Below are 47,393 nucleotides of genomic sequence, written 5' to 3'. Positions count from 1 at the left end.
TTCCGGGCGTTCATCAATACTGACCCGGTTTTTAATTTTGCCTCTTCTTTCATAGCTACCATAACGTTTACGATAGGGTTTTCTGGCAATTCGCAGATGTTGCCATAAATCACCCCCCCTCTATTTTATCTTTATAAATCAGTCTATAAATTGTCTCATGATGCAAAGATATCCCTTTATGTTGCTTTAAATAATCAGCCACCTGTTCAGGACTTAAGTCTTTCCAAATTAACCGTTTTATCCATTTTTTTACTTCCGGCGTTATTTTCACGGCTTTCTTAGCAAAATGACGACGAGCCAATACCTTCAAATGAGCCTGTTCAGGGCAGTATGTCTGGACTTCTTGATTTCTCTTCAATTCTCTGCTGATGGTCGACGGGCTTCGCTTAAGTGACTCAGCAATGAAACGCTGTGAAAAACCCGCTTCTCTTAAACTGGAAATCTGGTATCTTTCTGTTTCGGTCAGTTGTGTATAGGCCATAGTGCATTTTCCTTTGGCGAGAAAGATGCCTACTATAGCAACTGACCGCCCTTCTGAAAAATTGCACTTATTAGTCGAATCTGCCTACAATGATTCTACTGATAACAAGAACATTAGTAATAAGAAAAAAGATCTTATTCAGATCTTTCTCCCGTCAATATTTCGGTAGAAATTTTAAGTTTCGGCTGGCTAGCACGCTTACTTGCCGCAGTCTTTTTCGATGTCGTGAATTAAATCATCCACATCGTTAAAACGCGCACTCATTGAGCTTCTCGCCTCATTCATAGCCTCAACAGTAACTCTGTTAGGGATTTTCTTGATCTCGAAAGGTAGCGCCTTTTCTTTAGCCACCATCGTTACAGCAATGCGTAAAAAGTCAGACATTTTAATCCCAATATCGGCTAAAACGTCGATTGCCTCTTGCTTAATTGCAGGGTCTATACGTGTGCGAACATAAGTTTCAGTGCCCATTTAATACCTCGTACATGCTGACTTTTGTAGTACTATCGTGGTCTTAATTTTGATATTAGGCAATCTTAGCCTAAATGAAGAAAATGCTGAGATATAAAGCAAAAATGAGTCATCCTTTAAGGGACAATATACAGTCTGTCCACTGACCAATCATATTCTGCACCATACTGTGCTGACATCCGATAGAATCCAGAGTTGAGATATTGCCTTTCAATGACAATCTGTTCAGGAGTTCGGAAATTGCAGTGATTTCATTAGACCTTCCATCTACAACAATACTGCTCAAGACTAAACTCAGCGCCAATCTCAATAGGCTTAACAATCAATACACCACACCTCAAAAAGTCAAAATCTGATAAAACGCCAATAACCAAACAATCACGAAAGAAAATACAGCAGCGATAATATCATCTAACATGATGCCTAATCCGCCATGAACATAGCGATCAAACCAGCGAATTGGCCACGGTTTCCACATATCGAGAATACGAAACACCATAAAACCGGCCAAAACCCACTGCCAGTTAACCACAGGAATTGCCATCAATGTGATCCACATACCGATAAATTCATCCCAGACAATACTACCGTGGTCATGAACTTTCATATCATCAGAAGTACGCTGACAAATCATTATGCCGAAAAACATCCCGACAATAATAACCAACCAGCAAATCCATTCCGGAAACTGGATCAGTAATAACCAGAATGGAATAGCCGCCGCCGATCCCATTGTTCCCGGCACAACCGGCGACAGCCCACTACCAAAACCTGTCGCTAATAGATGCCAGGGATTACTCATCCGTAAACGACGCTTTGCCTTATCCATGTGCTTCCTCGGTAATAAAGTGATCGAACCCTTTTAGATCTAATTTAATCTCTTTATTATTGCTGTAATAACGAACTCCCTCCGATTCCGCCATAATCTGTCCAACACAGCTAAAACCAGCACCAGTATGCGCTAACGCAATTTCCAACGCACCACGATTCCTCTCCGGGACGGTAAAACACAACTCATAGTCCTCCCCACCACTCAAAGCCCACATCAAAGCTTGTTGCGGTTCAACGTACTGTTTCATTGCATCAGAGTAAGGAAGCGCATCCAGATTTATTCTGGCTCCACATCGGCTGGCTTTCAGAATGTGACCTAAATCGGAAATCAAACCATCAGACAAATCGATAGCTGATGTTGCCAAGCCACGTAGTGCTTGCCCTTGTAAAATACGAGGTTGCGGCCTGAGATGACGCTGAACCAACCAGTTGTGGGATATCGGATCAGAAATTTGTAGACGGTTTTGTAACAGAGCCAAACCCGCCGCACTATCACCCAACGATCCACTCACATAAATCCAATCACCATTTTTTGCGCTAGTACGCCGTAACGCCCTGCCTGCGGGAACCAAACCATGAATCGTCAACGTCAGACTCATCGGACCGCGGGTAGTGTCACCACCAATAAGCTGCATACCATAATAACGCAACTGTTCAAACAGACTATCACTGAAACCACCCAGCCAGCGTTCATCCACTTCCGGTAATGTTAACGCCAATGAAAGCCAAGCAGGATCAGCGCCGACTGCGGCCAGATCACTCAGATTCACAGCAAGAGATTTGTAAGCTAAATCTTCAGGGGAAATATCAGGTAAAAAATGTACGCCTGAAACCAAGGTATCCGTACTAACCGCCAATTGTTGTTTATCGGCTAGTGTCATCAGTGCACAATCATCACCAATACCTAGATTTACATCACGCCGGCTAATCTCCCGACGATCAAAATAACGCGCAATGAGGTCAAATTCGCCACATGCCATAATAGAATCCCAAAAAGTTACTGATGATCATGAACATAAGGCCGGTATCCCGGCCTTACAAATCATCGTCTACGGTGGGAAAAACCCGACAAGCAGTAGCTTATCTTTTTCTGCGTACTGCCGGGCCAGATTTATCCAGTACCCCGTTTACGAACTTATGGCTATCTTCAGCACCGAAGACTTTTGCCAATTCGATAGCTTCGTTAATAGCCACTTTATAAGGGACATCATCACGATAACTTAGTTCAAACATAGCAACACGCAAAATGGCTTTTTCTACCTGACCTAACTCTTCGAGCTGACGGGAAAGATAAGGGGCCATCAAAGCATCCAGCTTAGCCGCATTTACAGCTACTCCTGACAGCAATTCACGAAAATAGGTTACGTCAACACCAGTGACGTCCTGCTCCGACAGAAACTGTAATTCAACATCAGCAATGCTATTGCCAGATAATTGCCATGAATATATAGCCTGAACAGCGCACTCACGAGCACGACGACGAGCAGCAGGTTTCACAAGATTCCCCTTAATTAAAACTAAAATCAGCCTTTAATGGCATTAATTACATTGACCATTTCCAGTGCGGTTAATGCAGCTTCTGCACCTTTATTACCCGCTTTGGTTCCAGCGCGCTCAATCGCCTGTTCAATGCTTTCTGTGGTCAGAACACCAAACGCTACTGGAATTTCACTAGTCATCGCTACACTAGACAGACCAGAACTGCATTCACCAGCAACGTATTCAAAATGAGCGGTACCACCACGGATAACTGTACCTAGCGCGACAACAGCGTCATATTTTTGAGTTTCGACCAATGTCTTCACTGCCAATGGCAACTCGTAAGCACCAGGAACCCAGACAACAGTGATATTCTCTGAGGCAACCTGACCGATACGCTCAAGCGCATCCACCGCTCCGCCTAACAGACTGTCATTAATGAAGTTGTTAAAACGTGCAATGGCAATCGCCACACGAGCTTGTGGAGCTGCAACACCACCTTTGATTACGTTCATAGCCTTCCTTCCATCTGTTCATATCCGCAGGGGGGCGGATTCTATCATATTCTTTCGTTAGCTGCGCCTGCCGATTTAGCAACAGAGCATAAAAACAGGCAAACCAACCCACACTCACATATTCAGTCAGTATACAGGCCGCAGACGCAGACGAAGATCAGACCCCACCTGCTGTACATCAAAAATGTCAAATTCCGGCGCCTCTGCCAGATTTTTGAGTTCAGGAATAGTGAACAAACCACAAGCTGTATCACCTAGCACTTTTGGCGCAACATAAAGAACCAATTCATCCACCAACCCTAAAGTTAGCAATGCCCCCGCCAGCAATGCCCCACACTCAGTCCAGACTGTGTTGATCTGACGCTTACCCAACTGCATCATCAATGACACCAAATCTACCCCAATACCATGAGCAGGTAACAGTATCTGTTCTACATTTTCAGATAAGTCATGTTCATCTGCTTTAGTGCGAGCCAGCCAACAATAACCAGGCTGCTGTATGACCTGATGCTGAGGGCCAACACGATTCTGACTGTCAACAATAACACGTACCGGTTGACAAAGATTTTCCTCGGGATAAACCGCCTGGGTTTCTGCGTCCAATTCACGCCAACGAACTGTCAAGTGAGGATCATCAGCTAAAACCGTGCTACTGGAACTCAGAATCGCGCTACATTGAGCACGGAATTTTTGTACATCATCGCGAGCTTGAGGTGATGTAATCCATTTACTTTCGCCAGAAGCTAATGCCGTTCGGCCATCAAGAGAAGAAGCCATCTTCAACTGAATATATGGAAACCCGGTACGCATCCGCTTCAAAAACCCCCGGTTGAGAGATTCAGCTTCTTCCATCATCAGTCCATGTTCTACTGCAATACCAGCCTGTTGCAACTTATAAAGCCCCCTTCCTGCTACCTGTGGATTGGGATCCTGCATCGCCGCAACCACACGGCTAACGCCAGCTGCAATCAACGCATCGGCACAAGGCGGTGTTTTACCGTGATGGCTGCATGGTTCAAGCGTGACATAAACAGTTGCGCCTTTAGCTTTATCTCCGGCTATCCGTAAAGCGTGAACCTCCGCATGTGGCTCACCAGAACGTAAATGAAAACCTTCCCCAACAATTTGTCCATCACGCACAATTACACAACCAACGTTAGGATTAGGTGGCGTGGTAAAGCGCCCTTGACGCGCCAATTCCAAAGCGCGCGCCATATATTTTTTATCGTTATTCACTGGCTCAACCTTGTAATTTAGCAATCTCTTCGCCAAATTCACGAATATCTTCAAAGCTGCGATAGACAGAAGCAAAACGGATATAGGCGACTTTATCCAACTTCTTCAATTCATCCATGACCAGATTACCAATCATTTTGGATGGAACCTCCCGCTCACCGGTAGCACGTAACTGAGATTTAATATAGCTAATCGCCATTTCTACATCATCAGAACTGACCGGGCGCTTTTCCAGTGCTTTTTGCATACCACGGCGCAATTTTTCTTCATCGAACGGCTCTCGGATATCGTCACTTTTTATTACTCTAGGCATAACCAGCTCAGCCATTTCAAAAGTGGTGAATCGTTCATGACACTCAAGACACTGGCGCCGCCGGCGCACCTGCGAGCCATCCCCGACCAAACGAGAGTCAATCACTTTGGTATCAACAGCAGCACAAAATGGGCAATGCATATCGTTTCCTGATGGTTAATCCGAACTAAATTTACAGTTTATCCTTAATCTGAATAAAAAACACCCTGTCAGCCGGATACTCACAGGGTGTTTGAACAGCATCAAGGCAGAATAATTAAGGCAATAAAGATGGCTGATCAGCCCCTTCCTTCTCAACCTTTTGCTGGATCATGTGTTCACGCTTCATACCCAGTTTCAACGCTAAAGCGGAAGCAACATAGATAGAAGATACCGTACCGATAGAAACACCAATTAACATCGCTAGTGAGAAGCCCTTCAACATCGCGCCACCGAAAATATACAACATCAGCACCACCAGTAAAGTTGTTGCCGATGTCATGATTGTACGGCTCAATGTTTGCGTCAGAGAGACGTTCATAATTTCATACGACGTACCACGACGGATCTTACGGAAATTCTCACGGATACGGTCAGAAACCACGATACTGTCATTCAATGAGTAACCAATAACCGACATCAGCGATGCCACAATGGTCAGATCAATCTCGATATGGAACAATGACAGAACCCCTAGCGTGATGATGACATCATGGGCAAGCGCAAGAACCGCACCCAATGCTAAACGCCATTCAAAACGGAATCCAACATAAATCAAGATACAGATAAGCGCCGCCAGCAACGCCATTGCACCATCTTGGGCGAGCTCAGCCCCGACACTCGGCCCAACAATTTCAATACGATTGACACTCGCATCTTTATCAATGGTGTCATTAATGACTTTAATAACCTTTTTACCCAGCTCCTCATTAGCCGCACCCGTAACTGGTGGCATACGCACCATTACATCACGGCTACTACCGAAATTTTGCAACAGAGGATCTTCAAAACCCGCTTTTGCCAGGTTATCACGCATCTTATCCAAATCAGCAGATTGACTGAGTTTGATTTCGATTACCGTACCACCGGTAAAATCGAGTCCCCAGTTAAACCCGCGGGCTGCCATCACAAAAACAGAAGCTACCAACAGTAGCAACGAAATTCCGAAAGCAACGTTGTCCCAGCGCATAAAGTCATAGACTCTGCGACCGTAGTTCAATTGTTCAACAGTATAATCCTGTGCCACAACGTGCTCCTTAAATTGACAGCTTCTTAATACGCTTACCGCCGTATAGCAGGTTGACGATCCCTCTAGTACCTACAATAGCGGTGAACATAGAAGTCGCGACACCAATTGACGTTGTTATCGCAAAGCCCTTAATTGACCCGGTACCAACAGCATAAAGAATGACCGCGGTAATCAACGTGGTCAAATTAGCATCAATAATACTGGAGAAAGCCCCTTTATAACCTTCATGTATCGCTTGTTGTACTGTCCGGCCATTACTCAACTCTTCTTTAATACGTTCGTTAATCAGCACGTTCGCATCAACCGCCACAGCCAGCGTTAGCACAATACCCGCGATCCCCGGCATGGTTAACGTCGCCCCTGGTAACAGAGACATGATACCAACAATCAGCACCAGGTTAGCCAACAACGCACTGCTCGCAATCACACCGAATTTGCGATAGTAAATCACCATAAACAGAATTGATGCAATTAAGCCCCACAGACAAGCTTCTAAGCCTTGTTCTATGTTTTGCAGACCAAGGGTTGGCCCAATGGTACGCTCTTCTACAATCTGAATCGGCGCAATCAGAGCACCCGCACGCAACAATAAGGATAACTGACGCGCTTCGGTTGCGTTGGAAAGACCCGTGATACGGAAATTGTTCCCCAAACGAGTCTGAATATTAGCAATGTTAATCACTTCTTCATGTTTAACTAACACCGCCCGACCATTAGCATCTTTCTTACCGCTGTCTTTATATTCCACAAACAATGTCGCCATTGGCTTACCAACATTGTCCTTGGTGAAATTAGACATCGCGGAGCCACCAGCACTGTCCAGTGAAATACTCACCTCTGGACTACCGTATTCATCGGTACCAGGGGTTGAATCTGTAATATGATCACCGGTCAGAATAACACGCTTATATAACACAACCGGATTACCATCACGGGTGCTCTTCACCTCAGAATCACCTGGCACACGGCCTGATGTAGCTGCGGTAGAGTCAATACCGGTATTGACCAGACGGAATTCCAACGTCGCTGTCGCACCAAGAATCTCTTTTGCACGAGCAGTATCCTGAATACCCGGTAATTCAACCACGATACGGTCAGCGCCCTGACGCTGAACCAATGGTTCAGCCACACCCAGTTGATTAACACGATTACGTAGAATGGTAATGTTCTGCTGCACCGCATAAGATCGGGCTTCGCGCTGACGTTCATCACTCATCACCGCTTTCAAAGTATTATTGCTTCCAATACTGAAAACTAAATCACGGTGGCGGCCAGTAAGATAGTTTTCCGCCTCAGACCGCGCTTTTTCATCACGGAAGCGGATTTCTACACCGTAATTATCAATTTTACGGGCAGTGGAATAAGGAATGCCTTTTTCACGCAAATCAGTGCGCAAGCCATCAATATTCTGCTCTTGCAGTTTGCCTAATGCGGTTTCCATATCCACTTCCATCAGGAAGTGCACCCCACCTCGCAGATCAAGGCCTAGTTTCATTGGTTCGGCACCAACCTTACTTAACCAAGTTGGTGTTGCTGGTGCCAGGTTCAATGCCACCACGTACTGATCGCCTAATGTGGACATCAATACTTCACGGGCACGAAGCTGAATATCGGAATTATTGAAACGAGCAAGAATCGCACCATTTTCCAGCGCAATAGATTTACTCGCGATTTGATTTTTTTCTAAAACATTATGGACTTGGACCAGCGTTTGCTCACTGGCGGCAATGCCTCGCGCGCCAGTGATTTGTACAGCCGGATCCTCACCATAAAGGTTGGGAAGTGCATAAAGCAAACCGATGAGGATCGCAGCGATCAGCATCAGATACTTCCACAAAGGATAACGGTTTAGCACGGCAGTTCCCTTCGGGAAAATCAGAAATTACAGAGCCTTCATTGTACCTTTCGGTAAAACGGCAGCGACGAAATCACGTTTAATGGTTACTTCAGTAGTGTCATTCAGTGCTACAACGATATAACCCGTGTCAGAAACTTTAGTGACACGACCAATCAAACCACCATTGGTCATCACCTCATCACCTTTGGAAATAGAATCCATCAGCTTTCTGTGTTCTTTAGTACGTTTCTGTTGTGGACGCAGGATCATGAAATAGAAGATCAAGCCGAAAACAACCAGCATGATGATCAAAGAATATGGGCTTCCCTGAGCCGGTGCGCCAGCAGATGCTGCTGCTTCAGAAATAATACTCATTAAACTTCCCTCATTGTTATCAAATTCAATAGTAATCAAAAACCAGCCGCAATATGCTATACACACTGAAACCAGTCAATCACTACTTAAGTCAAATACTTAATGCCGGAACGGGTTTACCAATCCGTTGATAAAAATCTTCAACAAACTGTTCAAGATTACCTTCCTCGATGGCTTGACGGATCTTAGCCATCAGGCGCTGATAATACCGCAAATTATGGATAGTATTCAGCCTTGCACCGAGAATTTCGTTACAACGGTCAAGATGATGCAAATATGCCCGACTATAATTTCGGCAAGTATAACAGTCACACTGCTCATCCAGTGGAGAAGTATCCTCTTTATGTTTGGCATTACGGATTTTAATCACACCATCGGTCACAAAAAGATGACCATTACGGGCATTACGGGTTGGCATCACACAATCGAACATATCAATGCCGCGACGAACCCCCTCCACCAAATCCTCTGGTTTTCCTACCCCCATCAGATAACGCGGTTTGTCTTGCGGGATTTGCGGACAGACATGTTCAAGAATGCGGTGCATATCCTCTTTAGGCTCCCCTACCGCCAGACCACCTACAGCGTATCCATCAAAACCAATCTCTACCAGACCTTTTACTGAGATGTCACGTAAATCTTCATAAATGCTTCCCTGAATAATACCAAACAAAGCGTTTTTATTCTGTAGCTCATCAAAACGCTTGCGACTACGGGCAGCCCAACGTAAGGACATCTCCATCGAACGTTTCGCATAATCCCAATCAGCAGGATATGGCGTACATTCATCAAAAATCATGACAATATCAGAACCCAAGTCATACTGGATTTCCATCGATTTTTCTGGGCTGAGGAAAACCGGCGTACCATTAATTGGGTTACGGAAATGTACCCCTTCCTCTTTGATTTTACGCATTGCGCCAAGGCTGAATACCTGAAAACCGCCTGAATCCGTCAAGATTGGACCATGCCACTGCATAAATCCATGCAAATCACCATGAAGCTTCATGATTTCCTGCCCTGGGCGTAGCCACAGATGGAAAGTATTGCCAAGCAGGATCTGCGCACCGGTTTCTTTCACTTCTTCCGGTGTCATTCCTTTTACTGTGCCATAAGTCCCAACTGGCATAAATGCTGGCGTTTCTACCACGCCACGCTCAAAAATCAGACGACCACGACGGGCTTGACCGTCGGTAGTTTGTAATTCAAATTTCACTTAACCTCCAAGCATCAGATAAACAGTCCGATGCTGTTGTTTAAAACCAGATAAAGTTGAAATTTACCGTTGAGCTGAGATATTCACATAACCCTATTTTCAACAAATTCAACAATATATTCCAGTCAATGCCATAATTATTACATTAAGAAATCTTTTCCTTGCAAGCGAAGGGATTACGACGAATAAACATAGCATCACCATAACTAAAGAAACGATATTTTTCTGCAACTGCCTCTTTATAAGCATTCATCGTATTTTTATAACCCGCAAACGCAGAAACCAGCATAATAAGTGTCGATTCCGGTAAATGGAAATTAGTAATCAACGCGTCCACAACCTGATATTCAAAACCCGGATAGATAAAAATTTGCGTGTCATTAAAAAATGGCGCAATTAACCCATCCTGACAGGCTTTTGCGGCACTTTCCAGCGATCGAACTGACGTTGTGCCAACGGCAACAACTTTATTACCTCGCGCCTTACATGCCAGCACAGCATCAACCACATCCTGTGGCACTTCTGCATACTCAGCATGCATAATATGGTCTTCAATGGTCTCCACCCGCACAGGCTGGAAAGTACCCGCACCAACATGCAATGTCACAAAAACCATTTCCACGCCCTTTTTACGCAGCGCTTCCAATAATGGCTCATCAAAATGAAGACCGGCCGTTGGTGCAGCTACCGCCCCGGGCCGTTCGCTGTATACAGTTTGGTACAACTCACGGTCTGCCTCTTCATCAGGACGATTAATATAAGGCGGCAAAGGCATATGACCTATGTCATCCAAAATGGACAACACATCACGTTCATCATCAAAACGTATTTCGAACAAGGTATCATGGCGGGCCAACATGGTTGCTTTAAGACTTTCATTGTCACCCAATAACAATTCAGTCCCCACTTTTGGCGCTTTGGAAGCACGCACATGTGCAAGTACCCGCTTATCATCCAGCACCCTTTCAACCAGCACTTCCAACTTACCGCCCGTAGCTTTTCGGCCGAAAATACGCGCAGGTATGACGCGGGTATTATTGAAAACCAGCAAATCTCCGGCATTCAGCTTATCGAGAACATCCGTAAAAATACCATGCGTTAATTTCCCCGTTTCACCATCAAGCGAGAGCAAACGGCAGCCACTGCGTTGCGGTTGAGGGTAATGAGCAATCATTTCGTCGGGAAGTTCAAAAGTAAAATCGGAGACACGCATTATATTTAATCATTCAGAAAAACAGGCGGACTAGTCTAGTGCCGCGGCCCTAAGGGTGCAACAAATAAGCACATAACTTCGCGGATTTATATTATAATCACCAAATGAATTTTCTCGCTCACCTTCATTTAGCTACTCTGGCTGACAGCTCCCTACTAGGAAATCTGATGGCAGATTTTGTGCGCGGTAATCCAGAGGGACAATACAGCGCTGATGTGGTTGCAGGTATTCGTATGCATCGGCGTGTTGATGTATTAACAGATACCCATCCATTGGTTATTCAAGCCCGTCACTTATTCAGCGCTCCATATCGACGGGTTGCGCCGATCACTTTAGATATTATCTGGGATCACTTCCTCTCCTTGAATTGGGATAAACTGGTTCCCACCTACTCATTACCGGCATTTATTCACCATGCTCGCAACCAGATTGAACCTCATCTTTATTACACTCCCGAAAAATTTCAGGAACTGAATGAATTTTTATGGCCGCAAAACTGGCTGATCCGCTATGCAGATCTTGCATTTATTGCAGATGTATTAACAGGTATGGCTCGAAGACATCCCAGATTATCAGCTTTATCTGGATCATTTCAGGATATAGAACAACATTACGCTGACTTTGAAGCACTATTCTGGCAATTTTATCCTTATATGATGGAAAAAGCGGAAAATAAGGATTTTTATTGTTCGCCTCAATAAGCGTTATTATTACAACTATGCTTGTGAATAAATCGTAAATGCGGATAGAAAGAAATCATTCAGGCAATACGGCACTTTCGCATGTTTAATGATTTTTTCATCCTTGATATCCGGTGGTACAGTCAGAATTCCTTTTTCCCAGCGTGCCAGCCATTTGGCTGGAATAAGATGAATAGTAGGAAATTATTTTTTAACGCTAGCTTTCATTCGGAAAGATCTTCATCAGGGGGACCCAGGCGATCCAATTCGGCCAGAATCAACGGAATTTGAGCTTCTAAGTCGGCGGGTTTTATCTTTACTCCACCAAATAAGCGGCTCACGGCGTTTATAGTCCACCTTACTGACCCCCTCTTTGCCGTTTAATAAAAATTTCACCATAAAGGCTACTGCCAGCGCTTTATCATTGCCACTTCTTAAAAAAGTAAAAGAATAACTGCTGACACTAGTGACTGCTCCCCGCCGTAAAAAACGGCGAGGCTTCCCACTTCTCAGGCCGCAACCGTCTTTATGACGGATTTACGGAGGTTCTTGCTAAGGATGTCATAGATACACCGCGGCTACTCTCAATTATTCAAAAAAGTTCATACAACCAAAATCCTCTATCTTATTAAGGTAAAGAAAATAAAAATAAAGTATTAATAGGTAAAATCTATTGCAAAGATTAGTATTTTATCCTTTATTGGTGTACGCTAATTCTTTATTCTATATCCAATTTTTACATAAACCTCGTAAAACTACAGGAGTAACTCATGGTTCTGGTAACTCGTCAAGCCCCTGACTTTACAGCAGCAGCAGTCCTCGGCAACGGCGAAATAGTTGGGAATTTCAACCTGAAAAAACACCTGAACGGTAAACCTGCCGTTATCTTTTTCTGGCCGATGGACTTTACTTTCGTATGCCCTTCTGAGCTGATCGCATTTGACCACCGCTACGAAGAGTTCAAAAAGCGCGGTGTTGAAGTTATAGGTGTTTCTTTTGATTCTGAATTCGTCCACAACGCATGGCGTAAAACTCCTGTCGATCAAGGTGGTATTGGCGAAGTTAAATATGCAATGGTTGCTGATACTAAACGCGAGATTCAAAAATCCTACGGCATTGAGCACCCAGAAGCGGGTGTCGCTCTGCGCGGCTCTTTCCTGATCGACAAAAACGGCGTAGTTCGTCATCAAGTCGTTAACGATCTGCCTCTGGGCCGTAACATTGACGAAATGCTGCGTATGGTTGACGCACTGCAATTCCATGAAGAGCACGGCGATGTCTGCCCTGCACAATGGGAAAAAGGTAAAGAGGGCATGAGCGCTTCTCCAGATGGCGTAGCTAAATACCTATCTCAAAACGCTGCTAAACTATAACCTTAGATATTACCCATAATTAGGCCAGCCGATTATTCCGGCTGGTTTTTTTTCACTGAAATTCCTCGTTTTGCCACCTTGCGCACAAAAACCCCCTATTCCCGATAACTATCACCACTTACAATTAAATTTACAATTGTTTAACATTAAAATCCGTGTAAATAAAACAAGTCATTACACCGACAAAAATAACCTCGCCAAAAGACAGGAGCTTACAATATGTTGAAAACATGGAAAACACCGCTGGCAATAATATCCCTGCTCGTCTCGTTCCACCTTTATGCCGCTTCGGAACCGGCTGTTGAAGCCAAAAATGGTATGGTCGTTTCAGCCCAACATCTTGCTTCACAAGTTGGTGTGGATATCCTCAAAATGGGTGGAAATGCGGTTGATGCAGCGGTTGCTGTTGGCTATGCCCAAGCCGTTGTCAATCCATGTTGTGGCAATATCGGTGGTGGTGGCTTTATGACAATTCATTTAGCCGATGGTACCGATACTTTTATTAACTTCCGCGAAACCGCGCCAAGTGCAGCAAGTGCCGATATGTATCTGGATAAAGAAGGTAATGTTATTAAAGGAGCCAGTTTATATGGCTACCGAGCGGCCGGTGTGCCCGGAACCGTGATGGGGTTAGACAGCACCCTAAAAAAATATGGCAAATTGAGCCGTGAACAAGTCATGGCACCTGCAATTAAGCTGGCACGAGAAGGCTTTATACTGACCCGTGCAGATACCGATATTCTGGACACCACAATCAAGCGTTTCCGCAAAGATCCAGAAGCAGCTCGTATCTTCCTACGCAAAGATGGCTCTCCTTATCAACCGGGAGATAGATTAATACAAACCGATCTGGCAAATACGTTAGAGTTAATTGCTAAAAAAGGGCAAGAAGCTTTTTATCACGGAAATATTCCTAAACTGGTCGCCGAAGCCGCTAAAAAATCCGGCGGCATTATTACCGAAGCCGATTTTGCCAATTATAAAATTTCAGAAACAACCCCCGTCACCTGTCACTATCGCGGTTATAAATTTATCTCTTCCCCGCCACCGAGTTCAGGCGGAGTAACCATGTGTGAAATTCTGAATATTTTGGAAGGTTATAACCTCAAAGAAATGGGATTCAACTCGGCTAATTATATTCACACATTGACAGAAGCCATGCGCCATGCCTACATGGACAGAAATACTTACCTTGGTGATCCAGAATTTATTAAAAATCCAATCGATCGCTTACTGAGTAAACACTATGCTGAATCTTTACGTAAAAAAATAGAACCAGGTAAAGCAACATTATCGGAGAATGTTCAGCCGGGTATTGGACCCCACGAGAAACCAGAAACCACACACTACTCCATTGTCGACAAAGAAGGTAATGCAGTTTCAACTACCTATACTATCAATGGACTTTTTGGTGCTGTCGTCATCGCCCCCGGAACAGGTTTCTTCCTCAATGATGAGATGGATGATTTCACCACTAAAATTGGTGAAAAGAATCTTTATGGTCTCGTTCAAGGTGCGACTAACTCTATTGCCCCCGGTAAGCGCCCATTATCCTCAATGAGCCCGACACTTGTCACAAAAGACAATAAGACATTCCTTGTTCTGGGTTCACCCGGCGGCTCCCGTATTATCTCTATTACCCTGCAAACCGCCTTAAACATTATTGATCACGGTATGTCTCCTCAAGAAGCGGTCAATAGCCCCCGTATTCATCACCAATGGTTACCCGATGAAGTTTATTATGAACAACGTGGTATTTCTAAAGACTCGTTGAATTTGCTAGAAAAAATGGGATATAAAATGGTGGAGCAGATACCATGGGGCGCTGCTGAAGTGATTATGGTTGGTTTACCTAAAACCGCTGACGCTGCTGCTAATTCTTCCGGCAATGATGCAGCCGTATCTGGTCAAGTGCGTGAAAACCATTTTTATGGCGCCAATGATGTCCGACGCCCGGCCGGTGCAGCCATTGGTTACTAATGACCAACAACTAAAAAAATAGCTAATCTGTGTAGGCAATATCGGGATGGGATATCCTTTTTTCAGGAACCCCATCCCATACTCTCCCTGAACATCTGACGATGGCAAACAGTCAGAGAAACAAACATCATCACTGATGCATTTGAGTCTCGCGGGTACCAGAGCGCCCTAAAACGCGGTCATAAATACCAGCCACAACTAAAACCAACAGGGATGGTGCTAACCAAGCCAACCCTTGATCCGCCAGTGGTAAACGTGTTGCCCAATTTGGCAACAAATAAACCAGTGCTTCAGATGACTTAATCGCATCCAAAATACCAAACATCAGACTAATTAACATTACCGGAGCTAAAATACGGGTAAAATTGTGCCACCAGCACAGCGTAAAACTCAACACAATCAGAACGATACAAGGTGGATAAATAGCTGTCAGTACCGGTATAGAAATCTTAATCAAATGACTCAAACCAAGGTTAGAAGTCAACATGGAGAATCCTCCAAGGATCAAAACCAGTGAACGATAAGACAGGGGCAGATAACGGCTAAAAAACTCAGCACATGCACAAGTTAATCCAACCGCAGTCACCATACAGGCGACAAAAATCAACACAGCCAGGAAAATACTGCCGACACCACCAAAAGTATGATGAACATAGGCATGCAAAATGACCGCACCATTTTCTGCATGAGGCACTAACGATCCACTACCAGCGCCTAATTTGAACAGCGATAGATAAACCAGTATCAGACCAAAGCCGGCAATAAAACCTGCCCACATCGCATAACGGGTCAATAATGAAGATGCGGCAACGCCTCTTGAACGCGCTGCGTTAACGATGACAATCCCAAAAACCATCGCACCCAGCGTATCCATTGTCAGGTAACCATTGACGAAACCACTGGAGAATGGGATTTGCTGATAAACATCAATCGCTGGAATTGAATCACCGGCAGGCCAAAGTAAAGCAGCAACACCAAGTATACCTAGCGCCAACATCTTGATAGGCGCTAACACATGCCCGACAGTATCAAGCAAACGGCCTGGGTAAAGAGAAACAGCAATTACCAACACAAAATAAATAAGACTGTAGATAAACAGGGGTAACTCACCGTTACTGGTAAGCGGGGCAATGCCTACTTCAAAAGAGACAGTTGCGGTCCGTGGGATAGCGAATAAAGGACCAACAGCCAAATAACAAACTGTCGCAAGCAGCAAACCAGCAACTCTACCAATAGGTGAACTCAGCTCTTCAATACCACCGCCAACTTTTGCCAATGCGATGATTGTAATGACGGGTAAACCAACCGCCGTCGCTAGAAAGCCTAATGCTGCTAGCCAAACATATTCACCTGATTGTAACCCCACCATAGGGGGAAAAATAATATTTCCCGCCCCGACAAACAGAGCAAAAGTCATAAACCCTAATGCCCAAATATCCTTAGATGATAAACGATGTGTCATAATGATTATTAATGTTTTGTTACCATATTTAATGGCCTGAATAATATAAATATCATCAATAGTTAAGCCCATATTGACAATATTGAACCCTAATTTAACGATTTATTATCAAAATAATATTCACCAGGTATCTGTTGAAGACAGATTATAGTGGTCATGATAGATAGAATCGCCAACAACTGCCCACAAGTAAAACTTTTATAGCGCCAGAAGGCAATAGATAAACCAGAATGCAGAAGTATATGCCGCACTCTTTTTCAAAACTAGTGATTGCTGTTAGCTATCATTGAATAAACACTATATGATTTGCGTTTTTTTTAACCTGAAAAAATAATAATCAATTACGAAGATTAATTATTACTGTTAATCAAACTATTCCTATCTCTTCTGCTGGTTATTTTGACAGGTACAATCAATCCTGCCGGTAAAGTAAAACTAAAGATCGTTCCTTTGCCTATTTCGCTGGAAACTTTAAGATGAGAATGGTGATGATGTAAGGCATGTTTAACAATCGCAAGACCGAGACCACTTCCTCCAGTTTGTCTGGAACGCGCTTTATCTACTCGATAAAAACGTTCGGTCAAACGAGGTAGATGTTCAGCGCTGATACCTTGCCCATTATCTTTCACTGTAAATTCAGCACCATGGGAATTCTTTTTCCAACTGACATCAATTTGAGTCCCTTTAGGAGTATGGTTAACCGCGTTATAAACCAAATTCGACATTGCACTGCGAAGCAGCTCTTCATTACCGAACACTTTTAAGCCTTCACCAATATCAAAATTAATCTTATAACATTCACTACCTAGCGCAGTGGCTTCCTGACGCAATACTTTAAGCATCAAAGGCACATCAACGACTTCATTCATATCAATTTGGGGAGCGACTTCAATTTTAGACAGTTGCAACAATTGTTTCACCAAACCGTCCAGCCTCCGGGTTTGCTCCTGCATCGTATTCAACGCTTTCTTATTTAGCGAACTATCCTCTGCCTGATCCTGCATCACTTCCAAATAACCCTGCAAGACGGTTAGAGGGGTGCGCATTTCATGACTAACATTGGCAAAAAAGTCACGACGGGCATTTTCCAGTGTTCGCTTCTGAGTCACATCTCTGGCAACCATTAAGAATTGCCCCTCAGAATAAGGCATCACCCGGAACTCAACAGCGAACCCATTATTTAATTCAATGGATAAAGGGCGCGAAAAATCCCTGGAAAGGATATATCGGCTAAAATCAGGGTAGCGAAGTAAATTAAAAATATGCTGTCCGTTGTCTTCAGGCCAACGAAAACCGAGTAAATGTTGTGCTAAACGATTACACCAGAAAATATTACCTTCCGTTGTCATCATCACAATAGCATCGGGTAATGATTCCGCCCCGCTACGAAACCGTTTGATCAACAGCGCCAGCTCACGACGCCGCTTTCGATTCCGTTGCTGCATCTGGTGAATACCATAGAAAATTGGCTCCCACCCTCCTCTCCCCGACGGTGGCAACATACTGCGATCCAACCATAGCCAATTCGAAAGTTTCAGCAAGTTATAACCATGCCATATCAGCACCAAAAATACCGAAACAAATAAACACCAGGACAAATGACCAATAAATATCGACAGAATTACCGCAGGCAAACAAAAGAGAAACAGTTCTGAAACCAGTTTTTTCCAAGATAAACGTTCTAACACATTAGATTCTCCGGTGCGTAGACTTAGTAACGGGTAGAAAAACGATAGCCCGTACCACGAACGGTCTGCACCATTTTATCATGGCCGCCAATCTCTAATACTTTACGTAAACGGCGAATATGAACATCAACAGTTCTATCTTCAACATAAACATTTGCTCCCCAAACATAATTAAGCAACTGTTCACGGCTATAGACTCGCTCAGGGTGAGTCATAAAAAAGTGCAGTAATTTAAATTCCGTCGGCCCCATATCCAGTGCTTTATCCTGGCTGGTCACCCGATGGGACGTTGAATCCAAAACCAAACCATCCATTTCAATGATATCTTCCATGACCATCGGTGAAATACGCCGTAATACCGCTTTAACTCTGGCAACCAGCTCTTTAGGAGAGAAAGGCTTAGTGATATAGTCATCTGCCCCAACTTCGAGGCCACGCACCCGATCTTCCTCTTCACCACGGGCAGTCAACATCATCACCGGAATATCGCGAATATTATTATTCCGTTTCATCTGCTTAATTATCTGCAAACCAGAACCACCGGGGAGCATCCAATCCAATAACACTAAATCAGGATATGGTTCAGATAAACATGCCAACGCAGAATCATAATCCTCTGCTTCTACCGGCTGATACCCGTTTTTTTCCAGAACAAAACAGACCATCTCACGAATCGGAGCTTCATCTTCAACTACCAGAATACGTCTTGCCATGATTAATCCCGTTAATATATTGAGATAAACGCTACTTAGTTTGAAAAAGCATTATGCGTCAGTTTTATGACAAATTTATGAAATCCTGCCTTGGTTATCCTCTATCTGCAATCGATTTCGCAATAATTAATTTAACAATTGTCATATTTCATAATGAATGCGAAGCCGCTCGAAGATATATTCACGAAATCAGATTTAAAAGCGACATCCAGAATATAGCGATTATAATCATGCTTCACTTTAACCAATGACGGCGAAAATATGCGTATTATTCACACTTCGGACTGGCATCTTGGCCAATATTTTTTTACAAAAAGCCGGGCTGCTGAACATCAACATTTTCTGCGCTGGCTGATTAAACAGATTGAACATTATCAGGTCGATGCATTAATTGTTGCCGGAGATGTATTTGACACGGGCTCACCGCCTAGCTATGCCCGTGAACTATATAATCGCTTTGTCGTTGAACTACAACCGACCGGCTGTCAGTTAATTAGCCTTGGTGGTAACCATGATTCAGTAGCAACATTAAATGAATCAAAAGAACTCCTTTCCTGCCTAAATACCACCGTTATTGCTCACGCAGAAAAAGATCAACAAAAACAGATAAAAGTACTCACCACCAAACAAGGCAATACCGGTGCAATTCTTTGTGCAGTCCCTTTTCTGCGGCCAAGAGATATTATGATCAGCCAGGCTGGTCAGTCAGGAGAACAAAAACAACTCGTATTACAAGAAGCTATTGCAGAACACTATCATCGACTCTATCAGCGAGCATGTGAATTACGTGATGAATTGAATTTGCCCTTACCTATCATTGCTACCGGGCATCTGACGACCGTTGGCGCCACTGTTACAGATTCGGTGCGGGATATTTATATTGGTACATTGGATGCCTTCCCGGCGCAAGCTTTCCCGCCGGTAGACTATATTGCGCTTGGGCATATTCACCGGCCACAAATAGTGGCTAAATCTGAACATATTCGCTACAGCGGCTCCCCTATTCCTCTTAGTTTCGATGAAGTCGGGCAAGAGAAAAGTGTTTGTTTGGTGGAATTTATTCAAGACAAACTGGAATCCATCAAGCTTTTATCCATTCCGCAATATCAGCCCATGCAACTAATCAAGGGTAACCTGCAACACATTGAACAACAGTTGCAAACTTTTAATAACTATCAAGGAGAACAACCCGTCTGGCTGGATATTGAAGTTGCAACCCAAGATTACCTCCATGATATCCAGAAAAGGATTCGATCAATGGTTGCAGAGCTTCCTGTCGAAGTCATTCTGCTACGACGTAGTAAAACACAGCAACAAAATAGGCTAGCACAAGAAGACAGAGAAACTTTGACAGAACTTAGCGTTAACGAAGTTTTTGCCCGACGGCTTGCACAATCAGCACTCGAAGATGAAGAACATAAAAAACGTCTGACCACCCTTTTCGAACAAACACTGAACGATATCTATCAGGCTAAAAACAAGGAGGAGCAGGCATGAAGATTTTGAGTCTACGGCTAAAAAACATCAATTCATTACAAGGTGAATGGAAAATTGATTTCACAGCAGAACCGTTTGCCAGCAGTGGTTTGTTCGCCATAACCGGTCCTACCGGCGCGGGTAAAACCACCTTATTGGATGCGATCTGCCTTGCGCTTTATCACGAAACCCCACGCTTGACGATTTCTACCTCACAAAATGAGCTGATGACCCGACACACTGCGGAATCATTGGCTGAAGTGGAGTTTGAAATGAAAGGTGTCGCTTATCGTGCTTTCTGGAGCCAACGGCGAGCGCGTAATCAACCCAATGGCAATCTGCAAGCCCCTAAAGTGGAACTCGCCCTTAGCAGCAGTGGTAAAATTCTGGCCGATAAAATCCAGGACAAGAAAGAAAAAATCATTGAAATTACTGGATTAGATTACGGCCGTTTCACCAAATCCATATTGCTATCCCAAGGAGATTTCGCTGCTTTCCTCAATGCTCAGCCAAACGAACGGGCTGATTTATTGGAAGAGTTAACCGGCACTGAAATTTACGGAATTTTATCCCAACAAATTTACCAACAACATAAACAAGCACAGTCAGAGCTGGATATTCTGCAAGTCAAAGCGTCCGCCATTGATTTGCTAACGGCAGAGCAGTATCAACAACATCTGGAACAACAGCAACAACTCACCCATGCAGAATCACAACTCAATCAGCAGATAAAAACATTACAACATTCGGCACAATGGCTGACACAAGCGGAAGAACTTGAGCAACTTGTTACTGAAAACAACGCTTCCCTACAGCAGGCAGAAAAAGCGCTTACTCATGCAGAGCCGCAACTGCAAAAACTGGCTAGCAGTGAACCCGCAGAAACACTGCGCCCATTGTTGGATGATAAAAACCGAACGCAATATGAACATCAGAGAATCAGCAAACAGTTGGCGGAGATGCGTCAGCAACTTCATCAACAACAACAGACGCTCACGCCGATACAGCAAAAGGTGACTCATGCAGATTCTGCCAGAGCAGAGTATCAACAACACCGGCAACAACAAGAAAAGCTGATAACAGAACAGGTGATTCCATTAGATCATCAAATTGCGGTACAGATTAAAGAGCTCAATCTTACTCAGCAACAAATCAACGAGCAGAAAACCGCGCTTGAAAACCGTTGTCAACAATATGACACAGCAAATCAGCGCGCCCTATCATTCACCAATCAAAGAAAACAACTGGAAAATTATTTCGAGCAACAACCTTATCATCAATATTTCGGCGAAAAACTGGCTTTTTGGCAACACCAATTCTCTTGGCGGCAAGAACACCAACAACAAATTGATCACCAAACGCAAAAAGTTGGCAAGCTCACTGCCGAAATCACGCAACTTAACAATAACCTGAACAAACAAAGGGAAGACTTAAAACAACAAATTGAAAATAACCAACCGCTGGAATTGGCATTTGAGCAGGCCAAGCAACAATTTTCTACTCTGCAAAAACAATATTCGCCAGAGAAATTAAAAAAACAATTAACTCAATATCAGGAACAGCTACCGCTGCAACATAAACTGGAGATCCTGTCGCCGCAAATCTTGCAATTACAAGCCGCTATTGCCAGCCATCATATTCGCTTACAACAACCGAAAAAATTATTAAAGGAACTTCCTGTTCAAATTGAATCCATCGATAAACAACTCTCAGACAAACAGCAACATTTAGCCGATCTTACTCAACGTATTCAGTTAGAACAAAAGATTGTCAGTCTGGAAAAAGAGCGGGCACAGCTCAAGGAAGGTTCTCCTTGCCCACTATGCGGTGCTGAACATCATCCTGCAATTCAGGATTATCAAAATATTGAACTGCCAAAATCAGAACAACGGTTAAAAGATTTACGCCAGCAATTTGAAGCGCTGCAAGCCACCAAAATATCATTGGTTAATAAAAAAGAGTTCCAACAGCAACAATACGACCATATTTTGCAAGAAATTGCTGATGCTGAACCACGATTGAATATATTAACGCAACAATGGCAGGAAACCTGCGCAATATTACAGATCGAAATTTCTCTTTCGGATAAACCCGCTCTTGAACTATTTGTGCAACAAAACCAATCTGCTTATCAGCTTTGCCAGACTCAATTAACCGAACTTGAACTAACAGAAAAAACGTACCAAAAAACAGAAAAAACACTGACTGTTCATCAAGAACGCATTAAAGAAATTGAACGAAATATTGAACTGAGTAAACATCAACACAATGTACTGAAAAAACACTTATCTGAATTGCAGCCAGAGATACAACAACAGCAGTGTAAACTAACTGATGTCATCGAAAAAATGACGTCAGAATTACAGCAATATAATTTATCCCTGCCAATGCTGAATGATACTGAAAACTGGCTGCAACAACGTAGAGAGGAGTGGCAGATATATCAAAACTGTCATGAAAACTGGCAACAGATCCAAAAAGAAGAAGCGGTCATTCAAAATCAGATTGAATCATTGCATAAACAGAAAGAAGAATATGTATGCCGTTTAAATGGGCTTAATCAAACAGCACAGCAGCAGAAACAGCAACTCGCAGAAGCACAACAACAGCGCCAACAACTATTTGGTAAGCAATCTGTTACGGACATCACTCAGGCATTACAACAACAATCTCAACAACTGGAAGAAGCGTACAAACAGTCACAATCACATCTGCAACAGGCACAATCCAATATTAGCCAACTGACCGGCGCCATTAATGAGACAGAAAAAAACTACAACCAGTCTGAGCAACAAAAACAGCAGGCAGAACAAAACTTCAATGCTGCATTAGCAAAGAGCCCATTTGCCGATCAGCATGCCGTTGAATCGGCGCTATTATCGCAAGAGCAACGTAAGGAATTGCAACAACTCAAAGAACAGCTTGAACAACAACAGATACAAGCCAACGCCCTATGTCAGAAAGCAGCAGAAACTCTGCAACAACATCGGAAAAATCGCCCTGAGTTACTTAATCAATATACAAAATCACAACTGACCGAACAGTTGGAAAACATTACTGATGAGCTAAAAAGAAACACCTTACAACAAGGAGAGCTGAAAAACCTGCTTGGTAATGATGCAATACGCCGTCAACAGCAAAAATCCTTATTGGAAGAGATCAGCCATTGCCAACAAAATTATGATGACTGGAGTTATCTTAATAATCTGATTGGTTCGGCTGATGGCGCTAAATTCCGTCGCTTTGCTCAAGGATTAACACTGGATCATTTGGTTCATCTCGCCAATCAACGGCTGAAAAAATTGCACGGACGCTACGATTTGCAACGTAAAAACAGTGATGGTCTTGAACTACAAGTGATTGATACCTGGCAAGCCGATGCTATTCGTGATACCAAAACGCTTTCCGGTGGCGAAAGTTTTCTGGTCAGCCTCGCCTTGGCTTTAGCGCTATCTGATTTAGTCAGCAATAAAACCAGTATTGACTCACTGTTCTTGGATGAAGGCTTTGGCACACTTGATCCAGAAACCCTTGATATTGCTCTTGATGCACTGGATCATTTAAATGCTTCCGGTAAAACCATTGGAGTCATCAGCCACATCGAAGCCATGAAAGAGCGGATACCCGTGCAAATTAAAGTGAAAAAAATTAATGGGCTTGGGATAAGTAAACTCTCACCTGAGTTTCGTTATGGTAAACAATAGCGGAAAACAATAAAAAGTATTCCCAAAGTGAACTGAATGCCGTTATTTTTTCCTTAAAAGGATACTCCCGCCAGCATAAAGGCGGGAAGGAAATTTCGACAAGGCATTACCCTTACTGGTTTTGAATGTACTGCGTGACTTGCTCTCGCCAACATACATCAAGAAACAAGAACGCCCAACGAAATGACAATTCTTCGAGCTGTTTGCTATCCCTCTTTCCCCTAATATTAAAAACGCGTTTTACTCACAATTAGCATTCAGGAGGGAGAAGTCCACAGGTTTTGTTAAAGACGATGGTTTTAACCAAGTTTAACAGCTTAATAACTCACAAGCCGTTGACAACCCTTTTTAAAAAATAAAGTTTCTTTCATCATATATACCCTATGGATTTCAAGATGCATCGCGACGGCAAGGGAGCGAGTCCCCGGGAGCATAGCAAACTATGTGACCGGGGTGAGTGAGTGCAGCCAATAAAGAGGCAACTTGAAAGATGACGGGTATATTACCCGCCTTCACAAATCACCAAGAATAAAAGCAATGGTACAAGAATTACAAAAGTTGGGTGTCAACATTCAGCCTTTGATTATAAATGGTGTTTATGATGGTTTTGAAATTCATGGAGCACCATCCTATTCAGGAAATTGCAGGCTTTCCAGTTGGGGGGATCATCGTATTTTTATGTCCTTATTTGTAGCATCATTACGTTGCCAACAAGCTAATTTTATTGATGGTTATGAAGATGTTCATTGTTCATTCCCTTCTTTCTTTAAAGAATTTGAGCAACTTGGTATTACGTTCGAAGAAATGATTTTCCAATCAGAATCGGTTTATTAATTTAGATAAGGTTATCAATATGAATGTCAAGGAAAAAATACACGAAATGGGCTATGTTGTAATACCTGAAGCAATAGAAAAAGAAGAAATTGAAATTATCAGGAATTTTTATACAGAAACATAAAAAATAAATAATCTTTCTACTCTTTTGCCAACAGATATATTAAAAAACACTGAAGTATTTCATGCTATTTTGGATGATAAATCAGTTACAGTTATCAAGGAAATTTTTAGGAAATCTTTTTCTTTATTTCCTAATTTTACTATTCGGGAGAGTGTTTATATCCCTTGGCACAATGATGCGTATTTTTTATCGAATGAGGTAATCAATCCAGATGCACCATTACAATTTATGCAATGTGCTATATATTTGCAGGATAATGATCCTGATTATGGAGGAGGAATAACATTAATCCCTTTTTCTCATCGACTGAATCAAACCACTGTGAAGAATATGCTAAATACTCCGCAAGCATACGAAAAAGTGATCATGAGTAAGGCTGGTGATCTCGTTCTTTGGGATAATAGAATAACTCACAGAAGTACTTATCCTGATAAAGTGCCTGACAACACAAAATTAGCGTTACAGTGGACAGTTTCTGCATCAGAGCAACATAATGAACTATACCTACAATATCTTCGGGATCGTGCACAACATAGTATGCATGTTTCCGATTATTTGCCCAAAAGTCCGAAACCTTATTTTGCAGATATGCCTAATGTTCGATACCCGGACTCATTTCATCAAGATTCATTAGAAATAATGAAAACACAAAATATACACTTTATAGGGCTATGAACTATGACATATTTAGATCATAAGCAGAAAGAAAGTGGAGCATCTCATATATTGAGGCAACTACGCCAGTTAGGTGCGTCTCATCTCTTCATGGTGCCAGGCAAACTCATAAACGCATTCATGAAATGCTACCCGAAAGATAATGATTCAGTATTAGATGTTTTTCCTGCCCCAGTAGTTACCGCCTGTGAAACGGGGGCTGCTTATATGGCAGAAGGACATGCCCGTGTCTCTGACAATTTTGGTATATGTCTGGTCATTGGTGGTCCCGGTGTTACGAATACTCTGACAGGTATAGCTTCTGCCTATACAGATAATTTCCCTGTTTTACTTTTAGCTGGACAAATTTCATCGACAATGGAAATGCACAATGTTTTACAGGACAGTACCCAATCTGGGATTAATCAACAAGTGATTTTTTCTCCAGTAACTCGTGCAACATTTGAAGCTAAAGCTGGTCAATCAATCAGTCGGTTTCTGAGAGAATCACTCAGGGCAATGAAAGGAATTGAAAGAGGTCCAGTGTATCTGGGAGTAAGTAAGGAAATTTTAAACGAATATGATGGAAACCGCCCCGATATTAGTTCAACTGTTTCTGATTCCTGGAAAAATCGCCCAGTAGATATTAATAAAATATGTTCACCTAAACTTGAACAATTAATAAGAAAAAATCATAATTGCATTATTCTCGCGGGGTTACGTAGTAAAACATCTGAAACTGCTGATATGTTGTTAGCATTTGCAGAAAAGTATCATTTTCCAGTAGCAACAACACTTAGTGGTAAAGGGATATTTCCAGAGGATCATCCTCTGTCGCTCGGTATTTATGGTTATTCAGGTAGCCCCAGAGCTATTGAAGCATTTAAAGATCCGGGATTGGAGGGCATTATTTTATTGGGGGTAGATACAACCCAATGGAGTACAATGCTCTGGTCTCCAGAATTACAACTTTCTGGTAGAACTATTCAGGTTGATACAAATCCTGAATATCTTGGTAAATACCTTGATATTACTTGTGGGATTACTGCAAATAGTAGTGCTTTTCTAGACACTCTTGGCGAGTACTACCATAACACGCTCATATCTGGATGCCTAACACGGGAAAAATGGGTAAAAGACCTCAGTACCGTTCCCAAATATTTTCCTATTGATTTTAGTGCAACAGGTGATGCAAAAAGACACCCCGCATCCTATATCAATATTCTCCAAGAACATTTTCCAGAAAATGGAATTGTCAGTGTAGACTCTGGCGCGCATCGTTCATTCTTTGGTCATTATTGGGTCGCCCGCAGACCTGAAGCATACTTATCCGCTACGACACTCGGGCCTATGGGCTGGAGTATTCCAGCCGGAATAGGCGCTAGCTTCGCAGCACCGGACAGGAAATGTATGGTGATCACAGGTGATGGTTGTATGTTAATGCAGGGAATGGAATTAGCCACTGCATCAAAATACCATCGTAATATACTTTTTATTGTCTCCAACAATGCCTCTTATTCCGCAAGCTACTTTAATAATAAAGATAACAGAGCAGATCTAACGAAAATTCCTAATTATGATTGGTGTCAACTGGCTAAGGGATTAGGGGTAAATAGCTTTTGCGTGAATTCTCCTGAACAATTACAGGAGTGCCTAGCCGGGATTATGCAGCAAAACGCTCCTTTTTTGATTGAAATCAAATGTGATAGCCAACACGCTACACCAAATAAGGAATACAACGGACGCATAAAAATACTCCCTCTTGTATGAAAGGAGCAATGGCATGAAATCAAAGCTAATTATCATCAACTCGTGCGTTATCTTAGTACTCGGATTGTTTTCTATAGACCTCTATAATCCAGCACTTCCCATTATAAAAATGGCGCTCGCAATAACAGACAATCAGGCACAGAGCTTGGTTGTTTATTATCTCCTTGGTTTTGCAGTATCTCAGATTTTTTATGGCCCACTTTCTGATAAATACGGGCGTATTCCTGTAATCATATTTTCCTTATTATTTTCTGCTGTTGGTAACTATCTAACTTCTACCGCAGAATCATTTCACACACTCTCATTATTCAGACTCCTGACGGGAATTGGCGCAGGTGGATGCCCAGTTATTAGTAGAGCAATACTCAGTGATACTTTTAGGGATAAAACGGAATTATCAAAATCACTGGCAATTTTTTCTATGGCATCACAAGTTTCTCCTGCTTTTGCCCCCATTATTGGGGGCTATATTACTGAGTATCTGCCGTGGAAATTTAATTTTATCGCGCTAGCCATCATGATGTTGTTAGGTGCGATTTTTGTCAAAATGACACTGCCGGAAACATCTCCGATGAGACCAAATAGCAATGGTAGACTGGCTGGTTTTCGGATTTTATTATCAAATGTTAATTTTGTTGTATACAGTGTTGTCTCTGCTGTCTTGTTTGCCATTAACCATTGGTTATTTTACTGCTAGTCCTTTCGTATTCCAGACCCAATTTGGGTTATCGTCATCACAGAACGGATATCTGTTTATAATCTATTCTGCTGGAATTGTAATAGGCTCATTGTTAACAAAAAAGGGTTATCACACGCTACACCCGAATATATTCTTAAAATATCTTTGCCATTATTACTGTCATTCACGGTAATAGCGCTCATTTTTATTCACTTCACTCAGATATTATCAATTGGCTTCATCATTATTTATAGTTTTGCGATAGGGTTGGGGTGTGGGCTATCTTCCCCTTTATTACTCGGGATAAGTTTATATGGTCATCCTGAATTATCAGGAACGGGTAGCGCTTTGCAGGGGGCACTCAAAATGGCCGGGGCAGCTATTATATTATGGTTTTTCTCCAGTGGTCATACAACGACTGCGACTGGCTTGATGTGGGGACTTTTTGCTCTTGCTCTGATTTGTTTCATTTTAATAGTTTGTACCCAGTACTGGGTGTCTGAAACAGAAAACTGACGTTTGTAGAACATATATGGAGAGAATATGGATCTTAAAATAACGGGGCGTTGGGCTGTTATATGTGCAGCCAGCGAGGGTCTGGGCTTTGCTTGCACAGCAGTGTTAGTTGCAGAAGGTGTAAATGTTGTTATTAACGCACGACGAACTGAACAATTGGAAATGGCAGCGCTACAGTTGCAAGAGATAAATTCAGCCGTGTCGATAAGATGGATATCGGGTGATATAACTCAACCGGGGACACAAAAGGCAGTATTAACAGCTTCACCTATGGTGGATATCCTTATCACAAATGCAGGAGGGCCGCCAACAGGTCATTTTTCTGAATGGAGTCATGATATATGGTATCAGGCAATTAACACCAATATGCTTACACCAATAACCCTGATCCAAGCAGTGATCAATAAAATGGCTGACCGTAGTTTTGGGCGCATCATCAATATTACTTCTGGTACAGTTAAAGCACCTCAAAATGAGTTGGGATTATCAAATGGAGCACGAGGAGGGCTAACAACTTTCGTTAGCGGTTTGGCAAAATCTCATTTATTGATGAGAAATAATGTCAATATAAACAATCTATTACCCGGAGCATTCGAGACTCAGCGCCTGAGACAAACATTTAAACAAAAAGCATTAAGATGTGGTGATTCACCGGAAAATATGGCAATGCAACGTAGCCAGAAAATTCCCGCAGGAAGATTTGGAATTCCAGAAGAATTTGGAGCCTATTGTGCATTTTTATGTAGTACCCATGCCTGTTATATAACAGGACAAAATATTCTTATCGACGGGGGTGCTTATCCCGGTGTCTTTTAGAGAGCCTGCAAAATTCAATTATCATGAAGCTGTATGATTGCTTTTTCAGCCCTATCAACATGTTACAACGGCAGAGAATAATACAAAGCATGGAGTATTTCACCTAAATGATGTCATGAGTTTTCAGAACAGTGAACGTGAAATTGTGACAGGCACCTTGGTGTGCCTGAGCAAAAAATCAGTCACAGTTCATACTGAAAATGGCATTCACTGAAATGCTGCGCCGCAATTGAGAACGCTGGTAACACATAACCGTTTTACCTATTTTTTATTACGTCATTTTTATAGTTTTCTTCGTAAAATAACAATGAAAAATCATTTTAACACCCACTTGTTAGTTATATAAAAGCTTTAATGGCCCCGTATTATCACTTTTAAATAATTGTATCAGGTTAGATAAACGTAAAATAATCGGAGGATAACATCACCGATAAATGTATTAAATATAACAGAGAGTCAGCCGTTTTTAACCACTCTGTATTTCTTTAAAATCTGGCATTAATGAAGCACCTATTTTTTCAATCCTTAGCTAACTAATCACCGATAGAAAGCAGCTTGCAATTATCCAGACGTGAAAATGCAAGTAAAAAGATAAGCTGAACCATGTTAAAGAGATGATAAACAAAGCCTGTAACAGGTAAATAATTCTATTTTCCATTTCGTATTTAACAATCCTATTTTTATTAAACTGATACTTGTTTTTTTCATTTTTACTTTAATAATCCTATGTTACTTTTCTATCCTTAAAAAACAGAGAGTAAATGGTGCATTACTGGCATTAAAATAAAAGCATATTTCTTTAACCATCTTTAATGCTGTTAATCTGGTTAACCTAAAAGTTCATCTGCTTTCTTTAACGATTATCTCTGATTTTACGTAAATTTCTTACAGCCATGTAAAATAAACTTAAAATCTGCTTTTCTTGATTTTTTCTCTTTCAATGCCAATATAGCATCGAATTTTTTATCCGCTGAAAAAGAACCTTAACTATTTCTTGTTACTTTTGATGATTAAATTTTTCACTTGTTTTTTCATAATACGCTTGCCACTTTTTTCCCGATTTTAAAACCACACTGACAAATAAAAAATGGCTTTTATCAATACCTGCTTTATCACATACAGATAAAACATATCCAATCTCAGGGTAATATTTCTCTTTATTTATAATTTATCCAGATATCACTTCACTTTTAAAATCACGATCCCTTCCTGACTATCTGATACTACAAACACAATAGCTTAATTAGTTTAAAACCGGAAAGCTGTTTAAAAATAAAAATGTTAACTAAAGTTGACACAACTGTGTTTTATACCTATAATCAAAGTATAGATGGGGATAAAAATGGAAATTAAAAGCACAAGTATTTTTAACCAATGGATAGATAAATTGAAAGATACCAGAGCAAAAGCAAAAATACAGGTCAGGATTAAGCGATTGTAGTTTGGTAACTTCGGTGATGTAAAACCAGTCGGAGAAGGAATATCTGAATTAAGGATTGATGAGGGAAAAGGGTATCGGATTTACATTACCTCACATGGAGAACAATTAATTATATTATTGTGTGGGGGTGATAAAAGCACACAGTCAAAAGATATACAGCAAGCAAAGAAAATAGTTAAAGAAATTGAGAGGTATTTATGAACAAAGGAATCGAAATCAGCAACTATGAAATTGCGGAACACCTGAAAACAGAAGAAGATATCCAACTGTATTTAGAGGAGGTGATGAAAGAGGATAATCCAGCCCTGATATTATCTGCATTGGGAGATATTGCCAAAGCCAGAAATATGAGCCAGCTTGCAAAAGAAGTGGGTATAAGCAGGGAGGGATTATATAAAGCCTTATCAGGAAAAGGAAATCCAACTTTTACAACTATTTTGAAAATAGTGAAAGCGCTTGGATTAAGATTTGAGTTACAATCTGCTAACGTTAATATTTAAATTTAAGCTTTGGTATATTGGTCACCTTTAAATCTTTAATGATAATCATGGCGTGTTTTTTTCTGATTGTCATGATGACTTTATACAAGTCGTCGCAGCAAATATTAGCAACGTGGGTATACAGAAAACTGCGCCTTATTAACCTTCCCCTGAAAGATGAGGTTTTAAGGCGCATTTGTATAATATAAAAGCGATAAATCTTTTCCCTATAGCTAGGGCAAAACCGAAAAAACACCGCGATATGGCGACTGATTAATCCGCAGTAACCAGTTCCAATATTTGCTGTCTGACATGCTCGAAAATGAGTTCGCCTATTTCCGCACTTGAACCGGATGTTTTGGAAAGAACGCCTCTTGTTGAAAATTCTTTTTTAATCGGTACTTGATAGATCCCAGCGCGTGGCGGTTTATCATGATCAGGTCGCTCCGCTCTCACTAAATCGGGACGCAAATGCAACATTAAACTCGTTTCTGTTAACCCTGCATGCTCAGCGTGCCAACCGGGAAAATCAACTAAATGTTCACGAGTCCAATCATCAGATACCAAACTCCACCAGCTAAATACGATAACGGAACGATCGTTAAAATGTCCCTCCGCCCGTAATGCGTCTACCGCTTCGAAAATAAAACCTTCATTCTCAAAATGACCATTAATGATCACCAGTTGCTTAAAGGGTAATGAGCACAAGCTCTTAATTGTTCGGCTGATATAAGCGGTAAATGTTGATCCATCCAGGTAAATAGTACCAGGAAATTCAAGTCCACCCCCACTTTGTGGCAATGATCTGGCAGACACTGGCTGTACCGGCAAGGTGAATCCATTAATATCCTCCGCCAACACGCGAGCAAAGGCTTCTGGGATCACTGAATCCACATTCAACGGCAGATGAGGCCCATGCTGCTCAATCCCGCCAATCGGCCATATCAATGTTTTACCTTCAACCGCGGCTAAGACCTGCTCACTGGTCAGTTCCGCAAATTCTCTAATTTTATTATTATTCATGATGTTATCCATTTTCCTCATACTTTTTCTGACGTCATAACTTGCGTATATTCATGAACAATGCGCTGCAATGTTTTATACATATGCCGATGAAGCGCGGTGTAAACCTGCACCGTATTCGCCCCTGCCAGTAGGTATTCATGAACATCATTACCATCCTGTACGCCTCCCGACCCAAGTATTGGAATCGTCACCCCTCGCTTACGCAGGTTATAAATAGCGGCAAGCACCATTGGTTTGATCCCTGGCCCAGAGTATCCGCAAACCCCATTAAGCAGCGCTTCGCCATTCTCTGTGTCGAATGCAATGCCTGAAATGGTATCGCTCAACGTTATCCCATCAGCCCCCCCTTCTACCGCAGCTTGAACACGCCCATACAAATTATCGCCAAGCGAGAGTTTGACCGCAAAAGGGGTGTCCGTTCGCTCTTTCACTGCTTTGGTGTAGTTGAATACACGTTCTGGTGTATCTCCCGTGAAGTCATCCGCATGCAAGCATGAAATGCCTAACTCCAAAGGGGCATCGGTCACTTCCGAGATACGAACAGCCAATGAACCTAACGCCTCAGGTGATTCAGCATGGATAGAAACTATCACCGGAAGTTGTTCTTCCTTAAATTCACGGAGAAGTGTTAACCAATAGTCAACGGTTTTCTTCGAATACGTCGTATTGTTCAGCATCCCTGTACTGAATAAATAGGTCTTTTCTGTATGCAATTTTTCTGAGCGCGGGTAAATCGTTTTTGTCACGACTGCCCCTGCGCCGTAAGCGATAAACTGGCGAATATTTTTAGCTTGATCAGAAAGCAAACCCGACCCAACAATAATTGGGTTTTTTATCTTCATTCCTAAAACATCATAGGTTGATTCAATAACTCGATTTTCCATCGTAACTCCACAAATTACCCATTCAAGCAAACTCGCTATTAACCCGCCTTTCAATTCAATAGAAAGTCAATAGAAAGGCGGTATATCCTCAAAAAGGTGATCAATAGCTATTCAACTGCAAGATTCCTGAAAATCTCGCCAATCTGTCCCGGATTTTGACGAAAATCGTGAATATCCAATTTCGACAAATTGCAAATATGCTCTAATCCCTTTAACAAATGACTACCACCATTCACAATCGGTAGTTGAGTGATTAATAAGACGGGCCGTTTCAGAGCAGAGGCCCAACCAAGTTCAATATGTGTACCGTCAGTACGCAGTAATTCATCACCTTGATGAACCGGAAGAATGGGCATGAAAAAATCACACTGCCGCATCCATTGGAAATCCCGTTTCGATACCATATCTGGCGTATAACTGGGTGTATCAATGCCAAATTTCTCAGTCAAATGCGCCGAAAATACATTACCATTCAGTGCCTTCACCGTCTTAATCGCCAGTTGGATAGTCGTTCTCAACTCCTCATGAAAACCGTTATCACAAATTGCAAATTGAATCGGCCCACCAATGAAAACACTTTTATTTGCCAACGGCATAACGTTCCCCTTAATTTTCATTACTCAACAGACTATGAGCCGTCGTTTCAGAGCATCGAACTCAGCACAGCCAGAAGATAGGATGCTTAATAATTCAATAAGTTATTACTCACAACAGGCCAGTTTGCTCTAGCTATATCGAGGAAGCAGGTTGTTTTCCTCAAGTTCATCTAAGCTATCTACAAATGCCAAATAAACTTTTTCCAGATGAGTATCATCATGTGCATCGGATATAAACCAGCAACGCCATTCCCAGATATAAACCCCTCTCATTAACAGGTTGTAGTAAAGCAAATCCATGTTGTCACGATGCATTAATCTAAAAAATGAGGAAAACGATCTTGCCTCGATAGGAACCCGACGGCTTAAGAACAGTTGGTTCAAACGTGAAACAAACGATTCAGTACGCTGAGTCAGTGCCTTGGTAAAAGTTTCCCCTCTCCTCTTGATCTCCTGCAAAGTGGCTTTCGCAGCGGTCATGCAAAGCGGATGTTGAAAATAGGTCCCACCAAAGAATGTCGGCTCCGCTGCGGGGAAACTATCATCGTTGAAATTCCAGTTTCCACCGTCAATCGAATCAAGCATATTCTTCCTACCCGTAATGACGCCCAGAGGCATTCCACCACCTATCGTTTTGCCATAGGTCACAATATCGGCCTCAATGCCGAATAACCCTTGGACACCCGCTGGATGAGATCTGAAACCTGTCACGATTTCGTCAAATATCAGCAGAATATCTAACTCCCTGGTCACTTGACGCAAACGTCGCAAATAATCTGGATTACTCAATCCTGGGTCACGCGTGGGTATAGGTTCTACCAGCACCGCAGCGATATCGGTTCTATTGGTTTTGAGAAACTCAATGGCCTCATTGGAGCCAAACCCAAACACCGAAACATCAGCAACCATATTTTCAGGTATACCCACCGAAATGGGTTTTGTCGCATTAACTTCATCATATTCACCAGCTCTAGCCAGTACGGCATCCCAATGTCCGTGGTAACTGCTAGAAAAGAGCACAATATGATTACGACGAGTGAGCGCTCGTGCTGCCCGAACCGCATTCATCACTGCTTCCGTTCCACTATTGACGAAAGCAACGCGATCCATGCCAGTAATCTCTTTGATAAGTTCAGCCACTTCTAAACCTATCTCATGCCGAGTTCCCAAACCAAAACTGTTGTCTATCTGCTGAGTGAGCGCTTTAACTACAAAAGGTGGGCTATGACCAAACAAATGCGCACCGAATCCCATCGTCATATCAATGTAATCATTACCATCAATATCCTTGACAACAGGGCCGGCAAACTTGGTGCAGACAATCGGGTAAAGTAGCTCTTTTATGGAGGGCTTAAAGCCAATTCCAGAACGGCTATCTGCAATATTTTTACGTACCGCTACCGAATGAATTTTTGATTTAATCGTTCGCTCGTTATATTTAGATATGAATGAAGCCAGATACTTTTTTCTCTCCTCAGATTCAATCGATGGTGCGCTTCTTGACATCCATTGGAAAAAACGTTCTTTCTTAACCGGTGGAATATTTGGCGTATCGGATTGTTCAGACCTTTTTTCTTGATCAGCCAAGGCGGGTTGAGTGACCAAATGGTTATCTTCCATAACATTGTTTTTATCCGCCATAACATTGCTTTTATCCGCCATCAAGATATATTCACTGAGTTGACGAACCGTTTGTAATTCTGCGAAAAATTGCCGCACTGAAAGTTTTATACCAAATCGTTTATGGATGGGCTCCAATGCTTCGAATAACAAGAGTGATTCCGCCCCCAATTCAACCAACGGTATTTCTAGTTTTATCTCTTCTTTCGGTAAACCAAATGTTTCTGCAAAAATAGCGATTATTTCTCTCTGAATAATTTCAATATTACTCATATCAACCTCACTTTCCTCAAAATGAAGACGATCTCTACCGGTTTTACAGCTCAGATTGCCGTTCTTTCAAATGGATAAGTTGGCAGCGGGAGCCGTTTACGATATTCGCTCTGGTAAAAAATATCCCAATTGATACTTCCCCCGGCCTGCCAGACAAAGGCAGGCGAAATAAACATCTCTTGCAGTTCACTCAATTGAGGGGTCACCACTAGGGCTTTATTTAGCAGGCCCGATATCAGTTCACGGATATCACGTGCGACAATCACCTTGCGTATAGATAAATGTCGTCGGCCACGTTGTAAGGTAAATGCCACATCAGCGATATTCGTTTCTGGATACTGTTCAAGATATTTCACTAAATCCAAAATTTTTTGCGCTAATGCTGTTTCAGTACGTGCACTCAGCGGGATCAGATGTGCTGCCGCCAGGGAAGGTATGTCAGGCTTTCTCTCCGGTGGTTCGGCAACGACAACATGAACATTTGTACCACCGATCCCGAACGAGCTAACACCAGCAATTCTCGCCGCCTTATCGTTATCCCAATCTCTAGATTCAGTAGGCACATAAAACGGCGATTCAGGCTCCCTCAATTCAGCACAAGGAGATTCACAATTCATTGACGGAGGAATAATGCCTGAATTGACAGCATAGATGGCTTTTATCAGCCCAGCGATACCCGAAGCACAATCAGCATGACCAAGATTGGATTTAATCGAACCTAAAGCACACGATCTGGCCGATACGCCGGCAAATACCCGTCCTAGCGCCCGTAATTCAATCCCATCACCAACAGGTGTGCCAGTACCATGCGCTTCAATCAAACCAATCTGATCAGCTCGGACATCAGCCGCCGCAAGCGCACGACGGATCACCTGCTCCTGACCTGAAACCCCCGGAGCACTATAACCCGCCTTGACAGACCCATCGTTGTTGATTGCCGACCCTTTGATAACCGCTAAAATCGGCTCACCATTAAGCAAAGCATCCTCCAGACGGCGTAATACCACGAACGCGGTAGCATCAGAGAAAATCGTACCGTCAGCTTTCTCATCGAACGCGCAAACTCGTCCTGTCGGAGACAATATCCCCCCCGCATGGTAAACATAACCAACATGAGCGGGATACCTGACACAAACACCGCCTGCCAGCGCCATGTCACTTTCACCTAGCAATAAACTGTTGCAAGCCATATGCACAGCCACTAGTGAACCTGAGCAAAAAGTGCCTACGCTGACAGCAGGCCCCAAACAGTTGAGCTTATACGCCACACGCGTTGCCAAAGCATCTACAGAACTTCCACCAAATAGCAGCATGGCATCAGCAGAAGAGTGGTTCAGTGTCGGTACATCGGCTTGCCAGGTACTCCGACGAGAACCGATAAAAACTGAACAGAGCCCTGCGTCTGCCCCGCTGGAATAACCGCTAAGTTCAAGTGCCTCATGGCAAACCTCCAGACAAATCCGTTGCTGAGGGTCCATTTTAGAAACTTCTCTCGGCATCATTTGAAAATAACTGTAATCAAATGCTTCTGGATCTTGCAGGTACGCACCACGCGGAACGTAATGCAATCCGCCTTCACCTGCATCAACGCCCCGATTATGAAGTTCTTCATTGGTATAACTCGAAATCAGTTCCCGCTTCCCTAAGATCGCATCCCAAAGATCTTGACTCGAATCCGCATTAGGAAAACGTCCAGCTATGCTGGTAATCGCAATATCTGTTGAATAATGCATTTGTATTTTTGATTTCATGCTAATTCCCTTTCCCGAACACGTTGGTCTTGCCGATCCGCGCTATAGCACGCCGCCTTGATTGCGCTTTTTCTCTACTTGCATCGCAAGAGACGCCACGGTGCTCGATTCGAAAAGATCAACCATAGATACCGCAACATTAAAATGAGCATTAACTTGTCGCACCAACTCAGCCCCAACCAGTGAATCTCCCCCTAAATCGAAAAAGTTCGATTCATGATCAACCGCGCAGCGCAGTACACCACGCCAAATAGCTGTCATATCATCGATAATGGATTTATTTGATGCCGAGGGAGATACCATTGCAGTTTGCGCCGTATCCGTTTGCAATGAATTCTCCACAATATTATGCAACCGCTCATTCAAAGGTACGGTGGAGACAGCAAAACGCGGCTCTGCATGGCATGCCGAGAAAATAATATCCAATGCATTAACAACATCAGCATGGCGTAAAGGGCGAGCACGATTGACGCTGTATTTGAAGCTATTTGACTCATCCCAACCCTCCCATCCATCCCAATCAATGGAGAAATAGGGTTTATCCAAATGGTGGGTTGAGGCAAATGCGGCACAAGCTTCGTTTGCCGCAGCGTAAGGTGCAAGCCCCAAACCACCCGCGAAAACCGACAAAGATGAGGTAAAACAACCAAACCTCAGAGGACGATCGGCAAATATTTCATGCAAAACAGCAGCCCCTTTTAACTTCGGCTGCATCAACTTTTCCCAATCATGATGAGTCGAATTTTGCAGCCACTGGATTGTTGCCTGACCAGAAAGCCCGGCAGCATGGACAAAACAATTAGCGGCCCCCAGCCGAGATTCCACACGGGAAAGTTCTGCCAGCACACGGGCTTTATCTGTCACATCGGCAGTAATCACTGCAAAGTCCGCCCCCATCTTGCGCAATTGCGTTATTCGTTGGCTCTGTAACGTATCAGATTGGGTGAAATCTCTGGGTGTCTGACCGAGCAGGACAAGCTTCGCGTTGAATTTGGTGACCAGATATTGTGCAATGCCAAAACCAACCGTTCCTAATCCTCCAGTCACTAAACAGATCATGTCAGATGAAAGATTTTCGCTAACAACTGGACTCTGAACGTCAAAATAGCGTTTCCAACGCCAACCTTGACGCATAGCAACCGCATTCTGATCATGAGCAGTAAAAAGTTCAGCCACGATATACTGGGCATCCTTAAGAGAGTTAAGTTCTTTGACCGGTATGTCGATAACTTTCACTATCATGCCAGGCAATTCCTGGTTGATCGCCGAAATGGAGGCCAGCGCCGTAGCCCGTTCAATACTCCGTGGTTCGCTGCCCATCACGTCGATAAAACCGGGTCCGATCAATGTTAACGAAATGGCTTTATTTCCCACTTGAGAAAACGCTTTTACCCTATTAAACAGCGTAAATGGGAACCGATCTTCCCCTACTGGCACTTCATCCACTGACGGGATATCACCCAAAATGAAGAGGATATGATCGGGTGTAGGCGCTTGTTGTGCCTTCAACCTTAGCATCAAACTCTGAACACTGACGGGATCGTCAACGTCGACGATGTACTCTGTTTCATCAAAAGCAGTTTCATCGAAATCAGTTTCATCGAGAGAAGTGACACGATTTTCATGCACTTCAAACACGTTTTGCCCCAGATCACGCAGCACATCCGCGATCGGACACATCTTTTTATCGCTGTTATCGTAGAAAATCAGCCAGTTACGCTTAGCCACCGATGATGATATCGGCGACAAGCGCTGCGTTCGTTTCCAACGTTCAACATAAACGCCGACTGACTCATCGGAAGCCTCAGAGCTTGCCACAGGTTGACTAGTGCCAGGTTCTGGTTTGTACTCTGTTAATGTTGAATCTGTGTACCAGCAGCGCCGACGTTGCAAAGGTTGAACCGGTAGTGGAATACGTTGAACAACTTCCCCATCTCGCAATATCGACCAATCTATCACCAAACCACGTTGCCAAAGCTTGCCGACCAGTTTGACTAAAGCCGAGTCGCGCTCTTCATGGAGAGTATCCAAACGAATAATATTTTCAGGATTTACAACGATTTCAGAGAAACTATCAGGCGAATGGTCCAAATCTAATATCACATCATTTGCTGATATGACTTCATTCTGCTGCTGTAAGCTCGGCAGCGCACCATCAATCAAGATAGCTTTCACATTATTGCCATCAATCATGCCGTGATGTTTAGACCAAAAACTTCCGGGCAAAGCTATACCACGCTCAGCGAAATTACCACGCTCAGCGAAATGTGGTGTCACATTTCCTAGCAACTTATCAGCAATTTCAGGCAATGTCAGCATGCCTAACGAGCAAGCAACAGCAAGGTCGTAACGACTATCGGATATGATGAATATTGGCGTCGAAATCATCTTCCGCCAACAATTGATCGCCGCAATTATCGCCACAAGATTGGCAATTTTTCCCTTATCGCCATCATTTATTGTCATTTCAGTGATATCGATTTTACCGATGTTATGGGAAACATCTGTCGGCAATGCAGCAAGCAACCTATCCACTTCTTGCCAATAACCAGGTATCTGCACTGATAAAGCGGATCGAATAGCAGGACCAAGCGCAATCACCAGACGTTGTGGTTCAGAGACTTGTGCTGTGACGGTGAAATCTGTATTTCTGATACCGTCAATCAACATCTTCACATCTTTAGCATATAAACAAGCTCTGTATGGCTGGGCTGCACGACCTTCCGCATAAGTAAAAGCCACTTCATCAATATGCGTATCGGGTTTAACTTCCAGCGTTCTTGCCAAATGAGTACTCAATGTGTTCAAGGCATTAGCACTGCGCCCCCCTAATGGAATAGCTCGCCAGATAACTCTATTTTTACCTGACCTTCGTACCGGCGCTTGCTCCAAAATCATGTGAACATTGCTGCCACCGGCACCAAAAGAGCTCACGCCTGCCCGTCGTGGTCCTTTCACCGGCCAGTTGATGGGCGTGGTATTGATAATGAAAGGGCTTTGCTCAAGATTCATAACAGAGCTGGCCTTGCTGAAAGTCGGATGTGGGGCAATCATGCCGGTCTTTAATGCCATTATCGTCTTGGCTAATCCAGCAAACCCCGCCGCCGCCGCTAAATGACCCACGTTAGCTTTAATCGATCCCAACGCACAAAATCTCTCACGATCCGTATTCTGGCGGAAAGCCTGACAAAGCGCGGCATATTCCACCGAATCCCCAAGTGGCGTTGCGGTACCATGTGCCTCGATCATCCCTAATTCATCCGGCCCAACATCAGCGAGCGCCTGAGCATCCAAAATGAGTTTTCGTTGCCCATCCACCCCCGGTGCAGCAAAGCCAGCCCGTGCTGAACCATCATTATTCGCCGCTGAACCGAGGATCACCGCATGGATGGTATCCCCGTTGCTAATGGCTTCATCTAATGGCCGTAGCGCCACCAACCCCGCCCCATCGCCAAAGAAAGTCCCCGATGCCTTCTCATCGAACGGTCTACAATAGCCATCCTCAGAGAAGATCATATCCTGCTGGTGAAAATAACCCGGTCGAGAATGGACATGTCCGGCAACACCACCGGCGAAAGCAATCTCGCACTCGCCAAGCAAGAGGCTTTGTATCGCCATATGCACCGCCGTTAGTGATGTCGAACAGCCGGTCAAAACAGCTACACTCGGCCCGTCAAAACCGAGTTTGTATGAAATTCGCGCTGGCAGATAATCCTTATCATTAGTCAGCATGAGCTCTGTTCCCATTAATGAAACCAGATCACACTCAGATTTAATGACATTGGGCAAATAGGTATTCATCGAACTCCCGGTAAAAACACCAATACGAGGACGTCGGAAAGGATTGCCATAGCCGGTCACTTCGGCCAGTTCCCATGCGCACTCAAGCAGCATTCGATGCTGAGGATCAAGCAATTCGGCTTCTCGCTGGCTGATTGAAAAGAAATCCGGGTCGAACAGATCAATATCCGGCAAACGCGAATCGACAGGAACATAATTTTTTGCAGTGAATATATGCTGAGCTACACCACAACGGATAAGCTCTTCCTGGCTATATCTTTTGGCAAGTATTCGGCCAGCAACAAGATTATTCCATAGCGCATCCAAGTTATTCGCCACAGGTAACCGACAAGTTACGCCAATGATGGCAATCGCATTCTCAGACATCTTGTTCCCCTTTCAGTGAATGAATTTGTCTCTCCTTCAATGCTTTTCTTGCATTCAACGTTTTTTGACGTCGCGTTTGAGAGGGTTTATCCGCAACTTCTACCAACACCATCGGTTGCAGAGGGCTTAAAAGATAATTAGCCAACTTCCGGATAGTTGGAAAACGGAATAAATCTGAAGGAGCCAAGGCACCACATCCCGGTAATTGCACGAGCTGTGCATAGATTTGCATCAGTGCCAATGAATTACCGCCAATATTAAAAAATGCGTCATCCAGCCCGACGGTTGATCTTCCCAACACTTCACACCAAGTTCTCGAAATTTCGGCAAAAACTGAATCAACAGGTAACACAGGCGCGGGTCCCAACGAACTGATATCTGTCAATTGCCCCGCTTCAATCAAGCCATTTAATGCTCTTCTATCAATTTTGTTGTGAGCATTACGCGGCAATTCATCAGCCAGCATCATCCTGCCGGGCAACATGTAGATGGGGAGATAAGCTTTGAGATGATCACGAATAGCGGACTCTTCGGGAAGGTTATCCTTACTGACAGGGACGAATATTGCGACTAAGCGATTGAGCCCTTCGTGAGATTCAACGATGACTGTGGCGTCCGCAATAGCATGATGACGATTGAGGCAATCCTCAATCTCAGCAATCTCAATTCGATAACCAGAGACTTTTACTTGGTCATCTACGCGGCCACAAAAATGAATTCGTTCCCCATCCCAATAGGCTAAATCACCGGTTTTATACATACGTCTATGATGAATATAGGGATCGGCAATGAAACACTGAGTAGTCAACTGTTCAAGACCGACATAACCACGAGCAACGCCACGACCACCAATGTAAATTTCGCCAACCTCACCCATTAGGGGTGTTTGCCTTGAAGGATTTAAAAGATAGACCGTTGCGAAGCTTAACGGTTTGCCAATGGGAATCACATTGTAGTCAGTTAGTTCTTCCGTTACCTTCTCCACAGTGGCGAAAATGGTTGTCTCTGCAGGACCATACATATTCCAAAATGTCCACTGCGCACTCAAATAAGGCCGAACCGTGGCACTGAGCAATGCTTCACCACAAATTACCCAATGCTTTATCGCATAAGCCCTTGGCCAATGCCGAAACTCAGATAATAGATTTTTCAAACCGGAGGGCGTCTGGCTGACAATCGTTACCTGCTCTGCTGCGACAAGATCCAGAAATTTGTCTGGCTGGTTCCGCAGATCATCAGGCACAACCACTAAAGCGCCACCAGAGCAAAGGGCCCCCCAAAGCTCCCACACAGATAAATCAAAGCTGGCTGCATGGAACCAAGTCCACACCTCGCCAGGCGCGTGGGCCAAATATTCACTCATTGCATTCAAACAAGAAACAACATTGCTGTGCTCAACATCAATGCCTTTGGGAGTCCCGGTGGAACCTGAAGTGAAAACACTGTATGCAATCGAAGCGGGTGTAGAATGATTAAATGTACAGTGATCAAATGTACCGTACTCAGCACGCCTTACCGTAAGGGGTGATTCAGTAGCCGTCATCGTCATCAGCTTAGCTGTACACCAATCATCTGGGTCAACATCAGCGTTAACAACAATAAGCTTCATCTCTGATTGCTCGACAATCTGCGCCAGACGTTGCTGTGGCAACCTAAGATCTAACGGTACGTACCCCGCGCCCGCACGCATAATACCAAGCATGACCACCACCGCTTCCGGTGAAGGTAACAATGCAACCCCTACGCGATCGCCAGGCATAACCCCATTTTGTATAAGCTGAACAGCGACCTCCAGCGACCAATGCTGCAAATCCAAATAAGTTAATGTATCGACACCATAACGAATCGCTACTGATGCCGCTTGTTGCGTCACCCATTGATCAAAAAGCGAAATAATGGTTTGATTTGACACTTCCGGGAGAGCATCAGAATTAATCGGACCAAATGGCAGATTGTAATCCTCTGATTTTGGTGCCAACAAAGTATTAATCTCTTCATCAGGCGCGGCGACAAGCGCTTCAACCATCAGCTCAAAGCGCTTTGCAAATATCTGAAGGCCTGAATGTGAGAAAAAATGTTTGTCCCCTTTAAGCTCACATCTTAATTGGGAACCGGCATCCACAAACATCAGTTCAATATCAATCTGGCCTTCCTGCTGACAAACCCTGAATGGGGAAATAGTCCGCCCCGCCCATGATACCTGAACAGAATCGTCAGCCATCTCCAGTGTCAACCAACGCGATTGCTCTACATGCCCTAGCATATTCACCATAGCCTGAAACAATGGGTTACGACCATCATTTCGTTCCACGGCCAGATGTTCGACCATTTGGCTGAGACAAAAATTTCGATTATCAAGGGCCGATAACAATCGCTCTTTCGCTGCCAATAGAAAATGGTGAAATGTCTGATCGACGGATAAACGTATGGGTAATACATTAAACAAACAGCCGATAATGTGCTGATGAACCGAGTGACGCATCGACACCGGCACCCCCATAACGATATCAGCAGTTTTTGTCTCTCTGGCGATGTAAGCGCTCCATGCGGCCAACATGACCGTAAAGACCGATCCACCTATTTTTGAAGCAAGCCGTTTGATTTTTTTAGTTGTCTCTTCACCAATACTAAACAGGACGGATGACTTGTCATTAGCGCCTTTGCGCCAAAAACTATCCCATTGCAGCACTTCTGGCGGCTGCTTTAAACATCCACTCCAATAAGCTTTCGATTCTTCCGCCGCTTCACTTTGGTAATACTCTCGTTCTTTGACTGCATAATCCTTAAAATCCTCAGCGGGCGGTAACCAAGCATCGTCATCTTCGCCAAGTCCAGCCAAATAATAGTGTTCAAGCTGATCCAACATCAGCCCCAGTGAAGTAAAATCCGACACAATATGGTGAACACACATGAGTACAACGTATTCTTCCGCACCGACAACGTAGATACCGAAACGCAGACACGACGCTTTTTCTAATTGAAAAGGGATGGAATGAAAGTTTTGAACTGCATCTTCAAGCGCCTCCTGACTCAAGTTCGTTGCATCGAAAACCTCCAATGCCGGCGGCAAGTGTTCATTAATGACCAACTTTGGCTCGCCATTCACATTAACGAAAGTGCTTCTCAGGGTGGCATTCTTGGAAACGAGCTGGTTAACCGCATAGCGAAAAGCATCGATTTGAAACGATCCGTGAATACGGAATGCCATGGAAATATTATATTGGGAATCGCCAGGGGTATAATTGTCAATGAACCATAAAGCTCTTTGCTGCATGGACAGTAATTCTTCATCACCAATCTGTAGGCAATCTTTATACATAACGTGTCAAGCTCCATAAATACTTAAACAGTATCCCCACCCTCTGGCTAAGCCAGCCTCGTTACGGAGAGGGCAAAATTTGTGCTTGGTGTTACTCCATCAATCAACGGCTCGTCAGAAATAGCGTTTCAACTTTTCAGCCAATCAACAACGATCATGATCCAGAGAAAGGCTGTGCTCTACTTATGCAACCATAAAAGATGAAGAATGTCAGGTATGCTATTGATAAATAAATTAAAATATCTATTCAACTCCAGATTCTCCAATCATTTCTAACCAAAGATCCATTAAACGAGGCGGTAAAATTTGTAGATGGCAATCTGGTCTGGAAGAAATAGTGACTTCCATCGTATCGGCATAGATCTCTATATCCATGCTCAATGGTATCTCTTGCGCATCTTCATCGGGTTTCCCAATACGTATTTTTTCAGGTGACAGTTCATAACCAATAACATTGGGAGACCGTCGTTGATCACCAACGAAATTGAAAGAAATTGCAGGAAGCTCAGGCCATCCAAAGATGGAATTAGGCACAAAGTAAGTCGCAGCATAATCCGCCGCTTTTTCCATCGCATTATTGAATTCTTGTACCGTGTGCTGGAGGGTGCTATCCAACGATGGATCTGGATCAATATTAAACTTAATTGTGATTGGAAATGATACTGACCCGACAAGATTAGCCACCGAGGTTTCCCAATACCCCACAAAATGAGGACTGACCCACAACAGCATATTCAGGCTGCCCTTCCCAAAAACAGCCGCCAGCGCCTTTAACCAACTACCCAATAGCAAATCTGCAATACTGACACGATGTTGCTTAGCCAAAAGGCGTATCCTGTTTAAGGCTTCACCATCAAGTTGCCTGATTTCTGTGACGGCCTCAGACAATCTGCTAATGGGTAGTGACTCAACACGCCGCCCGCCGAGAATATTTAGGGTAGGTTGCTCAACTTGTTGTTCATCATTAGGGATAGCAGCTTTTACGATTTGCCGATGTTGTTCATACAATTCAGCACAAAATTGCTCATAATTTGTGGCATTCTCAAGCGCAAGGGGCTGACCATTCACTGACATTCTGTATGCCTTTGAAAGATCTCGCCATAAGATCCTGCTGGAAATACCGTCACAGACTAGATGATTGAATATCAATACCAATCTTTGATCACTGGCACAATTGCCATCAAACAGGCAGTAACGCAATAACGGCGGATTTGCCAAATTCATGGCAGCCCTAACCTCAGCAATGTAGTTTGATATTAAGCATCGGCGATCACATTGACTATCGGTTTGCTCTCTAACTTCAAAAACCTGATGCAATAATTCACTGCTAGGCGGTACGAAATCCATCTTCATATTCATCCCGCTACCGACAAACCGTGCTCTCAGAACAGAATACTTATGCAACAGATATTCAATCGCTACCTTAAGATGTGCCGGTGTCAATCGCTCCAAGGGCATTAATACTTCACCGACACACAACTGATCAACGCTCAGTGAATATCGCAAATCATATAATTGCCCTAACTGAACACGCATAATCTTCACCTTTCCATTGCAAGCCCTACGATTAAAACGTTGTGCAGACTCCACACTCTTCTGCATGCAAACTAGTCGGATAACACAGCGTTTACTTTTGACTACCAGAGAAAGCGAACATGCAGAGTAAAAAAACGGGAATTGATAGCCCGGCTACCCCGCATGGAATGATAATTAGCGTCATTTACTCAGAGACTAAAAACACAGTGACAATTTTAAAAGTAGCAATAAAAAAAGAAACCTCCACGAATCAATCCAAATATTTGAGCTGAACCAAAATAATTAATATATTATTACTATTAAATAAGTAATCTGGTTAACGTTGCCGATTTTGAAGTTAAGGTCAATACCTATTTCGTCTTCGTAAAAACGGCCTTCGTAAAAAACAGGATTTTACTCTGATAATTTGACGATTAATCAGATCACAAAAATCGGACTGAGTTCCCTTCAAGTGCTCTACTATTTCGAAATTTTATTTAAAAGGGGGGTAAAAAACGGTTAAAACTTTATACCGATTAAAATCATAAGTTAAAAAAATAACTTTTAATCACAGTTTAAAACCTGCCCCTGTTTTGTGAGTATTTCAATTAAAGGCTTTAGAATTTGATATTTATGACCGTACCTTTAATCGACAAGC

General features: G+C 43.1%; 34 protein-coding genes and 2 pseudogenes. 12 read left to right on the top strand and 24 right to left on the bottom strand.

Annotated elements, in window-relative coordinates:
• The 13 genes and pseudogenes from LG003_RS16480 to queA form a co-directional block, all read right to left on the bottom strand.
• Positions 1 to 481 (bottom strand): annotated as a pseudogene (locus LG003_RS16480) (IS30 family transposase); the annotation flags it as partial.
• A 198-nt stretch (positions 482 to 679) separates the two neighbouring features.
• Positions 680 to 952, bottom strand: coding sequence for a type II toxin-antitoxin system RelB/DinJ family antitoxin (locus LG003_RS16475; protein WP_262981185.1), 273 nt, complete (start codon positions 950 to 952; stop codon positions 680 to 682).
• 337 nt (positions 953 to 1,289) lie between these two features.
• Complete coding sequence (gene pgpA / locus LG003_RS16470) at positions 1,290 to 1,781, bottom strand: phosphatidylglycerophosphatase A (RefSeq protein ID WP_112879364.1); 492 nt, start codon at positions 1,779 to 1,781, stop codon at positions 1,290 to 1,292.
• On the bottom strand, positions 1,774 to 2,763 hold the full coding sequence (gene thiL / locus LG003_RS16465) for a thiamine-phosphate kinase (RefSeq protein ID WP_262981184.1): 990 nt from the start codon (positions 2,761 to 2,763) through the stop codon (positions 1,774 to 1,776). The genes pgpA and thiL overlap by 8 nt, the downstream gene beginning before the upstream one ends.
• 100 nt (positions 2,764 to 2,863) lie before the next feature.
• Positions 2,864 to 3,280: a transcription antitermination factor NusB gene (gene nusB, locus LG003_RS16460; RefSeq protein ID WP_112879366.1), complete on the bottom strand. Its 417-nt coding sequence runs from the start codon at positions 3,278 to 3,280 to the stop codon at positions 2,864 to 2,866.
• 26 nt (positions 3,281 to 3,306) lie between these two features.
• Complete coding sequence (gene ribH, locus LG003_RS16455; RefSeq protein WP_112879367.1) at positions 3,307 to 3,777, bottom strand: 6,7-dimethyl-8-ribityllumazine synthase; 471 nt, start codon at positions 3,775 to 3,777, stop codon at positions 3,307 to 3,309.
• 126 nt (positions 3,778 to 3,903) lie between these two features.
• Positions 3,904 to 5,013: a bifunctional diaminohydroxyphosphoribosylaminopyrimidine deaminase/5-amino-6-(5-phosphoribosylamino)uracil reductase RibD gene (gene ribD / locus LG003_RS16450; protein ID WP_262981183.1), complete on the bottom strand. Its 1,110-nt coding sequence runs from the start codon at positions 5,011 to 5,013 to the stop codon at positions 3,904 to 3,906.
• A 4-nt stretch (positions 5,014 to 5,017) separates the two neighbouring features.
• Positions 5,018 to 5,467: a transcriptional regulator NrdR gene (gene nrdR / locus LG003_RS16445; protein ID WP_036775072.1), complete on the bottom strand. Its 450-nt coding sequence runs from the start codon at positions 5,465 to 5,467 to the stop codon at positions 5,018 to 5,020.
• 115 nt (positions 5,468 to 5,582) lie between these two features.
• Positions 5,583 to 6,551, bottom strand: coding sequence for a protein translocase subunit SecF (gene secF / locus LG003_RS16440; RefSeq protein ID WP_262981182.1), 969 nt, complete (start codon positions 6,549 to 6,551; stop codon positions 5,583 to 5,585).
• Between the two features lie 10 nt (positions 6,552 to 6,561).
• Complete coding sequence (secD, locus tag LG003_RS16435; protein ID WP_112879369.1) at positions 6,562 to 8,409, bottom strand: protein translocase subunit SecD; 1,848 nt, start codon at positions 8,407 to 8,409, stop codon at positions 6,562 to 6,564.
• A gap of 27 nt (positions 8,410 to 8,436) precedes the next feature.
• Positions 8,437 to 8,766, bottom strand: a complete 330-nt coding sequence (yajC, locus tag LG003_RS16430; RefSeq protein ID WP_011148038.1) for a preprotein translocase subunit YajC — start codon at positions 8,764 to 8,766, stop codon at positions 8,437 to 8,439.
• A gap of 91 nt (positions 8,767 to 8,857) precedes the next feature.
• Positions 8,858 to 9,982, bottom strand: a complete 1,125-nt coding sequence (gene tgt / locus LG003_RS16425; RefSeq protein WP_112894588.1) for a tRNA guanosine(34) transglycosylase Tgt — start codon at positions 9,980 to 9,982, stop codon at positions 8,858 to 8,860.
• 145 nt (positions 9,983 to 10,127) lie between these two features.
• A complete protein-coding gene (queA, locus tag LG003_RS16420) occupies positions 10,128 to 11,195 on the bottom strand; it encodes a tRNA preQ1(34) S-adenosylmethionine ribosyltransferase-isomerase QueA (RefSeq protein ID WP_112879371.1) in 1,068 nt (355 codons plus the stop codon).
• A 104-nt stretch (positions 11,196 to 11,299) separates the two neighbouring features.
• Here queA and LG003_RS16415 point away from each other — a divergent pair, with 104 nt between their 5' ends.
• The 3 genes from LG003_RS16415 to ggt all read left to right on the top strand — a co-directional run bounded on the left by LG003_RS16415 (position 11,300) and on the right by ggt (position 15,228).
• On the top strand, positions 11,300 to 11,896 hold the full coding sequence (locus tag LG003_RS16415) for an acyl carrier protein phosphodiesterase (RefSeq protein ID WP_262981181.1): 597 nt from the start codon (positions 11,300 to 11,302) through the stop codon (positions 11,894 to 11,896).
• A gap of 749 nt (positions 11,897 to 12,645) precedes the next feature.
• A complete protein-coding gene (locus tag LG003_RS16410) occupies positions 12,646 to 13,248 on the top strand; it encodes a peroxiredoxin C (protein WP_011148042.1) in 603 nt (200 codons plus the stop codon).
• A 219-nt stretch (positions 13,249 to 13,467) separates the two neighbouring features.
• Complete coding sequence (gene ggt, locus LG003_RS16405; RefSeq protein ID WP_262981180.1) at positions 13,468 to 15,228, top strand: gamma-glutamyltransferase; 1,761 nt, start codon at positions 13,468 to 13,470, stop codon at positions 15,226 to 15,228.
• Positions 15,229 to 15,358: 130 nt separating this feature from the next.
• On the opposite strand, the gene brnQ is transcribed toward ggt, so the two are convergent.
• The 3 genes from brnQ to phoB all read right to left on the bottom strand — a co-directional run bounded on the left by brnQ (position 15,359) and on the right by phoB (position 19,091).
• Positions 15,359 to 16,690: a branched-chain amino acid transport system II carrier protein gene (gene brnQ, locus LG003_RS16400; RefSeq protein ID WP_112879381.1), complete on the bottom strand. Its 1,332-nt coding sequence runs from the start codon at positions 16,688 to 16,690 to the stop codon at positions 15,359 to 15,361.
• A gap of 350 nt (positions 16,691 to 17,040) precedes the next feature.
• Complete coding sequence (phoR, locus tag LG003_RS16395; protein ID WP_112894592.1) at positions 17,041 to 18,378, bottom strand: phosphate regulon sensor histidine kinase PhoR; 1,338 nt, start codon at positions 18,376 to 18,378, stop codon at positions 17,041 to 17,043.
• A gap of 23 nt (positions 18,379 to 18,401) precedes the next feature.
• Positions 18,402 to 19,091 carry a phosphate regulon transcriptional regulator PhoB gene (phoB, locus tag LG003_RS16390; protein ID WP_112879375.1) on the bottom strand — a complete coding sequence of 230 codons (690 nt, stop codon included), beginning with the start codon at positions 19,089 to 19,091 and terminating at the stop codon, positions 18,402 to 18,404.
• Between the two features lie 261 nt (positions 19,092 to 19,352).
• Here phoB and sbcD point away from each other — a divergent pair, with 261 nt between their 5' ends.
• From sbcD to LG003_RS16345, 9 genes and pseudogenes are all read left to right on the top strand, one after another.
• A complete protein-coding gene (sbcD, locus tag LG003_RS16385) occupies positions 19,353 to 20,588 on the top strand; it encodes an exonuclease subunit SbcD (RefSeq protein ID WP_112879376.1) in 1,236 nt (411 codons plus the stop codon).
• Entirely contained in the window at positions 20,585 to 24,271 is a 3,687-nt protein-coding gene (locus tag LG003_RS16380) for an AAA family ATPase (RefSeq protein ID WP_112879377.1), read from the top strand. The genes sbcD and LG003_RS16380 overlap by 4 nt, the downstream gene beginning before the upstream one ends.
• 483 nt (positions 24,272 to 24,754) lie before the next feature.
• Positions 24,755 to 25,105: a hypothetical protein gene (locus LG003_RS16375; RefSeq protein WP_240000869.1), complete on the top strand. Its 351-nt coding sequence runs from the start codon at positions 24,755 to 24,757 to the stop codon at positions 25,103 to 25,105.
• Positions 25,106 to 25,253: 148 nt separating this feature from the next.
• A complete protein-coding gene (locus LG003_RS16370; RefSeq protein ID WP_262981179.1) occupies positions 25,254 to 25,904 on the top strand; it encodes a phytanoyl-CoA dioxygenase family protein in 651 nt (216 codons plus the stop codon).
• A 3-nt stretch (positions 25,905 to 25,907) separates the two neighbouring features.
• On the top strand, positions 25,908 to 27,653 hold the full coding sequence (locus LG003_RS16365; protein WP_262981178.1) for a thiamine pyrophosphate-binding protein: 1,746 nt from the start codon (positions 25,908 to 25,910) through the stop codon (positions 27,651 to 27,653).
• 13 nt (positions 27,654 to 27,666) lie between these two features.
• Positions 27,667 to 28,350, top strand: coding sequence for an MFS transporter (locus LG003_RS16360; RefSeq protein WP_262981177.1), 684 nt, complete (start codon positions 27,667 to 27,669; stop codon positions 28,348 to 28,350).
• Between the two features lie 525 nt (positions 28,351 to 28,875).
• Positions 28,876 to 29,664 (top strand): SDR family NAD(P)-dependent oxidoreductase, encoded by a 789-nt coding sequence (locus LG003_RS16355; RefSeq protein ID WP_262981176.1) that lies wholly within the window; start codon positions 28,876 to 28,878, stop codon positions 29,662 to 29,664.
• 1,456 nt (positions 29,665 to 31,120) lie between these two features.
• Positions 31,121 to 31,306, top strand: a pseudogene (locus tag LG003_RS23640) (type II toxin-antitoxin system RelE/ParE family toxin); the annotation flags it as partial.
• A complete protein-coding gene (locus LG003_RS16345; protein ID WP_112879516.1) occupies positions 31,303 to 31,605 on the top strand; it encodes an addiction module antidote protein in 303 nt (100 codons plus the stop codon). The pseudogene LG003_RS23640 and the gene LG003_RS16345, both read left to right, overlap by 4 nt.
• Before the next feature lie 252 nt (positions 31,606 to 31,857).
• On the opposite strand, the gene LG003_RS16340 is transcribed toward LG003_RS16345, so the two are convergent.
• The 8 genes from LG003_RS16340 to LG003_RS16305 form a co-directional block, all read right to left on the bottom strand.
• The gene (locus LG003_RS16340; protein ID WP_112879515.1) at positions 31,858 to 32,607 is read right to left on the bottom strand and encodes a creatininase family protein; all 750 of its coding nucleotides are present in this window, start codon (positions 32,605 to 32,607) and stop codon (positions 31,858 to 31,860) included.
• Positions 32,608 to 32,624: 17 nt separating this feature from the next.
• A complete protein-coding gene (locus LG003_RS16335) occupies positions 32,625 to 33,494 on the bottom strand; it encodes a dihydroorotate dehydrogenase (RefSeq protein ID WP_112879514.1) in 870 nt (289 codons plus the stop codon).
• 107 nt (positions 33,495 to 33,601) lie between these two features.
• Complete coding sequence (locus tag LG003_RS16330; RefSeq protein WP_112879513.1) at positions 33,602 to 34,090, bottom strand: nucleoside 2-deoxyribosyltransferase; 489 nt, start codon at positions 34,088 to 34,090, stop codon at positions 33,602 to 33,604.
• Between the two features lie 129 nt (positions 34,091 to 34,219).
• Positions 34,220 to 35,983: an aminotransferase class III-fold pyridoxal phosphate-dependent enzyme gene (locus LG003_RS16325; RefSeq protein ID WP_262981175.1), complete on the bottom strand. Its 1,764-nt coding sequence runs from the start codon at positions 35,981 to 35,983 to the stop codon at positions 34,220 to 34,222.
• Between the two features lie 50 nt (positions 35,984 to 36,033).
• Positions 36,034 to 37,734, bottom strand: coding sequence for a beta-ketoacyl synthase N-terminal-like domain-containing protein (locus LG003_RS16320; protein ID WP_240000884.1), 1,701 nt, complete (start codon positions 37,732 to 37,734; stop codon positions 36,034 to 36,036).
• Between the two features lie 42 nt (positions 37,735 to 37,776).
• Complete coding sequence (locus LG003_RS16315) at positions 37,777 to 41,901, bottom strand: SDR family NAD(P)-dependent oxidoreductase (RefSeq protein ID WP_262981174.1); 4,125 nt, start codon at positions 41,899 to 41,901, stop codon at positions 37,777 to 37,779.
• The gene (locus tag LG003_RS16310; protein ID WP_262981173.1) at positions 41,894 to 45,220 is read right to left on the bottom strand and encodes a non-ribosomal peptide synthetase; all 3,327 of its coding nucleotides are present in this window, start codon (positions 45,218 to 45,220) and stop codon (positions 41,894 to 41,896) included. The genes LG003_RS16315 and LG003_RS16310 overlap by 8 nt, the downstream gene beginning before the upstream one ends.
• Before the next feature lie 243 nt (positions 45,221 to 45,463).
• Positions 45,464 to 46,756, bottom strand: coding sequence for a condensation domain-containing protein (locus tag LG003_RS16305; RefSeq protein ID WP_158537804.1), 1,293 nt, complete (start codon positions 46,754 to 46,756; stop codon positions 45,464 to 45,466).
• Between the last annotated feature and the right edge of the window lie 637 nt (positions 46,757 to 47,393).

The organism is Photorhabdus kleinii, assembly GCF_025384885.1.
GTDB lineage: Bacteria > Pseudomonadota > Gammaproteobacteria > Enterobacterales > Enterobacteriaceae > Photorhabdus > Photorhabdus kayaii.
This window is presented reverse-complemented; position numbering and strand designations above follow the sequence as displayed.

Coding starts and splice junctions, on each gene's coding strand:
- LG003_RS16325 (WP_262981175.1), bottom strand. CDS start 35,983: ATGAGTAATATTGAAATTATTCAGAGAGAAATAATCGCTATTTTTGCA.
- LG003_RS16380 (WP_112879377.1), top strand. CDS start 20,585: ATGAAGATTTTGAGTCTACGGCTAAAAAACATCAATTCATTACAAGGT.
- nrdR (WP_036775072.1), bottom strand. CDS start 5,467: ATGCATTGCCCATTTTGTGCTGCTGTTGATACCAAAGTGATTGACTCT.
- LG003_RS16365 (WP_262981178.1), top strand. CDS start 25,908: ATGACATATTTAGATCATAAGCAGAAAGAAAGTGGAGCATCTCATATA.
- LG003_RS16310 (WP_262981173.1), bottom strand. CDS start 45,220: ATGTATAAAGATTGCCTACAGATTGGTGATGAAGAATTACTGTCCATG.
- LG003_RS16335 (WP_112879514.1), bottom strand. CDS start 33,494: ATGGAAAATCGAGTTATTGAATCAACCTATGATGTTTTAGGAATGAAG.
- thiL (WP_262981184.1), bottom strand. CDS start 2,763: ATGGCATGTGGCGAATTTGACCTCATTGCGCGTTATTTTGATCGTCGG.
- LG003_RS16355 (WP_262981176.1), top strand. CDS start 28,876: ATGGATCTTAAAATAACGGGGCGTTGGGCTGTTATATGTGCAGCCAGC.
- LG003_RS16475 (WP_262981185.1), bottom strand. CDS start 952: ATGGGCACTGAAACTTATGTTCGCACACGTATAGACCCTGCAATTAAG.
- ggt (WP_262981180.1), top strand. CDS start 13,468: ATGTTGAAAACATGGAAAACACCGCTGGCAATAATATCCCTGCTCGTC.
- sbcD (WP_112879376.1), top strand. CDS start 19,353: ATGCGTATTATTCACACTTCGGACTGGCATCTTGGCCAATATTTTTTT.
- ribH (WP_112879367.1), bottom strand. CDS start 3,777: ATGAACGTAATCAAAGGTGGTGTTGCAGCTCCACAAGCTCGTGTGGCG.
- phoB (WP_112879375.1), bottom strand. CDS start 19,091: ATGGCAAGACGTATTCTGGTAGTTGAAGATGAAGCTCCGATTCGTGAG.
- LG003_RS16315 (WP_262981174.1), bottom strand. CDS start 41,901: ATGTCTGAGAATGCGATTGCCATCATTGGCGTAACTTGTCGGTTACCT.
- yajC (WP_011148038.1), bottom strand. CDS start 8,766: ATGAGTATTATTTCTGAAGCAGCAGCATCTGCTGGCGCACCGGCTCAG.
- pgpA (WP_112879364.1), bottom strand. CDS start 1,781: ATGGATAAGGCAAAGCGTCGTTTACGGATGAGTAATCCCTGGCATCTA.
- LG003_RS16410 (WP_011148042.1), top strand. CDS start 12,646: ATGGTTCTGGTAACTCGTCAAGCCCCTGACTTTACAGCAGCAGCAGTC.
- LG003_RS16345 (WP_112879516.1), top strand. CDS start 31,303: ATGAACAAAGGAATCGAAATCAGCAACTATGAAATTGCGGAACACCTG.
- LG003_RS16340 (WP_112879515.1), bottom strand. CDS start 32,607: ATGAATAATAATAAAATTAGAGAATTTGCGGAACTGACCAGTGAGCAG.
- queA (WP_112879371.1), bottom strand. CDS start 11,195: ATGCGTGTCTCCGATTTTACTTTTGAACTTCCCGACGAAATGATTGCT.
- brnQ (WP_112879381.1), bottom strand. CDS start 16,690: ATGACACATCGTTTATCATCTAAGGATATTTGGGCATTAGGGTTTATG.
- LG003_RS16360 (WP_262981177.1), top strand. CDS start 27,667: ATGAAATCAAAGCTAATTATCATCAACTCGTGCGTTATCTTAGTACTC.
- LG003_RS16330 (WP_112879513.1), bottom strand. CDS start 34,090: ATGCCGTTGGCAAATAAAAGTGTTTTCATTGGTGGGCCGATTCAATTT.
- LG003_RS16320 (WP_240000884.1), bottom strand. CDS start 37,734: ATGAAATCAAAAATACAAATGCATTATTCAACAGATATTGCGATTACC.
- LG003_RS16305 (WP_158537804.1), bottom strand. CDS start 46,756: ATGCGTGTTCAGTTAGGGCAATTATATGATTTGCGATATTCACTGAGC.
- LG003_RS16415 (WP_262981181.1), top strand. CDS start 11,300: ATGAATTTTCTCGCTCACCTTCATTTAGCTACTCTGGCTGACAGCTCC.